We start from the raw sequence: 46,308 nt of genomic DNA on the forward strand, positions 1-46,308 counted from the left end.
CCACACGATACGACCGACGCGCCGCTCACTACATGGCCTTCATCCATCTCGCCGCCGTCATCCTCTGGCTGCGCTGAATGTCGATTCGTCCTAGCGTGTTCGCGACGTCCACCTGGCCGGCATTCCGACATGTCTCGATTGGCGATCCGTTGGCGGCGAGCGGGCAGGGCGGGGTTGGCCGGCCTGCTGCTGGCCGCCTGTACCCATTCCCTCATCGTGGTGAAGCCACAGGCCCCCGGCGCGCTGCGTCCGGCGCGAACGCACGACTACGCGGTCGGGGAATACTTCGATCCCTCGGTCACCTGGATCGCCGGCACGGCCAGCTTCAAGACGGCGAGCTGCAGCGCACACGAATTCCCCTACTCCGTGGGGGCGGACATGGCCGATCTCCTGAAGGAGATCGACCGGGCGTCGTTCTCCCGGGTCGACCCCCTGACCGGGCCGGCGCAGAAGATCGCGGGGGTCCGGCGCACCATCGCCTTCGAACTGGCCCTGATGCGGGTGTCCCTGAGCAGCGAGCGCATCAGCTGGGGCACGGCGCGGCAGACCGTCGAGGCCGAGCTGGAGATCCGGGTCGTGCTCTCGACCGACGGGCGCCGTGTTCCTCTGGACAAGGTGATCGGCCGTGGCGAGGCGCAGGCGCTGGGGTCAGTCTTCACGGGGTGCGGCACGATCGGCGACCTCATCCCCATGGCGATCGGCCGCAGCCTGCAGGCGGCCGCGGCGGACTACATGACCAGGATCGCCGATCCGCGACGGTTCTGATGCCGCGGCGGCACGCGCCCCTCGCCGCGGTCAGCCCGTCGGCCGTCGAGCCCCGGGGACGATGTGGCCGAGATCGCCGATGCCCCGCAACTTCTGCGATGAAATCCGGCGCCGGACTTTCGCCTTCGCGGTTGCAGCGACGCGGCGTCGGGCCGCGGTTGACCGGCACCGGGAAACAATGCTTGTTTCGACTGCAACAAGAACTCGGGTGAGGCTCTTTTATCGTGGTCTCTGTTGCTGCCGCTGCCGCGGCGCCCTCGGACGGGGCGATCGTCGTCGAGGACATGCACAAGCGGTTCGGCAAGCTCGAAGTGCTGAAGGGCGTATCGCTGCGGGCCCGGCAGGGCGATGTCATCTCGATCATCGGCTCCTCCGGCTCGGGCAAGAGCACGCTGCTCCGCTGCATCAACCTGCTCGAGATCCCCAATGACGGCCGCGTCTGGGTGAATGGCGAGCTGATCCGGATGCGGAAGCTGCGCTCCGGCGAGGCCGAGCCCGAGGACAGCAAGCAGGTCGACCGCATCCGCGCCTCGCTCGGCATGGTGTTCCAGAGCTTCAACCTGTGGTCGCACATGACCGTGCTCGAGAACGTGATCGAGGCGCCGGTGCATGTGCTGAAGGTGCCGCGCCGGGAGGCGGTGGAGCGCGCCGAGGCGCTGCTGGCCAAGGTCGGCATCGCCGACAAGCGCGACCATTACCCCAGCCACCTGTCGGGCGGCCAGCAGCAGCGCGCCGCGATCGCGCGGGCGCTGGCGATGCAGCCCAAGGTGATGCTGTTCGACGAGCCGACCTCGGCCCTCGACCCCGAGCTGGTGGGCGAGGTGCTGCGGGTGATCCGCCAGCTGGCGGAGGAGGGCAACACCATGCTGCTCGTCACCCACGAGATGCGCTTCGCCCGCGAGGTGTCGAGCCGGGTGATCTTCCTGCACCAGGGGCGGACCGAGGAGGAGGGGACGCCGGCCGAGGTGTTCGACAATCCGCGCTCCGAGCGGATCCGCCAGTTCCTGAAGGCGCAGCATTGACGGGCGCCGCTTCGCCGCGATGCTTGACCGCGCGCGGCGATTTCGCGGAAATCGGCCCATCCAACCCGGGACCGCAGGGTCCCAGTTCTGAACGGGAGACTTCATGATGAAGAGCTGGTTGTCGCTGGCCGCCGCCGCGGCCTTCGTGCTGGCCGCCGGCACCGCCTCGGCGGAGACGCTGCGCGTCGGCACCGAAGGCGCCTATCCGCCGTACAACGCCACCGACGCCTCGGGCAAGCTGGTCGGCTTCGAGATCGACCTCGCCAACGAGCTGTGCAAGCGCGCCCAGATGACCTGCGAGATCATCCAGCAGGACTGGGACGGCATGATCCCGGCGCTCATGAACAAGCGCTACGACGCGATCATGGCCGGCATGTCGGTCACCGAGGAGCGGCTGAAGCAGATCGCCTTCTCCAAGCCCTACAGCAACACGCCGGCCTGGTTCGTCGGGGCCAAGGACGGGCTGCTGAAGGACGCCAAGACGCTGGACGACATCAAGGCCGCGCTCAAGGGCAAGGCGGTCGGCGTGCAGCGCTCGACCATCCACCAGAACTTCCTGGAGCAGAAGATCCCGGGCGTCGACGTCAGGCTCTACGACACCCAGGACGACCTCAACCTCGACCTGCAGAACGGCCGCATCGACGCCGGCCTGGCCGACAGCCTCGGCTGGAAGGACTTCCTGGCCAGCGACGCCGGCAAGGGCTACGACCATTTCGGCCCGGGTCTGACCGGCAAGGACGACCCGATCTTCGGCACCGGCGTCGGCATCGGCCTGCGCAAGGAGGACGCGGCGCTGAAGGCGAAGCTGGACAAGGCGCTGGACGAGGTGAATGCCGACGGCACGCTGACCAAGCTGTCGGTGCAGTGGTTCGGCTTCGACACCTCGATCAAGTAAGGCAGCACGGGCGCCGGCGGATGCGGTGCCGGCGCCCGGGGCCGCAGGGTTCAACGGGAGAGGTTCATGGCGAAGATCTGGTTGTCCCTCGTCGGGGCGGCGGCGCTGGCGCTGGGTGCCGGTGCTGCATCCGCCGATACGGTGCGCATCTGCATGGAAGGCGCTTACCCGCCCTTCAACAACACGGATTCCACCGGCAAGATCGTCGGCTTCGAAGTCGATGTCGCGAATAATCTGTGCAAGCAGGCCGGCCTGACGTGCGAGGTCGTGCAGCAGGATTGGGACGGGTTCATCCCGGCGCTGCTGAACAAGCGCTGCGGCGCCCTCATGGACGGCATGTCGATCACCGAGGAGCGGCTGAAGCAGATCGCCTTCTCCGTGCCCTACACCGATACGCCGGCCTGGTTCGTCGGCGCCAAGGACGGGCTCCTGAAGGACGCCAAATCCCTGGCCGACCTCCATGCCGCGCTGAAGGGCAAGACCATCGGCGTGCAGCGCTCGACCACGCACCAGAACTTCCTCGAGGCCGAGTTCAAGGACTCCGAGATCAAGCTCTACGACACGGTCGACGAGCTCAACTTCGACCTGGTCAACGGCCGCATCGACGGCGGGCTGGGCGACAGCATCTCCTGGGATTCCTTCCTGAAGAGCGATGCCGGCAAGGGCTACGCCCATTTCGGCCCCGGCCTGACCGGCAAGGACAACCCGCTGTTCGGCCAGGGCATCGGCATCGGCCTGCGCCAGGAGGACAAGGAGCTCAAGGCCAAGCTCGACAAGGCCATCGATTCCATGAAGGCGGACGGGTCGCTGGCCAAGCTGGCGATCCAGTGGTTCGGCTACGACCCGCTGGCCCTCGGCAACTGAGAAGCTTCCGGGCGGCCTCACCGGCCGCCCGTTCCGTTCCAGGCAGCGGTAAGGCATGCAAGGACTGATCGATTCGCTGCTCCACTGGGCGCAGCTCTTCTCCTGGGGCGACCAGGGCTGGGGCGACGAGTTCGTCCGGGCCGCCGGGATGACCGTGCTGCTCTCCACCGCCAGCTACATCTTCGGGCTCGTGGTCGGGCTGATCGCCGCCTGCCTCAAGGTCTGGGGCGGCTTCGTGCTGCGCTGGTTGATGGAGGTCTACACCACCGTCGTCCGCGGCGTGCCGGAGCTCCTGATCATCTATCTCCTGTTCTTCGGCAACGAGCGGGCGATCAACGCCGTCCTCGGCCTGTTCGGCATCACCCAGCCGTTCCAGCTGAACGAGTTCGCGATCGGCGTCTTCGCCGTCGGGCTGATCTCCGGCGCCTATGCGACCGAGGTGCTGCGCGGCGCCATCCAGGTCATCCCGCACGGGCAGATCGAGGCCGGCCGCGCCTTCGGCATGCACGGCTTCATGGTGTTCCGCCGCATCATCCTGCCGCAGACCATCCGCCTGGCGCTGCCCGGCCTCGGCAACATCTGGCAGCTGATCCTGAAGGACACGGCGCTGGTCTCCGTCGTCGGGGTCACCGAGCTGATGCGGATCAGCCAGGTGGCGGCGCGGTCGACGCGCGAGCCGTTCCCGTTCTTCATCACCGCGGCGATCCTGTTCCTGGTGATCACCACCTTCTCGACCAAGATGTTCCGCAAGGCCGAGGCGCATTACGACCGCGGCGTGCGGCGGGCGACCTGAGCATGGATCTCGACCTGATCCTCGACACCTTCGGCCGGCTGCTCGGCGGCGCCCTGGTGACCATCCAGCTGATCGTGCCGGCGCTGGCCATCGGCGTCGTCATGGCCATGGTGCTGGCGGTGATGCGGATGTCCGGCGACGGCATCCTGTCGCGCATCTCCCGCGGCTACGTCTTCGTGTTCCGCGGCACGCCGCTCCTGGTGCAGATCTTCCTGATCTATTTCGGCCTCGGCCAGTTCCGCCCGCTGTGGGAGGCGCTCGGCGTCTGGAACTGGCCGCTGCGCGAGGCCTTCCCCTGCGCCGTGATCGCCTTCGCCATGAACACCGCCGCCTATACCAGCGAGATCATCCGCGGCGGCCTGCAAGCCGTGCCCTTCGGCCAGATCGAGGCGGCCCGCGCCTGCGGCATGTCGCGGTCGCTGGTGTTCCGGCGGATCACCGTGCCGATCGCGATCCGCCAGGCGCTGCCGGCCTATGGCAACGAGATCATCCTGATGGTGAAGGCCAGCTCGCTGGCCTCGATCATCACCATCATGGAGATCACCGGCATCGCCAAGCAGATCAACTCGCGCACCTTCGCGCCCTTCGAGGTGTTCACCGCCGCCGGCATCCTCTACCTCGCCATGAACTTCGTGATCGCGCAGGGCGTGCGGGCGGTGGAATGGAGGATCACCCCGCATCTGCGCCGGCGGAGTTGAAGATGCGGCTCGGGGGAGTAGAGCGCCATTCCCATTTGTCATCGCCGGGCTTGACCCGGCGATCCAGGGGCCACCCAGAGCGGCATCGACAGTCCTGGATGCCCGGGTCAAGCCCGGGCATGACAGCTAAATAGAGCCGTCACTCTGCTAAGCTGCAGCGGATGTTCACCTTCACGCCGCTCCGCCCCGCCGACCTGCCGCGCCTGCGCCTGTGGCTGGCCATGCCGCATGTCCGCGCCTGGTGGGGCGATCCGGACACCGCGATCCGCGAGATCCGCCGGCTGATGGCGTCGGACTGGGCCGAGCCCATGCTGGTCGCCTGGCAGGGCCGGCAGATCGGCTATCTCCAGGCCTATGACGCCGTCTCCGCGGCGCCCGGCGGCGACGCCGAGCCCGGCAGCTTCGGCATCGACCTGTTCATCGGCGAGCCGAGCTATGTCGGCAAGGGGCTCGGCACCGCCTTCCTCGGCGCCTACACCGACCGGCTGCTGAAGGGCGGGCGGGCCGCGCGCATCCTGGCCCGGCCGGCCCGCTCCAACCACCGCGCCGTGCGCTGCCTGGAAGGGGCGGGGTTCCATCCGCTGGACGATGCCGGCGGCCCGCTGCTGGCGATGGCCAAGGACCGGCCCGGTCTTTAGGACCAGCCGGGAAACTGCCGAGTCGCGGTCCGGCGCAAGCGTGTTATGCTTCCCCAAAACCAGAACAATCGGGGAATCGCCATGAACGTTGCCCGTATTCTGAATGTGAAGGGGAACACCGTCATCCATGTCGCGCCGGATCTCCGGCTGGCCGAGGCGGTGGCGCTGCTGCGCGACAAGCGCATCGGCGCCGTCATCGTCAGCGGCGACGGCCGCCACATCGACGGCATCCTGTCCGAGCGCGACGTCGTCCATCGCTTGGCCGACAATGGGCCGGCGCTGCTGGCCGAGCCGGTCTCCGCCATCATGGTGCGCACGGTCATCACCTGCGGCCTCGACGATACGGTGGCCGAGCTGATGGGGATGATGACCCAGCGCCGCTTCCGCCACCTGCCGGTGGTGGACGGCCAGGGGCTGCTCTGCGGCATGATCAGCATCGGCGACGTGGTGAAGGCGCGGCTCGACGAGATCGAGAGCGAGGCCGAGAGCCTGCGCGAATACATCACCACCAGCTGACCGCCCCGATTCAGCCGAACGAAGCGGGAACTGCCGGGCGGCAGGCCCTGTTCTTGCGAGTGAACGTCCGCGCCGGCGCCGCCGGCCGGCCGGCTCACAAGAACGAGGTGCCCGACATGTTCGGCAGTCTGCTCCACTGGGCCGTGGTCTTTCTGATCATCGCGCTGGTCGCGGCCCTGTTCGGCTTCGGCGGTGTCGCCGGCACGGCGATGGCCGGCGCCAAGCTCCTGTTCTGGGTCGCGATCGTGGTGTTCGTGATCATGCTCGTCGCCGGCCTGGTCAGGCGCGGCTAGAACTCCCTGAGCCAACGCATCGACGGCCGGCGCCGAAGGGTGTCCGGCCGTCGTCGTGACGATCAGGAGGCTTCGACAAGGCTGAGGGCAGGGCTATCCCAGTTCTGTCATTGCCGGGCTTGACCCGGCAATCCAGGGGCCACCCAGAGCGGCATCGAGATTCCCTGGATGCCCGGGTCAAGCCCGGGCATGACAATGAGTAAGGAATGTCCTTCGTCCGACCACCCTATCAGCCGGAACCTCTCACCGACGATCCGTGATCTGGCCGGCTTCTCAACAAGACAAGGTCGTCGAAGGGGAGATGGTGGAGCTGAGCGGGATCGAACCGCTGACCTTCTCATTGCGAACGAGACGCTCTCCCAACTGAGCTACAGCCCCACGAATTCGGACCCGGGCGGTTGGGCATCCCGGCGAACGGCGCGGAATATCGTGCCCGCACCATGGCTTGTCAAGCGCCTGATCCGGGCGCCCGTCGCTTTTTCGCGGCGCTCGGTTTGAAACCTCCGGCGGCTCGGATATAAGGGGGCCGGGCCGCAGCCGTGGCGGCCGGGTTTGCAGGCGGGACCATGACGGACTTCATCGGCCAAAAGACGGTCACCCTTTTCGGCGGCACCGGATTCGTCGGCCGCTACGTGGCGCAGATGCTGGCCCAGCGCGGCTGGCGCATCATCGTCGCCTCGCGCCATCCGGACCGGGCCCTGCCGCTGAAGACGGCAGGGGCGGTCGGCCAGGTCGTGCCGGTCTTCGCCGACATCCGCGACGACGGCTCGGTCGCGGCCGCGGTGGCCGGGGCGGATGCCGTGGTCAACCTGGTCGGCATCCTGTTCGAGCGCGGCAGGCAGCGCTTCGACGCGATCCATGCCGAGGCCGCCGGCCGCGTCGCCCGCGCCGCGGCGGCCGCCGGCGCCGGCCGCTTCGTGCAGGTCTCGGCGATCGGCGCCTCGGCCGACAGCCCGTCTTCCTATGCCCGCACCAAGGCGGCGGGCGAGGCGGCGGTGCGCGCGGCCTTCCCGGGGGCCGCGATCCTGCGGCCGAGCGTGATCTTCGGGCCCGAGGACGGCTTCTTCAACCTGTTCGCCGGCCTCGCCCGCACGGCGCCGTTCCTGCCGTTGTTCGGTGGCGGCACCACCCGGTTCCAGCCGGTCTATGTCCGCGACGTCGCCGCCGCGATCGTCGCCTGCCTCGAGCAGGACGGCACCGCCGGCCAGACCTATGAGCTGGGCGGCCCGCGGGTCTACAGCTTCCGCGAGCTGATGGAGCTGACCCTGAAGCAGACCGGCCGGAAGAAGCGCCTGGTCTCGCTGTCCTGGGGCATGGCGGCCTTCGAGGCCCGGCTGCTCGGCCTGCTGCCGAAGCCGCTGCTGACCCCGGACCAGGTGGTGCAGCTGAAGATCGACAACGTGGTCGGCGCCGGCGCGAAGACGCTGGCCGATCTTGGCATCCAGCCGACCCCTGCCGAGCTGATCCTGCCGAGCTATCTCGACCGCTACCGGCCCGGCGGCCGCTTCGGCAACCGCCTGGTCGCCTGATGCGGCCGTAGGTTGGGTTCGCCGAAGGCGAACCCAACATCATCGTCCGTCCGTTGGGTTCGCGCTGCGAACCCAACCTACATCGTCCTATCCCTCGGTCAGCGCCCGGCCGAGGAAGGGCAGGCTCTCGTCCATCCGGTAGTCGACCGAGGAGTGGTTGTCCGGGAACTCCTCGTAGCGGTGCGTCACGCCCAGCCGCTCCAGCGACCGGTGCAGCCTTCGGGCGCCGTAGACCAGGTTGAACTGGTCGATGTCGCCGCAGTCGATGTACAGGCCCTTCAGCGATCTCAGCGCATCGGCGTGCCGGTCGACGATCACGGCCGGGTCCCATTCCAGCCAGTTGGCCCAGCGTTCCTCGATCAGCTCGCAGGTCTCGGGGTCGACCGGCAGCCGGATGCCGAGGAACTGCGACGGCTCCGGGTCGTAGGTCGCTGCCATCGCCAGCCACATCAGGATGTGGAGGTCGGCATCCTGGATCTTCTTCGCCGCCTCCAGCGTGGTGACGAAGCGCTCGATCGAGCCCTCGTGCTTGGCCAGGGCCCGCAGCACGTTCGGCATCTCCAGCAGATAGGCCAGCTCGAACGCCATGTCGCCGGAATGGCACGCGGCCGCGCTCCACACATCGGCGCGGCGCATGGCGTGGATGATCGCGCCGTAGCCGCCGGAGCTCTTGCCGAACACGCCGCGCCGGCCGGGCCCGCCGCAGCCCAGCCGCGCCTCCACCGCCGGCAGCATCTCGTCGATCAGGAAATCCTCCCACCGGCCCATGGCGGCGGAGTTGATGTACTGGTTGCCGCCGAGGCGGGTGAAGCAGTCCGGGAAGGCGATCGCCACCGGCGGCAGCCTGCCCTCGGCGATCAGCCGGTCGGCCCGCTCCGGCACGTTCTCGCCGAAATTCTTCCAGTTGGTGTGGGCCGGCCCGCCGGCGGTGAAGCCGACCAGGTCGACCAGCAGCGGCAGGTCGCGCCCGTCATGCCCGGCCGGGATGTAGAGGTCGACCCGCCTCTCATGCGGATCGCCCAGCAGGTTGCCCCGCAGCACCCGGCTGTCGATGGTGAAGCTCTCCAGCTGCCCGCGCGGGGCGGTCCGGTTCTTGCGCATGCTGCTCCCTCCCACAGGGTTGTGCCGCCACCCTAGACCGAGTCTCGGTGGGGCGCATCCCGGGGCCGTCAAAATGGGCGCAGCTTGATCGGCTCCAGCGGCAGGGTCTGCCCCGGCCTGACGAAGACGACGACGAAGTCGAACGCCCGCCCGGTCACGCCGCGCATCCGCTTGGCGACGCTGAGCTCGGTTCGCCAGGTGTCCAGCCCCTGATACTTCGCCGTCTCGCCCAGGCACCAGTCGTCGTCCTTCAGGCAGATCACGGCCAGGCCGCCGCGGCGCAGCCGTTCGGCGTCGATCCAGGGGGCATAGGCCGGGGCGAAGGCGGTGAAGTCGGTCGGGTGATCCGGGCTGTAGAAGGTGGCGCCCAGGGCATAGCTTTCGCTGCCGGCGACGATCGCCAGCGGCGCGCCGACCTGCCGGCGCCACAGCGCCGTCACCCGCTCGGCCACCAGCCGCCGCGGCTCGGCCGCGTGCTCGATGTCGTGCCGCAGGGTCCAGGCGCCGGCGAACGGCGCCGCCGACAGCAGCAGCAGCCCGCCGATTCCGGCCAGCAGCGCCAGCCGGCGCAGCGCCGCCCGGTCGACCGCCAGGCGCAGCCAGACGATCGCGGCCAGGGGCGACAGGCCGAAGATCGGGATGGCGAACTGGGTGACGATCTTCACCTTGAAAACCAGGGCGATCGCGACCGTGAGCAGGAACGGGCCGAGGGCGAAGATCGCCAGTGCCCGGCGGTCGCCCGTGGATGGAATGGCCGGACGATCCTCCGCCGTCCGGCCGCGCCGCCACAGCCAGGCCAGGGCGGCGCCGAGCAGCGCGTGCAGGGCGGCGCAGCCGGCGATGAAGAGCCCGGCCTTGGCGACGATCCTGAGCGCGTTGGAGTGGCTTTTGCTGGCCATGTAGTCCAGCGGGCCGACGGCGGCGTGGAGATGCCACAGCACATGCGGCGCCATCGCCGCGGCGAACACGACGAGCGCGACGTAGGGGGCGGGGCTGGCGAAGAAGCGGCGACGGTCGGGATGGGCCAGCGCCGCGGCCAGGCAGCACAGGAGGATGACGCCGCTGTAGTATTTCGACAGCATCGCCGCGGCGGCCGCCAGCCCCAATGCGACGGCGCCGGCCAGGTCGCGCCGGTCGAAGCAGCGCAGGAACAGCAGCACCACCACCGGCCACAGCGACAGCAGCACCGAATTGGCGTTGAAGTTCAGCGACTGGACGGTGGCGAAGGGCAGGGCCTCCAGCAGCAGCACCGCCGCCAGCCGGGGCGGGCCGGACAGGTACCGGCCGGCGATGCCCCAGACCGCGGCCAGACCGATCGCGGCATTGACCGAGGACAGCAGGTAGAAGGCCCAGTCGGCGGTCGGGAACAGGCTGAACCAGCCATGCACCACCCAGGCGTAGAAGGGCGGGTGCTTGTAGGTGCCGAGCGGCATCTCCTGCGCCCAGGAGAAGGCCTCCGCCATGTCGTTCTGCAGGTCGGACGGCCCCAGGTACAGCAGGCAGAACGCGGTCCACAGCGCGACATGCGCCGCCAGCAGCAGCAGGAGGTCCCGGGTATCGCTGCCGGAGCGGCGGACCGGGACGCTGATCGCGATCGACATGGCGGATGGCGGGCAATGGAACCGGCCCCAGCCGTTAGGCCCGGCCGGAACCGGTGTCCAATTACCTTCTCGTATGCCGCAGAACGGCGGACTCGATCGCAGTGGCATTATCAACCATGTTCGTTCATGATATGTTCCATGGACGCGGAGCAGCCCGATTGCGGAGCGGAGGACAGGCCGGTCGATAAGGACCTGGCCTGGATGCAATGGGCGCTGGGCTCGCTGGCCGAGCTGGTCGAGATCCATCTCCGCACGGCCCGGATGACGGCGACGGAGCAGTTGGCGACGCCGATCGGGCGGGCCAGGCCGGATTTCGCGCTGGCGCAGGTGCGCCTGGCCCGTTCGGTGCGGCTGTCGATCGCGATGAGCCAGCGGGTCCGCGAGAATGATCGGGATCGCAAGGCTGGGAAGGCGGCGCCGGAGCCCACGCCGGCGGAGGAGGCGGCCGAGGCCGCCGAACCGCACCGGCCGAGGCCGCGCCGACAGCCGAGCCGGAGGACAGCGAGCCCCGGACGGAGCCGCGCGAATCCCTGACCGAGAGCGAGTGCCTGGAGGACGAGCTCGAGCCGGGCGAGGAGGCGGAGGATCGGCGAGACCTGGACGCAGCCCTGCTGCCGCGGGACCGGGACGCCCTCGATGCCCCCGCCCGCCTGCCCCCCGATCACGTGCCGGACCACCCCGCCGTTCCCGTGGCCGCTCGCGCCGCGGAGGACTGGCGTCGTGCATCGGACGAGCCCGACACCGGCCGGCCCGTGCCGGCTCTCCCGAAGCCGGACAGCAGCTGAGCCATTGGCGGCGCGACCGCGCAGGTTGGGTTCGCATGGCGAACCCAACATCCCGCCACCGTGCCACTGTTGGGTTCGCTCACCGCGAACCCAACCTACGAAGCCGCTCTGCCTTCCATGTCTCCCTCTCCCCTTGCGGGAGGGGGTTGGGGGAGGGGGCTGCGCGCGTCCGCGCGCGAATGGCGGAGGTCGGGCCAGGCGCCGGCCGCAGCCGGCTGCGGCAACCCGTGTCCCCCTACCCCTCCCGCAAGGGGACTGCGGCATTCACACATCGATCGTCGACACCGACGGCAGGCGTGCGAACAGATTGCCTCTCCCGCAAGCGAGACCTTCTCACAATAGCCGCGACTGCTCTTCTTTAGTCCCCCCTCCCCCTAACCCCCCTCCCGCAAGGGGAGGGGGGACTCACTTTACTCTCGTCATGAGCGGTCAGGACGATCAGGGGGAATTCTGAAAAGGTCTCGCAAGCGGGAGAGGCAACCAACAGGGCCCGATGCGTGTGCCGACGCGATGTGTGAATGCCATAGCGCAAGGGGGGAGGATGATTGGTTGGGTCGGAAGGGTCGCGCGAAGGCTGCAGACGTCTGATCCACGTTTTTGTCGGAACAAGCGATATGCAACAAAGCAGGCTGGGGACATGTTTCTCCTATAGTACCGGTTCGGATCTAATTTTCTTGAAACAATCGTTCCAAAACACCCCTTCGGCTGCGAACGGCTCTTAACAACGCGAAATTAGTCAACAAATATGACCTAATCGCGAAAAACTGCTCGCCAGAGCCTGCCGAAATCCGTAAATGTCGCGTCGGCCTCGCCGCTGCGGGGCTGTTCGACTCCGTGTGACCAGGAGCCGCCCATGGCGACGACCAAGATGCTGCAGTTCGTGAAGACCGCCGGCGAGATGCCGGCGAAACGCGCTGCCGAGACTCGCCGGCAGGACTGGCTCGAGGTCTATGGGCCCTATGTCCGGCAGAAGGCCGAGGAGCAGTCGTCGCGCTGCTCGCAATGCGGCGTGCCCTTCTGCCAGGTGCATTGCCCGCTGCAGAACAATATCCCGGACTGGCTGAAGCTGACCGCCGAGGGCCGGCTGGAGGAGGCGTACGAGATCTCCTCGGCCACCAACTCCATGCCCGAGATCTGCGGCCGCATCTGCCCGCAGGACCGGCTGTGCGAGGGCAACTGCGTGATCGAGCAGTCCGGCCACGGCGCCGTCACCATCGGCTCGATCGAGAAGTACATCACCGACACCGCCTGGGCCGAGGGCTGGGTCAAGCCGCCGGCGCCGCTGCGCGAGCGCGGCCAGTCGGTCGGCATCGTCGGCGCCGGCCCGGCCGGCATCGCCGCGGCCGAGCAGCTGCGCCGGCTCGGCTACCAGGTCCATCTCTACGACCGCTACGACCGGGTCGGCGGGCTGCTGATCTACGGCATCCCCAGCTTCAAGCTGGAGAAGGACATCGTCGCCCGCAGGGCGCAGTGGCTGGCCGATGCCGGCATCACCCTGCACCTGAACTTCGAGGTCGGCCGCGACGCCACGCTGCAGGAGCTGCGCGCCCGCCACGACGCGGTGCTGATCGCCACCGGCGTGTACAAGGCGCGCGACTTCCAGGCCCCGGGCTCCGGCCTCAAGGGCATCGTCGCGGCGCTCGACTACCTCACCGCCTCGAACCGCACCGGGCTCGGCGACGACGTGCCGGGCTTCGCCGACGGCACGCTGGACGCCGCCGGCAAGCGGGTGGTGGTGATCGGCGGCGGCGACACGGCGATGGACTGCGTCCGCACCGCGGTGCGCCAGGGCGCCGTCTCGGTGAAGTGCCTGTACCGCCGCAACCGCGCCAACATGCCGGGCAGCCAGCGCGAGGTGCAGAACGCCGAGGAGGAGGGCGTCGAGTTCGTCTGGCAGGCGGCGCCGGAGGCCTTCCTCGGTGACGACGCCGTCACCGGCGTGCGCGCGCACTCGATCCATCTCGGCGTCGCCGACGCCACCGGCCGGCAGAGCCCGGTGGTGATCGAGGGCTCGGCCCACACCATCGAGGCCGACCTGGTGGTCAAGGCGCTGGGCTTCGACCCCGAGGACCTGCCGACCCTGTTCGATGCGCCGGGCCTTCCGGTGACCAAATGGGGCACGGTCAAGGTCGACCACAAGTCGATGATGACCGCGGTCGACGGCATCTTCGCCGCCGGCGACATCGTCCGCGGCGCCAGCCTCGTCGTCTGGGCGATCCGCGACGGCCGCGACGCCGCCGCCGCGATCGACCGCCACCTCGCCGCCCAGGCCGCCCGTCCGGCGGTCGCGGCGGAATGACGCCAGCCGGAAGGAGCCAGCTCATGAGCCCGTTCGAGAAGAGCCTTGGCGTGAAGCCCCTTGGCGTGAAGGATGCCGGCCAGCGCTTCGTCGAGGAGTACGAGGCCAATGTCGCCCGGCTGATCGCGGCCCATGCCTACGACCCGGCGGAGGAGCACGACGCCTGCGGTGTCGGCTTCATCGCCACGCTCGACGGCAAGCCGCGGCGCGAGGTGGTGCAGGCCGGCATCGACGCGCTGAAGGCGGTGTGGCACCGCGGCGCGGTCGACGCCGACGGCAAGACCGGCGACGGCGCCGGCATCCATGTCCAGATCCCGCAGCAGTTCTTCCACGAGCATGTCGAGCGCGTCGGCCACCGGCCGATGCCGGGCGTGATCGCGGTCGGCCAGGCCTTCCTGCCGCGCACCGACCTGGAGGCGCAGGAGAAGTGCCGCTGCCTGGTCGAGGGCGAGATCCTCAGCTTCGGCTACTACATCTACGGCTGGCGCCAGGTGCCGATCAACGTGGCGATCATCGGCGACAAGGCGAACGCCGCCCGGCCGGAGATCGAGCAGATCATGATCGGCAACCCCAAGGGGGTGCCGGAGGAGCAGTTCGAGCGCGACCTCTACGTCATCCGGCGGCGGATCGAGAAGGCGGCGCAGGCCGCCGGCATCGCCGATTTCTACCTGTGCTCGCTGTCCTGCCGCTCGATCATCTACAAGGGCATGTTCCTGGCGGCGCAGCTGACCGACTTCTACCCGGACCTCCTGGACGAGCGCTTCGTCTCCAACTTCGCGATCTACCACCAGCGCTACTCGACCAACACCTTCCCGACCTGGCGCCTGGCCCAGCCCTTCCGCATGCTCGCCCACAACGGCGAGATCAACACGCTGAAGGGCAACACCAACTGGATGCGTGCGCATGAGACGCGCATGGCCAGCCCGGTGTTCGGCGACGCGATCGAGGACATCAAGCCGGTGATCCAGGGCGGCAGCTCGGATTCCGCGGCGCTCGACGCCGTGTTCGAGGTGATGGTCCGCGCCGGCCGCAACGCGCCGCTGGTCAAGGCCATGCTGGTGCCGCAGGCGACGCCGGCCGACGCCGACATCCCGGACGCGCACCGCGCCTTCGTCAGCTATTGCAACGCGGTGATGGAGGCCTGGGACGGGCCGGCCGCGCTGGCGATGTATGACGGCCGCTGGGTGATGGGCGGCATGGACCGCAACGGCCTGCGGCCGATGCGCTACACCCTGACCCATGACGGGCTGCTGATCGCCGGCTCCGAAGCCGGGATGGTCCGGCTCGACGAGAATCGGATCGCGGAGAAGGGGCGGCTCGGGCCCGGCCAGATGCTGGCGGTCGACTTGGCCGAGGGGCGCCTCTACCACGACCGCGAGATCAAGGACGTGCTGGCGGCGCGCCAGCCGTTCCAGGACTGGACCAAGCGGATCAAGGTGATCGACGGGCTGATCCGCGCCGGCGGCGAGGGCACCGAGGCGGCGATGAGCCGCGAGGATCTGCGCCGCCGCCAGGTCGCCATGAACATCACCATGGAAGACCTGGAGCTGATCCTGCATCCGATGGTGGAGGACGCGAAGGAGGCGGTGGGGTCGATGGGCGACGACGCGCCGATCGCCGTCCTGTCCGACCTGAACCGGCCGCTGCACCATTTCTTCCGGCAGAATTTCAGCCAGGTCACCAACCCGCCGATCGATTCGCTGCGGGAGCGGCGGGTGATGAGCCTGCGCACCCGGCTGGGCAATCTCGGCAACATCCTCGACGAGGATGCCAGCCAGTGCGACCTGCTGCAGCTCGACAGCCCGGTGCTGACCAACGCCGAATACGAGGCGATGCGCGCCTATATGGGCGCGACCGCGGCGGAGATCGACTGCACCTTCGACCCGCAGGAAGGCGAACATGCCCTGCGCGACGCGCTGCGCCGGGTCTGCCGCGAGGCCGAGGACGCGGTGCGCGGCGGCGCCACCCACATCGTCCTGACCGACCAGCATGTCGGGCCGGACCGGGTGGCGATCCAGATGATCCTCGCCACCGGCGCCGTCCACACCCATCTGATCCGCCAGTCGCTGCGCACCTTCACCTCGCTGAACGTGCGTTCGATGGAATGCGTCGACGTGCACCATTTCGCGGTGCTGATCGGCGTCGGCGCCACCACGGTGAACGCCTATCTGGCGCAGGAGGCGATCGCCGACCGGCAGCGCCGCGGCCTGTTCGGCGACCTGTCGCTCGACGCCTGCATGAAGCGCTACCGCCAGGCGGTGGACGACGGGCTGCTCAAGATCATGTCGAAGATGGGCATCTCGGTGATCTCGTCCTACCGCGGCGGCTGCAACTTCGAGGCGGTCGGCCTGTCGCGCTCGCTCGTCGCCGAATACTTCCCGGGCATGCCCAGCCGCATCTCCGGCCTCGGCATGGCCGGGCTGCAGATGAAGGCGATCGAGATGCACGAGGCGGCGTGGACCAGCAACGTCGTCACCCTTCCGATCGGCGGCTTCTACCGCTACCGCCAGGGGCAGGAGCGTCACGCCTGGGAAGGCCAGATGATCCACATGCTGCAGCAGGCGGTGGCCACCGACAGCTATTCCCTGTACCGCAAATACTCCGACCTGGTGCGACGCCAGGCGCCGGTGGCGCTGCGCGACCTCCTGGAGTTCGTGCCGGTGCGCGAGGCGGTCTCGATCGACGAGGTCGAGAGCATCACCGAGATCCGCAAGCGTTTCGTCACCCCCGGCATGTCGCTCGGCGCCCTGGGTCCGGAGGCGCACGGCACGCTGAACGTCGCCATGAACCGGATCGGCGCCAAGTCGGATTCGGGCGAGGGCGGCGAGGATCCGGCCCGGTTCCGGCCGGACAAGAACGGCGACAACTGGAACTCCGCGATCAAGCAGGTCGCGTCGGGCCGCTTCGGCGTCACCGCGGAGTACCTGAACCAGGCGCGTGAGCTGGAGATCAAGGTCGCCCAGGGCGCCAAGCCCGGCGAGGGCGGCCAGCTGCCCGGCTTCAAGGTGACGGTGGAGATCGCCAAGCTGCGCCATGCCACCCCGGGCGTGATGCTGATCAGCCCGCCGCCGCACCACGACATCTACTCGATCGAGGACCTGGCCCAGCTGATCTACGACCTGAAGCAGATCAACCCGGACGCCAAGGTCACGGTCAAGCTGGTCAGCCGCACCGGCATCGGCACCATCGCCGCCGGCGTCGCCAAGGCCAATGCCGACATCATCCTGATCTCCGGCCATGTCGGCGGCACCGGCGCCTCGCCCCAGACCTCGCTGAAGTTCGCGGGCGTGCCGTGGGAGATGGGCCTGTCCGAGGTGCACCAGGTGCTGACCCTGAACCGGCTGCGCCACCGCATCCGGCTGCGCACCGACGGCGGCATCAAGACCGGGCGCGACGTGGTGATCGCCGCGATCCTGGGGGCCGAGGAGTACGGCATCGGCACCGCCAGCCTGATCGCGATGGGCTGCATCATGGTCCGGCAGTGCCACTCCAACACCTGCCCGGTCGGCGTCTGCACCCAGGATCCGGAGCTGCGGGCGAAGTTCACCGGCTCGCCCGAGAAGGTGGTGAACCTGTTCAGCTTCATCGCCGAGGAGGTGCGCGAGATCCTGGCCCAGCTCGGCTACCGCTCGATCAACGAGATCGTCGGGCGGACGGAGCTGCTGCGCGAGGTCAGCCGCGGCGCCGCCCATCTCGACGACCTCGACCTCAACCCGCTCCTGGCCAAGGCCGATCCCGGCGAGCATGCGATGTACTGCACGCTCGAGGGGCGCAATCCGGTGCCGGACACGCTGGACGCGCAGATGATCGCCGATGCAAGGCCGCTGTTCGAGCTCGGCGAGAAGACCCAGCTGACCTATTCGATCCGCAACACCCACCGCGCCGTGGGCACGCGGATGTCGGCGATGATCACCCGCAAGTTCGGCATGACCGGGCTGCAGCCGGGCCATGTGACGGTGCGGCTGCGCGGCAATGCCGGCCAGTCGCTCGGCGCCTGGGCGGTGCAGGGGCTGAAGCTCGAGGTGTTCGGCGACGCCAACGACTATGTCGGCAAGGGCCTGTCCGGCGGCACCATCGTGGTCCGGCCCTTCGCGGCCTCGACGCTGAAGACCAACGAGAACACCATCATCGGCAACACGGTGCTGTACGGCGCCACCGCGGGCAAGCTGTTCGCCGCCGGCCAGGCGGGCGAGCGCTTCGCGGTGCGCAACTCCGGCGCCACGGTGGTGGTCGAGGGCTGCGGCTCGAACGGCTGCGAGTACATGACCGGCGGCACCGCCGTGATCCTGGGCCCGGTCGGCGACAACTTTGCCGCCGGCATGACCGGGGGCATGGCCTTCGTCTACGACACCGACGGCAGCTTCGCCCGCCGGACCAATCCGGAGAGCGTGCTGTGGCAGCGGATCGAGACCCGTCACTACGACGATCTCGTCCGGTCCCTGATCGCCGAGCATGTGCGCGAGACCCAGAGCGCCTGGGCCGCCTCGATCCTGCACGACTGGCCGATCGAGCGGTCGAAGTTCTGGCAGGTGGTGCCGAAGGAGATGGTGTCGCGGCTGCAGCACCCGATCCGCGACGAGGACGAGGCGCTGCGGATCCCGGCGGAGTAGGCGAAAACGGCTGGAAACCACCAAACCGTCATGCCTTGACCCGGGCATCCAGAAGATCTCGACGTTCTCTGGATCGCCAAGACCGGCGATGACAATAAGGGGATGGACAGGAGCAGGCCTCAAACGTATTGCGCGATGCCGTTGCCGAAGGACCAGTTCTCCTTCGCCACTTCGATCAGGTTGATGAACACGTCCTCCCGGCGCAGCCCGGGGTTCTCGGCCAGCCGGTCGGCGAGGCGGCGGTACAGGGCCTGCTTCTGCTCGACCGTCCGGGTGTTGCTGACCGTGGCCTGGATGAACACCACGTCGCCGGTCCGGGCGATGCCGGGATAGGTCGGGTCGTAGTCGAAGCCGGTGTCGTCATGCTCGTGCACCAGCACGAAGCGGTCGTTCTCCGGCACGTTGAAGGTCTCGACCAGGGACAGGTAGACGGCGTCGCGGATGGCCTGGATGTGGCCGGCCGGCTTGCCTTTGCGCAGCGAGATCCGGACGAGGGGCATGGGACTCTCCAAGGTCGGGCGGCGGACGCCGCGGTGCCTCTCGATATAACGGCCGCTTGATCATTTCAGAATAAGCTCGATATCACTATCAGTGATGACGAATTGAAATGATGAGGCGATGCGCTCCCTCGACCTCGATGCCGTCCAGGCCTTCGTCCTGGTCGCCGATCACGGCAGCTTCACCCGGGCCGCCGACGCGCTCGGCGCCACCCAATCCGGCGTCAGCCTGCGGCTGAAGCGGCTGGAGGACCGGCTCGGAACCCGGCTGTTCGAGCGCACGCCGCGGGTGGTGCGTCTGACGCCGCAGGGCGAGGCCTTCCTGCCGCGGGCGCGGCGGCTCCTGGAGGCGCAGGATGAGGCCATCGCCGCGGTCTCGGCCCGGCCGCAGCGGCTGGTGCTCGGCATCAGCGACCATGTCGCGGGGCCGGAGCTGCCGGGGCTGCTGGCCCGGGTGGCGGGGCAGGGGCCGGGGCTGGCGCTGGAGGTCCGTCTCGACTCGTCGCTGGACCTGCTCCGGGAATACGACGCCGGGTCACTCGACGCGGTGATCGTCCGCCGCGACGCCGGCCGCCGCGACGGCGAGGTGCTGTTCCGCGATGATTTCGGCTGGTTCGCCTCGACCGGCTGGCATCATCGGTCGGGCGAGCCGCTGCCGCTCGTCACTCACAGAGAGCGCTGCGGCGTGCGGGTCGCGGCGCTGCGCGCGCTCGACGCCACCGGCATTCCCTGGGTCGAGGTCTTCGTCGGCGGCGGCGGTGCGGCTGTCGCGGCGGCGGCCATGGCCGGGCTCGGCGTGTCGCCGCTGGCGCGCCGGACGGCGCCGCCCGGCACCGTCGACATCGGGCCGCGGCTCGGCCTGCCGGCCCTGGCCGCCACCGACGTGATGCTGCATTCGCGCCTGTCCGACGCCCGGCTCGCCGGCGCCCTGCGCGGCCTCGCCGCCGCCTTCCGCCTGCCGGTGGCGGCGTGACTCGCGGTCGCAGCAAGACCAAAGGCTCGGGCCCGCCGGATGGTTCCCGGCCCCGGCGCGGGGGAGGCATGTGTCGCCGCAGCGCAACGCGGCCCTTACCGAAATACCGTGGCATCGGTTAGAGTTCGCGCGCCATGCGAACCCTCTATCACATCTGGCTCTCCGCCCAGTCCCGCATCGTCCGGCTGCTGCTGGCCGAAAAGGACCTGCATTGCGACATGAAGGTCGAGCGGGTCTGGGAGCGCCGCGAGGAGTTCCTCGCCCTCAACCCGACGGGCGAGGTGCCGCTGCTGATCGAGCCGGACGGCACGACGCTGACCGATGTCTGGGTCATCGTCGAGTATATGGAGGAGGTGCACCCCGAGGTGCCGCTGCTCGGCGACACCACCCTGGCGCGGGCCGAGACCCGGCGCCTGCTGGTCTGGTTCGACCAGAAGTTCGGCCGCGAGGTGACCGAGAACCTGGTCGGCGAGAAGTTCATGAAGCGGGTGATGCGCACCGGGCAGCCGCCCAGCTCCGACGCGATCCGCGCCGGACGGCAGAACGTGCACTACCACCTCGACTACATCTCCTACCTGGCCGAGACCCGGCGCTGGCTGGCCGGGGACGAGTTCAGCATGGCCGACATCGCCGCCGCCGCCCATCTCTCGGTGGTCGACTATTTCGGCGACGTGCCCTGGGATGCCCATCCCGAGGCCCGGCAATGGTATTCCCGCATAAAGTCCCGGCCCAGCTTCCGGCCGCTGCTGGACGACCACGTTCCCGGCATTCCGGCGCCGGCGCATTACCGCGATCTGGATTTCTGACGCCGATCCGCCTATCTCTGGCGTTGCGAGCGATTCTTAAATGGCGCCGTCCCACGCGACGGATCATCGGAGACGAAGCATGGATGCCTTGGATCTTCTGCTGAAGCGCCGCTCGGTGCCGGCCCGCAACATGGTCGAGCCCGGGCCGGATGCGGCGGCGCTGGAGCGGATCCTGCGGGCCGGCACGCGGGTGCCCGACCACGGCAAGCTGGCGCCCTGGCGCATCCAGGTGCTGCGCAAGGACGGGCAGCGCCGGCTGGGCGAGGCGATGGCCGAGCTCTTCGCCCGCGAGACCCCCGACGCCACCGAGGCGCTGATCGAGGCGATGCGGCAGAAGCCGGCCCTGGCGCCGCTGCTGCTGGTCGTCACCCACAAGCCGCAGCCCGGCAAGATCCCGGAGCTGGAGCAGATCCTGTCCGGCGGCGCGCTGTGCCAGAACATCCTGATGGCGGCCCATGCCCAGGGCTTTTGCGCCAGCTGGATCACCGGCTGGCCGGCCTATCACCCGCAGGTGGTCGAGCTCCTGGGCCACGACCCGGCGACCGACAAGATCCTCGGCTTCATCTATCTCGGCACCCCGTCCGAGCCGATGGAGGACCGGCCGCGCCCGGCCCTGTCCGACATCGTCACCGAATGGTCGGGCCCGCTGGTGCAGGTGGCCTGACGCGCGGCGGGTGATGGACCGGTCGTAGGTTGGGTTCGCGTGAGCGAACCCAACACTTGATCTGGGCTGCAGGATGTTGGGTTCGCAGTTGCGAACCCAACCTACATTCTCTCTCACGCCGCAGCGGCGGCCGCCCGGTCCGACTCCAGCAGCGCCAGGAATTCCCGGGCCGCGGGGTTGACCGGGCCGTCCCCGGCGCCGCGCTCGGCATGGGCGACGCCCAGCTCCCAGCAGATCTCGGGCGGGGCCAGCGTCGCCACCGCCAAAGGCGGCCGGTGCGGGTCGGCCGGATGCGCGGCGATGATCGCCTCCGGCACCAGGGCGATGCCGAGGCCGAGCGCGACGAGGTCGAGCGCGGTCGGCAGGTCGTTGACCTCGAAGCCGGTGCGGCGCTCCACCCGGATCCGGGCAAAGGCCAGGTCGACCAGCTGGCGCGTGCCCCAGTCGGTCTGGAAGTCGACGAAGGTCTCGCGGCCCAGCCGGCCCAGGGCCACGTTCTTGCGGCCCGCCAGCGGGTGGTCGTGGCTGCAGGCGGCCACCAGCTCCTCGCAGGCCAGCATGGTGGCCTGGACGTCCGGGGGCGGCGCCGGCTGCATCGGCACGAAGGCCAGGTCCACCCGGCTGTCGCGCAGCTTCTCGAACAGCCGGTCCGACCCGCCCTGGCACAGCCGGATCTCGACCCCGGGATGGGCGGCGTGGAAGCGGGCCAGCAGCGCGGGCAGGTCGACGAAGGGCGACAGGCTGTGGGTGGTGCCGATCGCCAGGCGTCCGCGCGCCAGCCCCTGCACCGCGGCCACGGCGTCGCGGGCGCCCTGCGCCGCGGCCAGCACCCGCCGCGCCTCCTCGGCCAGCACCCGGCCGGCGGCGGTCAGGTCCACCCGCCGGGTGCTGCGGATGAACAGGGGCGCGCCCAGCTCCTCCTCCAGCGCCCGGATCGAGGCCGACAGGCCGGACTGGACGATGTTCACCCGCCGGGCGGCGCGGGTGAAATGCTGCTCCTCAGCCACCGCCAGGAAATGCTCCAGCTGCCTCAGATCCATGGTCTGCCTGATTCTGCCGATTGTTCTTCGATCATGCTGAATGCGATCTGAACATTCAATTGGAACGCTGAATGCGATGCCCCCATCCTTGGTGCCGGACCTGACGGGAGCGGACTGATGAGCGAAGGCCACACGCATCTGCCGACACGGCGTTTCGGCACCACCGACATGGCGATCACCCGGGTCGGTTTCGGCGCCTGGGCGATCGGCGGCGCCGGCTGGGCCGCGGCCTGGGGCGAGCAGGACGACGACGCCTCGGTGGCGGCGATCCGCCACGCCGCCGAGGTCGGCATCAACTGGATCGACACCGCCGCCGTCTACGGCCTCGGCCATTCCGAGGAGATCGTCGGCCGCGCCCTGCGCGAGATCCCGGCCGACAGGCGGCCCTATGTCTTCACCAAGGGCGGGCTGATCTGGGACGAAGCGAACCGCACCGCCCCGCCGAAGCGCGTCGGCGCGCCGGACAGCCTGCGGCGCGAGGTCGAGGCCTCGCTGCGCCGGCTCGGCGTCGAGCGGATCGACCTGTACCAGCTGCACTGGCCGGCCGAGGACGGCACCTCGATCGAGACCCTCTGGCAGACCTTCCTCGACCTGAAGACGGAAGGGAAGGTGCGGGCCGTCGGGCTGTCCAACCACAACGTCGAACTGCTGACGCGGGCCGAGGCGGTCGGCCATGTCGACACGCTGCAGCCGCCCTTCTCGGCGATCCGCCGCGACATCGCGGGGGCGGAGCTGCCCTGGTGCGCGAAGCACGACACCGGCGTGATCGTCTACAGCCCGATGCAGTCCGGCCTCTTGACCGGCGCCTTCACGGCGGAACGGGCGGCGGCGCTGCCGAAGGACGACTGGCGCTCGCGCTCGCCGCACTTCACCGGCGACGGCCTGGCCCGCAACCTGGCGCTGGCCGAAGCGCTGAAGCCGCTGGCGGCGCGCCACGGCACCTCGGTCGCCGCGGTGGCGGTGGCCTGGACCCTGGCCTGGCCGGCGGTCACCGCCGCCATCGTCGGCGCCCGCGGCCCCGAGCAGGTCGACGGCTGGCTCGACGCCGCGACGCTGGAGCTGACGCCGGAGGATGTCGGCGAGATCGCCGCGGCGATCGAACGCACCGGCGCGGGCTCCGGGCCGGTCAGGCCGACCCGCTGAGCCGCGTCGCGGCATTCTTCCGGATCGGGCGGGCCGGATCCGCCGACGGTCACGCCAGCAGGTCCTCGATCCGGATCGGCAGGCTCCTGATCCGCTTGCCGGTCGCGTGATGGACGGCGTTGGCGACGGCGGCTGCGGTGCCGACATTGCCCAGCTCGCCCAGCCCCTTGATGCCGGCGGTGTTGACCCTGTCGTCCCGCTCCGGGACCAGGATGACGTCGACCTCGCCAATATCGGCGTTCACCGGGATCAGGTATTCGGCGATGTCGGTGTTGACGAAGCGGGCGCTGCGCTCGTCGATCTCGGTCTTCTCGTGCAGGGCCGAGCCGACGCCCCAGATCATGCCGCCCATCAGCTGGCTGCGGGCGGTGCGCGGGTTCATGATCCGCCCGGCGGCGAAGGCGCCGACCATGCGCGGCACCCGGATCTCGCGGGTGCGGGCATGGATCCGGACCTCGACGAACTCGGCCCCGAAGGCGTAGCGGATGAAATCCTCGCCGTTCGGCCCGCCGGCCAGCGCCGTGGCGCCGCGGTACAGCTTGTCGATCGCCCCGGACGATGCGCCCTTGGGCACGGATTCGGCATATTCCTCGATCGCCCCGGCGCCGATCCGTCCGAAGGCCGCCTGCAGCTCCTCGGCCTGCCCGTCCGGGCCGACCAGCCGGCCGTCGCGCAGGTCGTAGCCGGACAGGTCGTTGCCGCGGCCCGCCTTGGCCCGGAACAGGGTCTCGCGGATCGCATCGCAGGCCTTGATCACCGCCGTGCAGACGCTCGCGGTCATGTTCGACCCGCCGGCGACCGGGGCGGGTGGCAGCGCCGTGTCGCCTAGCGCCACCTCGACCCGGTCGAGCGGCAGGCCCAGCCGCTCCGCCGCCGCCTGCCCGATCACCGTGTAGGCGCCGGTGCCGAGATCGTGGGCGGCGGTCGCCACCTGGATGCGGCCGTCGCCGAGCAGCCGGACGCGGGCCGAGGCGGCGGCGATCAGGCTCGGATAGCAGGCGGTGGCGCAGCCCCAGCCGACCAGCCAGTCGCCGTCGCGCATCGATCCGGGCCGCGGGTCGCGCCGGGTCCAGCCGAAGGCCGCGGCGGCGGTGTCGTAGCAGGGCATCAACGAGCGGCTGCTGTAGGGCACACCCTTGATCGGCTCGGCCACCGTGTCGTTGACGCGCCGCAGTTCCACCGGATCCATGTCCAGCTTCACCGCCAGCTCGTCCATCGCGCTTTCCAGCGCGTACATGTAGGGCACCTCGGCCGGGGCGCGCATGAAGCCGGGCGTGCCGCGGTCGGCGTGGACCACATGGACCTTCGAGCGGATGTTCGGCGCGGCGTACATCCGCGTCGTCGTGTCGGTGCCGGCGACCATGTAGGAATCGGGCCGGGAGGTGACCTCCCACCCCTGGTGATCCAGCGCCACCAGACGGCCGTCCTCGCCGGCCGCGAGCTTCACCCGGTGCCGCGTCTCGGCGCGGTAGGTCGTGGTGGTGAAGCCCTGGGTCCGGCTGGTCGTCAGCTTCACCGGCCGGCCGATGCGCCGGGCGGCGATCGCCGCCAGGGCGGTGCGCGGCGTGACCGAGGCCTTCGACCCGAAGGCGCCGCCGACGAAGGGACTGACCACCAGGACGTTCCCCGGGTCGAGGCCGAGCTGCTGCGCCACGCCGTGCTTCAGGCCATAGACGATCTGGCTCGGCTCGTGGATCGTCAGCCGCACCCCGTCCCAGGCGCAGGTGGTGGTGAACAGCTCGATCGGGTTGTGATGCTCGATCGGCGTCTCGTATTCGGCCTCGATCGTCGCCGCGGCGTTCCCGGCGGCCGCATCCACGTCGCCGATCGCCGGATCCTCGTGCGACTCGCTGGCCTCGGCCGCGGCGACGGTATCGACGCCCGGCGCGTCGAAGCCCCAGCTCGGCGCCGGGTCGGCGCGATATCGCAGCCGCACCCGGTGCGCCGCGTCCCGCGCCGCCTCGAAGGTCTCGGCGGTGACCACGGCCACGATCTGGCCGTCATGCCAGATCCGGGCGCTGTCGAGCGGCCGGATCGTGGTCGAGGCATAGCCGCCGGTGCTGAAATGCTTCATCGGCGCGACCTGGCCGTGCGCATCGCGCCAGGTGAGGATGTCGAGCACGCCCGGCACGGCCTTCGCGTCCTCCAGCTCGATGCCGGCGATCTCGCCCTTGGCCACCGCGCTGGTGACCAGCACGGCATAGGCCGGGTTCTGCACCGGGGCGTCGGATGGATAGCGCGCCTCGCCAGTGACCTTGCGGCGGCCGTCGATGCGCGGCTCGGGGCGGCCCATGTTGGGGCCGGGCTCGGGGGCGGCTCGGACCATGTCACGCCTCCATCGTTGCGGCCTGAAGCAAGGCGCGCACCAGCGTGCGGCGCCCGAGATCGACCTTGAACGCGTTGTGCCGCTGCGGCCGGGCCGAGGCGAAGGCGGCCTCCGCCGCTGCCTCCGCGGCCGTTTCGTCGAGCGGCTTGCCCTTCAGCGCCGCCTCCGCGGCGCGGGTCCGCCACGGCACCGTCGCCACCCCGCCCAGCGCGATCCGGGCCTCGCGCACGATCCCGTCGGCGATGTCGAGCGCCACGGCGGCGGAGGCGAGCGCGAAGGCGAAGGATTCCCGGTCGCGGATCTTCAGGTAGAGGGACCTCCGGGTCCACGGGCCGCCGGGCACGTCGATCGCGGTGATGATCTCGCCGGGGCTGAGCCGGATCTCGCGATGTGGCTCGCCGTCCGGCAGGCGGTGCAGTTCGGAGATTGGCATGGTACGGGCGCCGTCCGGCCCGACGATGTCGAGCGTCGCGTCCAGCGTGATCAGCGCCTGCGCGAAATCGCCGGGATAGGTCGCGATGCAGGCGTCGCTGGTGCCCAGCACCGCATGCTGGCGGTTGACGCCCCGGATCGCGGCGCAGCCGGACCCGGGGATGCGCTTGTTGCATTCGGCCCAGCTGGTGTCGCGGAAATACGGGCAGCGGGTGCGCTGCAGCAGGTTGCCCCCCAGCGTCGCCATGTTGCGCAGCTGCTGGCTGGCGGCGAGGTCCAGCGACTGCGCCACCACCGGATAGTCCCGGCGGATATCCTCGTCCGCGGCGACATTCGCCATCCGGGCCATGGCGCCGAGATGGAGGCCCCGCGCCGTGCTCTCGATCCGGTCCTCGCCGATGCCGGTGATGTCGATCAGCCGTTCCGGCCGCATCACGTCGAGCTTCATCAGGTCCAGCAGCGTGGTGCCGCCGGCGATGAACTGCGCGGCTTGTCCGGCGGCGGCACGGACCGCCTCCTGCGCCGAGGCGGCACGATCATAGTCGAAGGGGCGCATCTCAGCCCTCCATCTGCGGCTTGGCCTGAAGGACGGCGGCGACGATGTTCGGATAGGCGGCGCAGCGGCACAGGTTGCCGCTCATGTATTCCCGGATCTCGGCCTCGCTGCCGGCATGCCCTTCCTCGACGCAGGCGACGGCCGACATGATCTGCCCCGGCGTGCAGTAGCCGCACTGGAAGGCGTCGTGATCGATGAAGGCCTGCTGCATCGGGTGCAGGGCCCCGTCGGACGCCAGCCCCTCGATGGTGGTGACCTCATGGCCCTCGGCCATCACGGCCAGGACGAAGCAGGACAGCACCCGCCTTCCGTCCAGAAGCAAGGTGCAGGCGCCGCATTGCCCGTGATCGCAGCCCTTCTTCGAGCCGGTGAGGCCGACATGCTCGCGCAGGGCGTCGAGCAGGGTGGTCCGGCCGTCGAGGGCAAGGCTGTGATCCTGGCCGTTGATCCTGAGGGTCACCGGCACCAGCCGGCCGTTGCCCCGCGAGGCTGTGCGTTCGGCCTTCTCGGCGAGCGCCGGGCCGGGACCGGCGAGCGGAAAGGCGGCGGTGGCAGCGGTGATGCCGAGGAAGGCGCGGCGCTTGACGTCGGGCAGGCTGACGGGCTGGCGGTCGGCTTGCATCGCCTGGCTCCAGATTGTGTCGGAGGACCGCGGCCGCCATGGCGGCGCGGCCTTATCGACGACAATGAGCCCGCGGCGGCCTCGGTTCCGAAGGCCCGCCCGCCGGTCAGGTCTCGACGGCCAGCCCGGCGAACGGGTCGCGCCAGGCGTCGATCCGGTTCAGCCGGTCGTGCCAGCGCATGATGTGGGCGTACTGCGTCACCGGGATGGCGCCCGCCTCGGCGAAGGGCAGGGCGGTCGCCACCCGGAAATCGGCATAGGTCGGGCGGTCGCCGACCAGCCAGGTGCGGCCGGCCAGGACCTCGTCCAGCACCGGGCCGCAGACCGCCAGGTCCTCGGCCGCGTTGTCCAGGGCGTTCTGGTTGGCCGGCCGGGACATGAATTGCGGCCGGATCAGGTTCTCGAAATAGAACACGTCCGCGGCCCGGGTGAAGTGGTGGGTGCCCCAGCTGATCCAGCGCAGCATCTCGACCATGTGCTCGTCGGTCGGCCAGAAATCACCCCCGGCCAGGGTCGACAGGCGGTAGGCGATCGCATCGGTCTCCCACAGCGGCGGCCGCCCGTCCTCGACCAGGATCGGCACCCGGGTGTTCGGGTTCAGCGGCCGGAACTCCTCGCGGCAACGCGGGTCCATCGGGCTGGCGCGGACGAACTCGACCGGCGAGCCGAGATATTTCGCCACCGCGACGGCGACGCGGGGGTTGAGGTTCGGGGAATAGTAGAGCTTCACGGGCTGCCTCCTGTCCGGCACGGGTCGCGGGTTGATCACCTCGCAGCCATGGTCGTGGCGGAGCGGGCGGAATCGACAGCACCAGATCGAAATATCGAGAGCCCGGCGATCACCCCTGGGACGCCGGCTCCACAGGGCCGCGCATGCGGCGATAGACGAACTCCGGCGGTGCCTCGCTGTGCGCGGCGGTCTCGGCCAGACCCAGCATGGCGTCGTGGAAGGGCGACAGCCCGCAGGCCGGGTCGGTGGCGTCGGCCTGGCCGGTCAGCGCCAGGGCCTGGCAGCGGCAGCCGCCCCAGTCGACCTCGCGCTGCGGGCAGCTCCGGCACGGCTCCGGCATCCAGGCGGTGCCGCGGAAGCGCTGGAAGGCGTCCGACGCCGCCCAGATCCGGGCCAACGGCTTGTCGCGGACCGATTCGAAGCCGAGGCCGGGGATGGTCTCGGCGGCGTGGCAGGGCAGAACCTTGCCGGATGGCGTGATGTTCAGGAAGCGCCGGCCCCAGCCGCCCATGCAGGCCTTCGGCCGCCGGGCGTAGTAGTCGGGCACGACATAATCGATCACCAGCATGCCGTGCAGCCGCTCCCGCGCCGCCTCGACCACGGCGCTGGCCTGGTCCAGCTGCTCCCGGCTCGGCATCAGCGCGTCGCGGTTGTGCAGGGCCCAGCCGTAATACTGGACATGGGCGACCTCGATCCGGGCGGCGCCGAGCTCGACGGCCAGGTCGATCATCTCGCCCAGCCGGTCGAGATTCTGCCGGTGCACCACGGCGTTCAGGGTCAGCGGCAGGCCTTCTTCCCGCACCCAGCCGGCGAAGGCCAGCTTCTTCGGCTGCGCCCCGGGATAATGGCCGATGCGCTCGGCCGACTGCGCATCGGTGTCCTGGATGCTCAGCTGGGCATGGTCCAGCCCGGCCTCGACCAGGCCGTGGAAGCGGTCGCGGTCGATGGCGACGCCGGAGGTGATCAGGTTGCTGTACAGCCCGGCCTCACGGGCGCCGCGGACCAGCTCCACGAGATCGCGGCGGACGGTCGGCTCGCCGCCGGAGAAATGCACCTGCAGGATGCCCAGCTCCGCCGCCTCGCGGATCACCCGCAGCCACTCCTCGGTCGACAGCTCGTCCCGCGCCCGGTCCATCTCCAGCGGGTTGGAGCAGTACGGGCATTGCAGCGGGCAGCGATGTGTCAGCTCCAGCAGGGCAGCCAGTGGCGGTTCGAGACGGGGAGCGATGTGGTTCATGGCGCCAGGATCCGCTTGGCGGTCAGGTCGTCGATCAGCTGCACCACGTCGCCCTCGACCTCGCCCGGATCGGCCTCGAAGCTGCGGGCCAGGTCGGCGACGATCTCGGCGACGGTGGCGGTGCCGTCGCAGCGCCGGACGATCTCATGCGCGGTCTCATCCAGCAGGATCACCCGCTCCGGCGCCAGCACCACCCAGCTCTGCCGCGCCTCGTCCCAGCGCAGCCGCGATCCGGGCGCGAGCCGCGGGCGGGAGGGCGCGGCTTCGGGGGCTGCGCTCACCGCCGTCCCTCGGGCACGAAGGCGCCTGGCGGGATGTTGCCGGGCTCGACATAGGCGTGGTGCAGCGCGTCCAGCTGGGCCCACAGCACGTCGCATTTGAAGATCAGGGCATTCATCACATCCTGCTGCTGGTCCGGCCGCCGGGCCTCGCGCTTGACGTAGTCGAGGGCGAAATCGGCGTCGCGCGGCGCCTGCGACAGGCGCTTGTCGAAATAGGCCAGGGCCTCGCGCGACACGAAGTCGTAGTTCGCCAGCATGCCGGCGACGCGGCTGCCGATGATGGTGGGTGCGAACAGCTCGGTCAGCGACGACGCGATGGCCTCCAGCAGCGTCCGATCGCGCACGAAGCGGACATAGGCGTCGACCGCGAAACGGGTGGCCGGCAGGATGCCGCGGCCGTCGATCACCTGGGCGCGGTCCAGCCCCAGCGCATCGGTCAGGTGCAGCCAGCGGGCGATGCCACCCTCGCCCTCCTGCTCGCCGTCATGGTCGACCACGCGCTGCCGCCAGGCGCGGCGCAGCGCCGGGTCCTCGGCACGTGACATCAGGGCCGAATCCTTCAGCGGGATCCGGCTCTGGTAGTAGTAGCGGTTCAGCGCCCAGGCCTGCACCTGGCCGCGATCCAGCCTGCCGCCGTGCAGCAGGGCGTGGAAGGGATGGCGGTCGTGATATCGCTCGCGTCCGATCGCGCGCAGCGCCGCTTCGAGCTGGTCGGGGGTCATGAGCTCGGTCATCGGCGCATCCTCACAGGGCGATCTCCATGCCGTCCTCCGCCACCTCCCAGCCGGCCTCGGCCAGGGCGTTGCGCTCGGGCGAGTCCTCGATGAGGACCGGGTTGGTGGTGTTCACATGGATCAGGATCCGGCGCCGGGCGTCGAGGTCGGCAAAGGCCGCGATCGTGCCGTCCGGGCCGTCGATGCTCATATGGCCCATCCGTCGGCCGGTCTTGGCGCCGACGCCGGTCGTGATCAACTCGTCGTCGCGCCACAGCGTGCCGTCGAAGAACACCAGCGGCGACCCCTGCAGCCGGGCCCGCAGCTGCGGCGTCATCGCGGCGCAGCCGGGGATGTAGTGGAACCGCGCGCCGTTGGCGGCGATCTCCAGCCCCAGCGTCTCGTCCGGCGCGCCGTTCAGGTCGTCTCCGGCCTGGCCTTCCAGATACAGCGGCACCTTGCCCGGGACCGGGAAGGCGGTGACGGTCAGGCCCAGCCCGCCGCCGGGGCCGGCGATCGGGAAAGGGCCGTTCGGCGCCACGGCGTGGCGCTCGACGGAACGTGGGCTCAGCGCGTCGAAGATCGGGTTGGCGGCCAGCGCGGCCAGCACCGGCGGCGCCGCCCACAGGGCGAAGGGTTGGGATTCGCGCATCGACAGCAGCCCGGCGACATGGTCGATCTCGCCGCTGGTCAGGATCACCGCCGCGATCGGGGAATGTCGCAACCCCTCCTGCGGCCACAGCGTCGGCGTGGCCTGCACCTGCTGCCGGAAATCGGGGGAGGCGTTCAGCAACAGCCATCGCTCGCCGTCCGCACTGACGGCGAGGGAGGCCTGGGTGCGCGGCTTGGCGCGCAGAACACCGGTCCGCACCCCCCGGCTGGTGGGCGCGTTGCAGTTCCATTGGGGAAAACCTCCGCCGGCGGCGGAACCGAGGACGACGATGCGCATGGTCTCAGCCCCGCTTTCGGCAGCCTCGCCGGACCCGCCGCATGGCGGAGGTTGGCCGTCTTACACGGTCGCGCAGGCGTAGGCGTTGATCTCGCAGCCCACGGAGATTTCGCGGATCTTCGGTGTCTTCCAGCGCTTCATGAGGCTCTCCAGTTAGGGGCAAGCTCTCTTGGGACGACGCCTCGACCCGGACCTTGGTTCCGGGCCGCGAGCATCATGAACATGATGCGCCTTCCACGCGTCAGGGGAATACTACTTTGGAGCCATTCCAGGTGTTTCTTGTCGCAGCAGCAGGTCAGGCCATCGCCGGCCTGGCGCTCATTGTCAGCAGGTCATAGCGTGCCACGGTCTCGTCTGCTTGGTTGAACACCTCGACGTCCCAGCGCACCTCGCCGTATTCCGGCATGCGGGCGGCGGTCTTGCGCTTGACCGTCAGCCGCACCCGGATCGAGTCCCCGGGTGACACCGGCTTCAGGAAACGCAGGTTGTCCAGGCCGTAATTGGCCAAGAGCGGCCCGGGCGCCGGGTCGACGAACAGGCCGGCGGCGAAGGACAGGATCAGATAGCCATGCGCCACCCGGCCGGGGAAGAACGGGTTCGCCTTGGCCGCTTCCTCGTCCATATGGGCGTAGAAGGCGTCGCCGGTGAACTCGGCGAAATGCTCGATGTCCTCCAGCGTGATGGTGCGCGCGACGGTCTCCACCGTCTCGCCGACCGTCAGCTCCTCGTAGTTGCGGCGGAACGGGTGGGTGGCCGGCACCCGCGCCGCGGCTCCCTTGATCCAGTTGCGGGTCAGGGCCGAGAGGCGGGCGGGCGACCCCTGCAGGGCGGTGCGCTGCAGGTAATGGTGCACGCCGCGGATGCCGCCCAGCTCCTCGCCGCCGCCGGCGCGGCCGGGGCCGCCGTGGACGAGGCCGGGCAGGGGCGAGCCGTGGCCGGTCGATTCGCCGGCGCAGTCGCGATCGACCACCAGGATGCGGCCGTGGAACGGCGCCAGGCCGAAGACCAGCGCGTCGGCCACCGCATCGTCATGGGTGAAGACCGAGGCCACCAGGCTGCCCTCGCCGCGGCGCACCAGCTCCACCGCCTGGTCGAGGCCGTCATAGGCGATCACCGTCGCCACCGGCCCGAAGGCCTCGACCGTGTGCACCTTGCGAGCCTTCGCCGGGTCGGCGCAGCGCAGCAGCACCGGGCTCATGAAGGCGCCGCCCATGCCGTCGACCTTCGGGCCGCCGGCCACGATCTCCGCCTCCTCCGCCAGCTCGGCGATGCGGGCGCGGACATCGTCGCGCTGGGCGATGCTGACCAGCGGGCCCATCCGCGTGCTCTCCTGCCGCGGGTCGCCGACCGCAACGCCGGACAGCTTCTGCGCCAGGGCGGCGATCACATCGCGCTCCAGCGCCCGCGGCACCAGGATGCGGCGGATGGCGGTGCATTTCTGCCCGGCCTTCGCCGTCATCTCGCGCACCACCTCCTTGACGAACAGGTCGAACTCCGGCGTGCCCGGCGCCGCGTCGGGGCCCAGCACCGCGGCGTTCAACGAATCCCGCTCGGCGACGAAGCGCACCGCGTTGCGCGAGATCGCCGGATGGTTGCGCAGCTTTTCCGAGGTCTCGATCGAGCCGGTGAAGGCCACCAGGTCCTGGCCGGTCAGATGGTCCAGCAGGTCGCCGGTGCTGCCGGCCACGAATTGCAGGCTGCCCGCGGGCAGGATGCCGGACTCGGTGATCAGCCTCACCAGCGCCTCGGCGACGTAGGCGGTGGCCGAGGCCGGCTTGGTGATCACCGGCACCCCGGCCAGGATCGCCGGGGCCAGCTTCTCCAGCAGGCCCCAGCACGGGAAGTTGAAGGCGTTGATGTGCACCGCGACGCCGGTCAGCGGCGTCAGGATATGGACCCCGATAAAGCTGCCGCCCTTGGACAGCCTCTCGACCCCGTCCTCCAGCAGGAAGCGCTCGCTCGGCAGCTCGCGCCGCCCGCGCGAGGCATAGGCGAACAGCGTGCCCAGGCCGCCGTCGATGTCGATCAGGTTGTCGCGCCGGGTTGCCCCGGTGTCGGCTGCGAGGGCGTAGAGCGGCTCCTTGCGCTCGGACAGATACAGCGCCAGCGCCTTCAGCATGTCGGCGCGCTGGTGGAAGGTCAGCCGGCGCAGTGCCGGGCCGCCGACCTCGCGGGCATGGCGGACCATCGCCGCGAAGTCCAGGCCGCGGCTCGACAGCCGGGCCACCACCCGCCCGTCGATGGCGCTGGCGATGTCGGCCAGCGTCTCGGTCGGGGCGATCCAGCGGTCCTCGGCGTAGCTCTGCAGGATGGCGGTCATGGCGTCCTCCCGATGGCCCGGCGGCGGTCGCGTTGGCGATTGACAAGCCCGGGCCCGGATCTAAGAATTAACCGACCGATCGTTCAATTCAAGAGGCCCTGCGCAACCGGCCCGCCCAGAGGAGGACGCCTATGGAGCCCACCATTCTGGTCGACCGCCGCGACGGCTGGAGCGTCCTGACGCTCAACCGCCCGGACCGGCTGAATTCCTTCACCGAGGAGATGCATCGCGCGCTGGCCGAGGCGCTGGCCGGGGTCGAGGCCGATGCCGGCTGCCGGGCGGTGCTGCTGACCGGGGCGGGGCGCGGCTTCTGCGCCGGGCAGGATCTCAACGACCGCGCCACCGGCGGCCAGGCGCCCGATCTCGGCGCCACGCTGGAGGGGCTGTACAACCCGCTGATCCGCCGCCTGCGCGCCCTGCCGAAGCCGGTGGTCTGTGCCGTCAACGGCGTCGCCGCCGGGGCCGGGGCCAACATCGCGCTGGCCTGCGACATCGTGCTGGCCGCGCGCTCGGCCAAGTTCATCCAGTCCTTCGCAAAGATCGGTCTGGTGCCGGATTCCGGCGGCACCTATGCGTTGCCGCGGCTGGTCGGCGCCGCCCGGGCCCGCGGCTTGGCGCTGCTGGCCGAGCCGCTGCCGGCGGAGAGGGCTGAGGAGTGGGGCCTGATCTGGAAGGCGGTGGACGATGGGGCATTGATGATGGAGGCCGAGGCGCTGACCGCCCATCTCGCCTCCCAGCCGACCCAGGGGCTGGCGCTGATCAAGCAGGCGCTGGACGCCTCCGCCGGCAACAGCCAGGACGCCCAGCTCGACCTCGAGCGCGACCTGCAGCGCCGGGCCGGGCGCACGCCGGACTACGCCGAAGGCGTGCGCGCCTTCATCGAGAAGCGGCCGGCCAGGTTCACGGGGCGGGCGGAATGAAGGCGACGACGGGGGCGGAAGCCAAGGCGGTCGCCAAGGCCGCGGCCGAGACGATGTGGCGCGACGACGGCGCCAGCCGGGCGCTGGGCATGGAGGTCCTGGAAATTGGGCCCGGCCGGGCAAAGCTGGCCATGACCATCCGGCCGGACATGACCAACGGCCACGGCACCGCCCATGGCGGCTTCATCTTCACCCTGGCGGATTCGGCCTTCGCCTTCGCCTGCAACTCGACCGGCGAGCGCACGGTGGCGGCGCATTGCAGCATCACCTTCCTGCGCCCCGCCGCCGCGGGCGACCGGCTGGTGGCGACGGCGCGGGAGGTGTCGCGCGCCGGCCGCTCCGGCCTCTACGATGTCAGCGTCGTGATGGGCGAGACGGTGGTCGCCGAGTTCCGCGGCCATTCCCGGACGGTCGGCGGCTCGTTCATCGACCGGCCGGCGGAGGATTAGATGGCGCCGATCGAAGGTCTGGACGCGGCCGAGCGGGCCTCGCGCGACGAGATCATGGCGCTGCAGCGCGACCGCTTGGCCTGGTCGCTGCGCCACGCCTATGACAACGTCCCGCATTACCGCCGGGCCTTCGATGCCGCCGGGGTGCACCCGTCCGACTTCCGCGACCTGCCGGACCTGGCGAAGTTCCCGTTCACGACCAAGCAGGACCTGCGCGACAACTACCCCTTCGGCCTGTTCGCCGTGCCGCGCGAGCGCATCGCCCGCATCCACGGCTCCTCCGGCACCACCGGCAAGCCGATCGTGGTCGGCTACACCCGGGCCGATCTCGACATGTGGGCGGCGGTGATGGCGCGGTCGATCCGCGCCGCCGGCGGCCGGCCGGGCATGATGGTGCATGTCGCCTATGGCTACGGCCTGTTCACCGGCGGCCTTGGCGCCCATAGCGGGGTCGAGCGGCTGGGCTGCACCGTGGTGCCGATGTCCGGCGGCATGACCGAGCGCCAGGTCCAACTGATCACCGATTTCCGGCCGGACATCATCATGGTGACACCGAGCTACGCGCTGGCGATCCTGGACGGCTTCCGGGCCCGGGGCCTCGACCCGCGCGACAGCTCGCTGCGCTTCGGCATCTTCGGGGCGGAGCCCTGGACCAATGCGATGCGGCAGGAGATCGAGCAGGCCTTCGCCCTCGATGCCACCGACATCTACGGCCTGTCGGAGGTGATCGGCCCCGGCGTTGCCCAGGAATGCGTCGAGACCAAGGACGGGCTGCATGTCTGGGAGGACCATTTCCTGCCGGAGGTGATCGACCCCGAGACGGGCGCGGTGCTGCCGGACGGCGAGTTGGGCGAGCTGGTCTTCACTTCCCTGACCAAGGAGGCGTTCCCGATCATCCGCTACCGCACCCGCGATCTGACCCGGCTGCTGCCCGGCTCGGCCCGGCCCGGCATGCGGCGGATGGAGAAGGTCACCGGCCGGTCCGACGACATGATCATCCTGCGCGGCGTCAATGTCTTCCCGACCCAGATCGAGGAGGCGCTGCTGGCCTGCGACTGGTGCGGCGGCCATTTTGTCATCGAGCTCAGCCGCCCCGGTCGGCTCGATGAAATGACGGTGCTGGCCGAAGCGCGGCCGGAGCATTGGGACGGGGCGGGCCTGGCCGTCGCGGCCGAGCGGCTGACGCTGCGGATCAAGGACACGATCGGGGTCTCGGCCCGGGTGGTGATCCAGCCGCCCGGCACGATCGAACGCTCCGCCGGCAAGGCCAAGCGGGTGATCGACAAGCGGCCGAAGGGGTAGGGGCGCCCTATTCGTCGCCGGGATGGAAATAGCCGTCGATGTCGCGATGGCCTTCCAGAATGTTCACCACCTCGAAAGTATCGCCGAGGTACCGGAAGAAGATGACGTAGCTCTTGAACGGGATGCTGCGGAGATCCGGCCGAAGCTCAGGACGGGCACGGCCCAGAGTGCCGCGAAGGGCGGCCAGCTTTTCGCATTTGTCGAGAAGCTGACCGGCGAAACCCTCCGCCAGTTCGATGTTGCTGCTGGTCTCTGCGACATAGGCGGCAATGTCGGCGATATCGTCGAGGGCGGCGCTGGTGTACCGCAGCGATCGCACCTATCCGCCTTGAGCCTTGCTGCGCGGCAAGGATGCGAGACGTGCTTTGACGGCTTGGGCGACGTCCTCGCTCGTGTGGCTGCCGCCCCGTTCAATCGAAGCGTTCAACGTGTCGCGAAGTGCCTGCAGCTTCGCCTCGCGCTCCTCGACCAAGCGCAGTCCTTCACGGACCACTTCGCTCGCAGAGCCGTAGCGGCCGCTTTTCACGACCTCCTCGACGAAGCTCTCCCACCGGCTGCCGACCGACACGTTCACAGCGCCTCTCTCCTCAAGGTCTGACAAGAGGATAACACAAAATGCGCAGAATCTGCTATCCGCTGTGCGTCACATCTGGTCGTAATCGACCACCACCCGGTCGGTCTTCGGATGCGACTGGCAGGTCAGGATGAAGCCGGCCTCGAGCTCCCACGGTTCGAGCGAGTAGTTCAGGTCCATCGCCGCCTCGCCCTCGACCAGCCGGGCCCGGCAGGTCGAGCACATGCCGCCCTTGCAGGCATAGGGCAGGTCCATGCCGGCGCGCAGGGCCGCGTCCAGGATGCTCTCGCCGTCCGCCACCGGCACCTCGCGGCGCTTGCCGTCGACGGTCAGCAGGGCGATGCGGCTCGGCGCGTCGGGGGCAGGCGCCACCGGCTTCGGCCGAGGCCGGCCGCCGAGGGCGGAGACGAACAGCTCGACATGCACCTTCTCCGGAGCGACGCCGAGTTGCGCCAGGACATTCGCGATCTCCCGGCTCATCGCCTCCGGGCCGCAGAGATAGACCTCGTCGACCGCCTCGGCCGGCACCACCAGCCGCAGCAGGCGCTGCACCTTGTCGCCGTCCAGCCGGCCGCTGAGGATCGGCAGGTCCTGCTCCTCCTGCGACAGCACATGGAACACCGACAGCCGGCCGAGGAAGCGGTCCTTCAGCTCCTCCAGCGCCTCGCGGAACAGGATCTCGCCGGTCGAGCGGTTGCCGTAGAACAGGAAGAAGCGGCTGTCCGGCTCACGCGCCAGCACGCCGCGCAGGATCGACAGCACCGGGGTGATGCCCGAGCCGGCGGCGAAGCCGACATGGATCCGCGGCCGATCGGACACGCAGGAAGCGCCGAAGCGGCCGGTCGGCGTCATCACCTCGATCGCGTCGCCCGGCTGCAGCGAGCGGTTGATCCAGTCGGAGAAGACGCCGCCCTCGACCCGCTTCACTGCGATCCGCAGCTCGCCATCGTCGGGGCCGGAGCAGATCGAGTAGGACCGGCGCAGATCCTCGCCGTCGATGGTGGCGCGGAGGGTCAGGTACTGGCCGGGACTGTAGCGGTAGTCGTCGGCGAGCTTGGCCGGCACGTTGAAGGCGATCGACACCGCGTCGGCCGTCTCGCGCCGCAGGTCGCGGATGGTCAGGCGGTGGAAGCGCGGCGTGGCGGCGGACATCAATGGCACTTGAAATAGTCGAAAGGCTCGCGGCAGTCGGTGCAGCGCCACAGCGCCTTGCAGGAGGTCGAGCCGAACTCCGACAGCCGCTCGGTGCGGGCCGAGCCGCAATGCGGGCAGGGCACGGTCTCGGCCCCGAACAGGGCGCGCCGGCCGGCGCCGTGCTGCGGCGGGGCGACGCCGTATTCGGCCAGCTTGCGGCGGCCTTCCGGCGACAGCCAGGCGGTGGTCCAGGCCGGCGACAGCACGGTGCGCACCTGCGCGCCGCCGATGCCCGCCCGCTCCAGCGCCAGCCCGATCTCCAGGGCAATGACGTTCATCGCCGGGCAGCCGGAATAGGTCGGAGTGATCGCCACCTCGACCTGCCCATCGTGCACCGTCACGTCGCGCAGCACGCCGAGATCGGCGATGGTCAGCACCGGCAGCTCCGGATCGACCACCGCGGCCGCGGCCTCCCAGGCGCGCCGGCGCAAGGCGTCGGCATTGGGGACGGGCCGCGTCACCATTTCGCCCCCGGATAGGTGCGCTGCAGGATCTGCAGCTCGCTCAGCAGATGGCCGAGATGCTCGCTGTGCCGGCCGTTGCGGCCGCCACGCTGGGACCAGCCGGCGGGCGGGGCGGCCAGGGTCGCCTCGGCCAGCACCGCGGCCACGGTCCCGGACCAGGTCTCGCGCAGGCTCTCGGGATCGACCGCCACGCCCTGCATGATCAACTCGCGCTCGCCCTCGTCCGGCACGAATGCCTCACCGGTATAGGGCCACAGCTCCTCCACCGCCGCCTGGGCCCGGGCATGGCTTTCTTCGGTGCCGTCGCCGAGACGGATCACCCATTCGGCGCTGTGGCGCAGATGGTAGGCGCTTTCCTTCTCCGACTTCGCGGCGATCGCCGCCAGGGTCGGGTCGGTCGAGGCGGTCATGGTCCGCCAATAGGGGTCGGCGAAGGCGGAGTAGAAGAACTGCCGCAGGATGGTGCGGGCGAAGTCGCCATTCGGCTGCTCGACCAGCAGCAGGTTGCGGTACTGCCGCACGTCGCGCAGATAGGCGTAGCGGTCCTCGTCGTTGCCGGCGGCCTCGACCTCGGCCGCATAGCCGTAAAGGGCGCGGGCCTGGCCGATCAGGTCGAGCCCGATATTGGCCAGCGCCATGTCCTCTTCCATCATCGGCGCGTGGCCGCACCATTCCGACAGGCGGTGGCCCAGGATCAGGGCGTCGTCGGCCCGCGCCAGGGCGTAGCGGACCAGCGGCGTCTCGGCGACGGTGATCATGGCCGCGGCCATCACATATGCCCGATCTCGTCGGGCACGTCGTAGAAGGTCGGGTGGCGGTAGATCTTGCTGGCCGCCGGCTCGAACATCATGCCCTTGTCGGCGGGGTCGGAGGCGGTGATGGCGTTGGACGGCACCACCCAGATCGACAGGCCCTCGCCGCGGCGGGTGTAGAGATCGCGTGCCGCCTGCAGCGCCATGGTCGGGTCGGCCGCGTGCAGCGACCCGACATGCTTGTGCGCCAGCCCGTTGCGGCTGCGGATGAAGACTTCCCACAGGGGAAAGGTCTGCGTGGTCATGGCGTCGTCTCCCTCACGCCGCCGCCCGGGCGCGGCGCTTCTCGGCATGGGCCAGCGCGGCCTCGCGCACCCAGGCGCCGTCGTCATGGGCCTTGCGGCAAGCCGCCATCCGGTCGCGGTTGCACGGGCCGTTGCCGGCGAGCACCTGCCTGAACTCGTCCCAGTCGATGGCGCCGTGCTGCCAATGCCCGGTCTCGGGGTTGAGCTTCAGCTCCGGGTCGGGCGGGAACAGGCCGATGAATCGGGCCTGCGGCACGGTGGCGTCGATGAACTTCTGGCGCAGCTCGTCGTTGGAGAAGCGCTTGATCTTCCACTTCATCGAGGTGTCGCTGTGCTGGCTGGCCGAATCCGGCGGGCCGAACATCATCAGGCAGGGCCACCACCAGCGGTTCAGCGCGTCCTGCGCCATCGCCTTCTGCTCGGGCGTGCCGCGGGCCAGCGTGACCATGATCTCGTAGCCCTGGCGCTGGTGGAAGGACTCCTCCTTGCATACCCGGATCATGGCGCGGGCATAGGGGCCGTAGGAGCAGCGGCACAGCGGGATCTGGTTCATGATCGCGGCGCCGTCGACCAGCCAGCCGATGGCGCCGATATCGGCCCAGGTCAGGGTCGGATAGTTGAAGATCGAGGAGTATTTCGCGCGGCCGGTCAGGAGCTGGTCCACCAGCTCCTCCCGCGCGGTGCCCAGCGTCTCGGCCGCGGCGTAGAGGTAGAGGCCGTGGCCGCACTCGTCCTGCACCTTGGCCAGCAGCGCCGCCTTGCGCCGCAGCGTCGGTGCCCGGGTGATCCAGTTGCCCTCCGGCAGCATGCCGACGATCTCGGAATGAGCGTGCTGGGAGATCTGGCGCGTCAGGGTCTTGCGGTAGGCCTCGGGCATCCAGTCGTTGGGCTCGATCCGCTCCTCAGCATCGATCCGCTCCTGGAAGCGGACGGCAAGGGCGGCGTCCTCGACAGGCTTGGCTTGATCGGTGGCGTTGAGGGCCTGCGTGTACATGGCGTCCGGCATCCTCCCTGACCTTGATCCAATCATATGTCACAGAAAATGAAGTAGTCAACGTTTTTGGTAACATATCGTAGGTTGGGTTCGCGGTGGCGAACCCAACATCGCGCCGCCGAGACAGTGTTGGGTTCGCTGTCGCGAACCCAACCTACGATGCTACCGGAACCGCGCCTTCAGCTCCGGCCCAGGTGGGGGCAGAGGGCCGGATTCGGCCTGGCCATGGGCGTCTAGCCAGCGCTCGGAGGCTGGCAGAAGCCGGTGGTAGAGATCGGCGCAGAGGGCGCGGGCGGCGGTGCCGGGCCAGTCCGGCGGCAGCAGGTCGACCGGCAGCACGGGGTCGCGCAGCACGATGCGGCGCCAGCCATGAATCAGCAGGATGCGGGCGATGAAGCTGTCGAGGTCCGACAGCGCGCCATCCGCAGCCAGCGCCGCCCGCAGCGGCTCGAAGGTCTCGAGGAAACGGCGATAGGCGACGGCCGTCTGGTCCAAGGGCCAGCTCTGCGCCGCAAGCCGGCGCCGGGTTTCGGCATCGGCCGAGGCGTCCAGGCGCAGCGCCTCCGTCGCTTCCGGCGGGACCGCCGTGCCGGCCGGTGCTACCCAGACGCCGGGCGCGGCGCTGCCGAAGCCGGCTGCCTGCAGCGCCTTCCGCGCGGCCTCCCGGTCGGCGCCGTTGCCGGGCAGCACCAGCACGAAGCCGCTGCCGGGCGGCGGCGGATGGGCGTTGTAGATGTGCTCGGTGGCGGTGCGGAACGTCTCGCGCCCGCGCTGGGCCAGGCGGTAGAAGCTGTTGCGGCCGACCCGGCTGCGCTCCAGCCAGCCGTCGGCGGCCAGCCGCGACATTGCCGTGCGCACCACGCCGTCGCCGATGTCGATGGCATGCAGGAAGGCGGACAGGGAGCCGAGCCACAGCGACCCGCCGCGCGGCACGATCGCGTCGCCATAGACGGTGATGATGATCGACCAGGTGCGCGACGGCTCGGCCTTCAGGCCCTTCAGAATCCGGCGCAGGGCGGTGCGGGGCATCAAGGTCAGGCGGTTTCCATCCGTCGGCGGGGCGTGGCCTTGTCTTGCACCGCCGCCACTGCATTCGCAGCGCCGGACAGCACCAGCTCGGTCGCCAGCCGGGCATAGTCGGCGCGGCTCAGCCCCTTGCCTTCGCGGAACCAGAGGTAGTGCCAGTTCAGCATGCCGAACAGCGACATGGTCAGCGGCATCAGCAGGGTGCGGTCGGCTGCCAGTTGCGGCACCGCCGCGGCCAGCGCCTCGGCGAAGATCCGCACCAGGGCTCGCTCCATCTCCTTCAGCTGCTCCTGCTGGTCCGGCGGCAGCAGCTTCAGGCTGGTGATCTGCACCTGGTGCTCGGCGTCGGCGTCGCGATAGGCGTCGAGCAGCGCGGCGACGATCGCGTGCAGCCGCTCCCGCGCGCTGGCCGGGGCGGCCGCCGCCGCCTCCACCGCCGCGACCAGCGTCGACAGATGGTCGGCCAGGATGTCGAACAGCACTGCGTCCTTGTCGCGGTAGTAGTGGTACAGCAGCGCCTTCGAGATGCCGCAGGCTTCGGCGATCTTGGTGATCGAGGCGCCGGTGAAGCCGTGCCGGGCGAACAGCTCCGCCGTCCGATGCAGGATCGCCCGGCGCTTCTCGTCGTAATCATGGGCGCGGGTGCGGGCCATGACCTCCGGTCCGTTCACGTGTTGTCGACGGAACCAGCCTCGGGGCATCGCGGCCGCAGATCAAGAATTCTCTGAACGCTCGATCAATGAATCGGCGCGCGGTTACCGCTCGGCCAAGGCCAGCTTGGCGCCGAGGGCGACGAAGGCGGCGGCGAAGCTGCGGCGCATCCAGGTCATCACCCGCGGGCGCGTGATCACATGGTCGCGCATCGCGGCGGCGAACAGGCCGTAGACGGCGAAGACCAGGAAGGTCATCAGCATGAACACGCCGCTCAGCTCCAGCATCCGGACCAGCGGGTGGGCCTCGGTGGTGCTGACGAACTGCGGCAGGAAGGCGACGAAGAAGATCGACAGCTTCGGGTTCAGGATGTTGATCAGGATCGCCGTCACCGTGACCTGCAGGGCCGACCGGCCGCCGACCTGCTTCTCCACCTTCAGCGCGCCGTGCTCCCGCAGGGTGTTGAAGGCCATCCACAGCAGATAGGCGACGCCGAGGTACTTGAAGATCTCGAAGGCCAGGGCGCTGGTGTGCAGCAGCGCCGCCAGCCCCAGGATCGCCGCCGCCAGATGCGGCACGATGCCGAGGGTGCAGCCGAAGGCGGCGATCACGCTGGCGCGCGACCCGCGGGTCAGCCCGGCCGCGATGGTGAAGAGCGCGCCGGTGCCGGGCGAGGCGACGATGATGAACGAGGTGATCAGGAACTCGATGCTCACGGCCGCGCTCCTCCCGTCAGGCTGCGGCCGCCACGATGCCCCGGGCCGGGCGGGCGGGCAAGAGCGGGCCTACACCGGGATCGCCACGCTGTTCTTGATCTCGCGCAGCGCGAAGTTCGAGCTGATGTGCTGCACCGCCGGGCTGGTGAACACCACCTCCTTCAGGAACTTCTCGTAATCCAGCGGGCTGCGGGTGACGATCCGCAGGATGTAGTCGGCCGAGCCGGTCATCGAATAGAACTCCAGCACCTCTGGCCGCTCCGCGATTCGCTGCTCGAAGGCCTCGATCTGCTCGGCGTCGTGCTTGGCCAGGGTGACATGGGCGAAGGCGGTCTCGCCATAGCCCAGCCGGGCCGGGTCGACCCGGGCGACGTAGTCCTTGATCACGCCGCGCTCCTCCAGCGCCTTCAGCCGCCGCCAGGTCGGCGAGGTCGACAGGCCGACCGCATCGGCCAGCTCCTGCACGCTCTGCCGGGCATTGCGCTGCAGCGCCGCCAGGATGGCGCGCTCAAACCGGTCCAGCTCCTCGGCGACGATGGGCATGAAACCTCCCTGATTCCCCAGGTTCGGGCAAATCATACCTCAGATCGGCCCGTCTGGCGCCGAGTTCGGCAAAACTTTTCCCCGATCTCGGCGCATCCTTTTCCTGGAGATGCGCGCTCGCGCGTCCGGTCGGAAACCCAGCAGAAGGACGACCCGGTGACCGCTCTCGCTTTCCAGCAGCCCCGCCTCCTGGCGAACGCGCCCGATCCCGGCTTCGACTGGCGCCGCGTCGCCCATCTGCTGCACCTCTCCCGCGCCCTCGACGTGCTGGAGGAGACGGTGCTGGCGCCGCAGAAGAAGCTGTTCTACCAGTTCTCCGCCCGCGGCCACGACCTGGCGCAGATCCTGCTGGGCACCCGGCTGACCGACCCGCGCGACGCGGTCTGCGGCTATTACCGTTCCCGGCCGATCCTGCTGACCCTCGGGGTCGACCCGGCGGACGCGCTCGGGTCGTCCATGGCGCGCGACCAGGGCTATTCCGCCGGCCGCGACATCGGCGTGGTGTTCAACTTCCCGAATCCTTCCGGCCCTTCGGCGCTGCCGATGTGCGGCGGGGTCGGCACCCAGTACACCCCGGCCGCCGGCTGGGCCCAGGCGCTGGAATACGGCCGCACCGTGCTGCACGACCCAGCCTGCGACCGCGCCATCGCGGTGGTGCTCGGCGGCGACGCCTCGGTCGCCACCAACGGCTTCTGGTCGGCGCTGACCATCGCCACCACCCAGCGCCTGCCGGTGCTGTTCATGATCGAGGACAACGGCTATGGCATCTCAGTGCCGTCGCGGTTCCAGACGCCGGGCGGCGACATTGCCGCCAATCTCGCCAGCTTCCGCGGCCTGCACATCCTGGCCGGCGACGGCACCGACCCGGCCGAGGCGGCGCGGCTGGCCGATGCCGCCGTCGCCCATGTCCGCGACCGCAAGGGCCCGTGCCTGCTGCGGCTCAGCGTGCCGCGGCTGGAGGGCCACAGCTTCCAGGACACCCAGGCCTACAAGCCGGCCGAGACCGTGGCGGCGGAATGGGCTCGTGACCCCCTGCCGAAGCTGAAGCAGTTCCTGGTCCCGGCCGTCATGGAGGCGGCGGAGTGGGACGCGCTGGCCGCCGAGGCCGAGGCGCAGGTCGAGGCGGCGCGGGGCAGGGCCGAGGCGCGGCCGGCCCCCGATGCCGCTTCGGTGACACGCCACGTCTTCTTCGAGGGCGAGCCGCAGACCATGGGCGGCCTGCGCGGCGAGGGCATCATCCCGGCCGAAGGCCACGACACGCCGCAGCCGGACGGGCCGCGCATCAACATGGTCACCGCCATCCGCCGCACCCTGGATCATGAGCTGTCGGTCAATCCGCGCATGGCGGTGCTGGGCGAGGACATCGGCCCGAAGGGCGGCGTCCATGCCGTGACTTTGGGGCTGCAGGAGAAGTTCGGCGCCGCCCGGGTGATGGACACCAGCCTGTCGGAAGAGGGCATCGTCGGCCGCGCCGTCGGCATGGCGCTGGCCGGCCTGTTGCCGGTGCCGGAGATCCAGTTCCGCAAATACGCCGACCCGGCGGTGGAGCAGATCAACGATTGCGGCACGATGCGCTGGCGCACCAACAACCGCTTCGCCGCGCCGATGGTGCTGCGCATGCCGGTCGGCTTCCTGAAATGCGGCGATCCCTGGCACAGCCAGACCAACGAGGTGCAGTTCGTGCACGCGCCGGGCTGGAAGGTGGCGGTGCCGTCCAACGCCGAGGACGCGGTCGGCCTGCTGCGGGCGGCGCTGCGCGGCGACGACCCGGTGATGTTCCTGGAGCACCGCGCCATGCTCGACGCTCCTTCGGCCCGCCGGCCCTATCCGGGCGACGACTACGTCCTGCCCTTCGGCCGCGCCCGGATCGCGATGGAGGGCCGGGATCTCACCATCGTCACCTGGGGCGCCATGGTCGAGCGGGCGGAGGAAGCGGCGCGGGCCAGCGGCCGGTCGGTCGAGGTGATCGACCTGCGCACGCTGATGCCATGGGACAGCGCGGCGGTGCTGGCCTCGGTCGCGCGCACCCGGCGCTGCCTGATCGTCCATGAGGATCTGCGCACCGGCGGTTTCGGGGCGGAGATCGCGGCGGTGGTGGCGGACCAGGCCTTCCTCGACCTCGACGCCCCGGTTGCGCGGCTGACCATGCCGGACATCCCCAGCCCGCACAGCCCGGTGCTGCTGGAGGCCGCGGTGCCGTCGGTTGACCGCATCCGGGACAAGATCCTCGCGCTGACCGGGTTCTGAACGTCAATGCTGGCTGTATTCCCCAACCTGTCATGCCCGGGCTTGACCCGGGCATCCAGACGCTGTCGACAGACTCTGGATTGCCGGGTCAAGCCCGGCAATGACAGGGAAGAGGGAGCGGCCATTCCTGCAGACATTGTCGGACAACGGGGCTGACATGGCCGACATCATCGAGGCGGCGGACGTGCTCGCGCCGGTCCAGCAGGAGGGCACCAAGGCGGCGGTGCGCGGCTGGCTCGCCGCGGTCGGCGACACGGTGCGCGAGGGCGACCCTCTGGTCGAGCTGGAGACCGACAAGGTCACGGTCGAGGTGCCGGCCCCGGCCTCCGGCACGCTGGTCGAGATCCTGGTCCAGACCGACCAGGACGCGGCGCCCGGGGCGGTGTTGGGGCGGATCGAGGTTGGCGCTGCCGGCGTCGACTCTTCCTTAGTCCCCCCTCCCCTTGCGGGAGGGGAGCAGGGGGAGGGGTCTT

At 69.9% G+C, this 46,308-nt stretch carries 47 protein-coding genes and 1 tRNA gene; 22 read left to right on the plus strand and 26 right to left on the minus strand.

Translation table 11 applies throughout. The annotated features are described in order from the left end of the window. Positions 1-174: 174 nt before the first annotated feature. From ACFW16_RS29340 to ACFW16_RS29380, 9 genes are all read left to right on the plus strand, one after another. Positions 175-765: a hypothetical protein gene (locus ACFW16_RS29340; protein WP_380311861.1), complete on the plus strand. Its 591-nt coding sequence runs from the start codon at positions 175-177 to the stop codon at positions 763-765. 284 nt (positions 766-1,049) lie between these two features. Beyond that, positions 1,050-1,787, plus strand: a complete 738-nt coding sequence (locus ACFW16_RS29345) for an ABC transporter ATP-binding protein (protein ID WP_380311973.1) — start codon at positions 1,050-1,052, stop codon at positions 1,785-1,787. A 103-nt stretch (positions 1,788-1,890) separates the two neighbouring features. Continuing rightward, positions 1,891-2,682, plus strand: coding sequence for a transporter substrate-binding domain-containing protein (locus ACFW16_RS29350; RefSeq protein ID WP_380311864.1), 792 nt, complete (start codon positions 1,891-1,893; stop codon positions 2,680-2,682). Between the two features lie 66 nt (positions 2,683-2,748). After that, a complete protein-coding gene (locus ACFW16_RS29355) occupies positions 2,749-3,546 on the plus strand; it encodes a transporter substrate-binding domain-containing protein (RefSeq protein ID WP_380311867.1) in 798 nt (265 codons plus the stop codon). Positions 3,547-3,601: 55 nt separating this feature from the next. After that, positions 3,602-4,339, plus strand: coding sequence for an ABC transporter permease (locus tag ACFW16_RS29360; RefSeq protein WP_380311870.1), 738 nt, complete (start codon positions 3,602-3,604; stop codon positions 4,337-4,339). A 2-nt stretch (positions 4,340-4,341) separates the two neighbouring features. Then, positions 4,342-5,037, plus strand: coding sequence for an ABC transporter permease (locus ACFW16_RS29365; protein ID WP_380311873.1), 696 nt, complete (start codon positions 4,342-4,344; stop codon positions 5,035-5,037). A 161-nt stretch (positions 5,038-5,198) separates the two neighbouring features. Then, positions 5,199-5,675 (plus strand): GNAT family N-acetyltransferase, encoded by a 477-nt coding sequence (locus ACFW16_RS29370; protein WP_380311876.1) that lies wholly within the window; start codon positions 5,199-5,201, stop codon positions 5,673-5,675. Positions 5,676-5,756: 81 nt separating this feature from the next. Continuing rightward, positions 5,757-6,191 carry a CBS domain-containing protein gene (locus ACFW16_RS29375; RefSeq protein ID WP_380311879.1) on the plus strand — a complete coding sequence of 145 codons (435 nt, stop codon included), beginning with the start codon at positions 5,757-5,759 and terminating at the stop codon, positions 6,189-6,191. 128 nt (positions 6,192-6,319) lie between these two features. Further along, complete coding sequence (locus ACFW16_RS29380) at positions 6,320-6,484, plus strand: DUF1328 domain-containing protein (RefSeq protein ID WP_380311975.1); 165 nt, start codon at positions 6,320-6,322, stop codon at positions 6,482-6,484. Between the two features lie 302 nt (positions 6,485-6,786). Here the strand turns inward: ACFW16_RS29380 and ACFW16_RS29385 are convergent. Continuing rightward, positions 6,787-6,862: transfer RNA gene (locus tag ACFW16_RS29385), tRNA-Ala, on the minus strand. 188 nt (positions 6,863-7,050) lie between these two features. Between ACFW16_RS29385 and ACFW16_RS29390 the strand changes: the two genes are divergently transcribed. After that, positions 7,051-8,013, plus strand: coding sequence for a complex I NDUFA9 subunit family protein (locus ACFW16_RS29390; protein WP_380311882.1), 963 nt, complete (start codon positions 7,051-7,053; stop codon positions 8,011-8,013). A gap of 87 nt (positions 8,014-8,100) precedes the next feature. Here ACFW16_RS29390 and ACFW16_RS29395 read toward each other — a convergent pair whose 3' ends face one another. Next, positions 8,101-9,114: an alpha/beta hydrolase gene (locus ACFW16_RS29395; RefSeq protein ID WP_380311885.1), complete on the minus strand. Its 1,014-nt coding sequence runs from the start codon at positions 9,112-9,114 to the stop codon at positions 8,101-8,103. A gap of 68 nt (positions 9,115-9,182) precedes the next feature. Next, positions 9,183-10,715, minus strand: coding sequence for a glycosyltransferase family 39 protein (locus ACFW16_RS29400; RefSeq protein WP_380311888.1), 1,533 nt, complete (start codon positions 10,713-10,715; stop codon positions 9,183-9,185). A 138-nt stretch (positions 10,716-10,853) separates the two neighbouring features. On the opposite strand from ACFW16_RS29400, the gene ACFW16_RS29405 reads away from it, so the two are divergent. From ACFW16_RS29405 to gltB, 3 genes are all read left to right on the plus strand, one after another. Continuing rightward, positions 10,854-11,249 carry a hypothetical protein gene (locus ACFW16_RS29405; protein WP_380311890.1) on the plus strand — a complete coding sequence of 132 codons (396 nt, stop codon included), beginning with the start codon at positions 10,854-10,856 and terminating at the stop codon, positions 11,247-11,249. Between the two features lie 1,104 nt (positions 11,250-12,353). Further along, positions 12,354-13,799, plus strand: coding sequence for an NAD(P)-dependent oxidoreductase (locus ACFW16_RS29410; protein WP_380311892.1), 1,446 nt, complete (start codon positions 12,354-12,356; stop codon positions 13,797-13,799). A 23-nt stretch (positions 13,800-13,822) separates the two neighbouring features. Further along, complete coding sequence (gene gltB, locus ACFW16_RS29415) at positions 13,823-18,409, plus strand: glutamate synthase large subunit (protein ID WP_380311894.1); 4,587 nt, start codon at positions 13,823-13,825, stop codon at positions 18,407-18,409. Between the two features lie 119 nt (positions 18,410-18,528). Here the strand turns inward: gltB and ACFW16_RS29420 are convergent, their stop codons facing one another. Next, positions 18,529-18,909 carry a tautomerase family protein gene (locus ACFW16_RS29420; protein WP_380311896.1) on the minus strand — a complete coding sequence of 127 codons (381 nt, stop codon included), beginning with the start codon at positions 18,907-18,909 and terminating at the stop codon, positions 18,529-18,531. A gap of 118 nt (positions 18,910-19,027) precedes the next feature. On the opposite strand from ACFW16_RS29420, the gene ACFW16_RS29425 reads away from it, so the two are divergent. The 3 genes from ACFW16_RS29425 to ACFW16_RS29435 all read left to right on the plus strand — a co-directional run bounded on the left by ACFW16_RS29425 (position 19,028) and on the right by ACFW16_RS29435 (position 21,349). Then, on the plus strand, positions 19,028-19,879 hold the full coding sequence (locus tag ACFW16_RS29425; protein ID WP_380311898.1) for a LysR family transcriptional regulator: 852 nt from the start codon (positions 19,028-19,030) through the stop codon (positions 19,877-19,879). A gap of 134 nt (positions 19,880-20,013) precedes the next feature. Next, on the plus strand, positions 20,014-20,685 hold the full coding sequence (locus ACFW16_RS29430) for a glutathione S-transferase family protein (RefSeq protein ID WP_380311900.1): 672 nt from the start codon (positions 20,014-20,016) through the stop codon (positions 20,683-20,685). A gap of 79 nt (positions 20,686-20,764) precedes the next feature. After that, positions 20,765-21,349, plus strand: a complete 585-nt coding sequence (locus ACFW16_RS29435; RefSeq protein WP_380311903.1) for a nitroreductase — start codon at positions 20,765-20,767, stop codon at positions 21,347-21,349. A 113-nt stretch (positions 21,350-21,462) separates the two neighbouring features. Here the strand turns inward: ACFW16_RS29435 and ACFW16_RS29440 are convergent, their stop codons facing one another. Continuing rightward, positions 21,463-22,389: a LysR family transcriptional regulator gene (locus ACFW16_RS29440; RefSeq protein ID WP_380311906.1), complete on the minus strand. Its 927-nt coding sequence runs from the start codon at positions 22,387-22,389 to the stop codon at positions 21,463-21,465. 117 nt (positions 22,390-22,506) lie between these two features. Here ACFW16_RS29440 and ACFW16_RS29445 point away from each other — a divergent pair, with 117 nt between their 5' ends. Further along, positions 22,507-23,532 carry an aldo/keto reductase gene (locus ACFW16_RS29445; protein WP_380311909.1) on the plus strand — a complete coding sequence of 342 codons (1,026 nt, stop codon included), beginning with the start codon at positions 22,507-22,509 and terminating at the stop codon, positions 23,530-23,532. 49 nt (positions 23,533-23,581) lie between these two features. Here the strand turns inward: ACFW16_RS29445 and ACFW16_RS29450 are convergent, their stop codons facing one another. From ACFW16_RS29450 to paaZ, 10 genes are all read right to left on the minus strand, one after another. After that, the gene (locus tag ACFW16_RS29450; protein WP_380311911.1) at positions 23,582-25,858 is read right to left on the minus strand and encodes a xanthine dehydrogenase family protein molybdopterin-binding subunit; all 2,277 of its coding nucleotides are present in this window, start codon (positions 25,856-25,858) and stop codon (positions 23,582-23,584) included. 1 nt (position 25,859) lies between these two features. Then, a complete protein-coding gene (locus ACFW16_RS29455) occupies positions 25,860-26,846 on the minus strand; it encodes an FAD binding domain-containing protein (RefSeq protein ID WP_380311914.1) in 987 nt (328 codons plus the stop codon). 1 nt (position 26,847) lies between these two features. After that, complete coding sequence (locus tag ACFW16_RS29460) at positions 26,848-27,468, minus strand: (2Fe-2S)-binding protein (RefSeq protein WP_380311916.1); 621 nt, start codon at positions 27,466-27,468, stop codon at positions 26,848-26,850. Between the two features lie 106 nt (positions 27,469-27,574). Continuing rightward, positions 27,575-28,198 (minus strand): glutathione S-transferase family protein, encoded by a 624-nt coding sequence (locus ACFW16_RS29465; protein ID WP_380311918.1) that lies wholly within the window; start codon positions 28,196-28,198, stop codon positions 27,575-27,577. A 109-nt stretch (positions 28,199-28,307) separates the two neighbouring features. Continuing rightward, positions 28,308-29,435: a pyrroloquinoline quinone biosynthesis protein PqqE gene (gene pqqE / locus ACFW16_RS29470; RefSeq protein WP_380311921.1), complete on the minus strand. Its 1,128-nt coding sequence runs from the start codon at positions 29,433-29,435 to the stop codon at positions 28,308-28,310. Further along, the gene (pqqD, locus tag ACFW16_RS29475) at positions 29,432-29,716 is read right to left on the minus strand and encodes a pyrroloquinoline quinone biosynthesis peptide chaperone PqqD (RefSeq protein ID WP_380311923.1); all 285 of its coding nucleotides are present in this window, start codon (positions 29,714-29,716) and stop codon (positions 29,432-29,434) included. Before pqqD ends, pqqE begins: the two co-directional genes overlap by 4 nt. Beyond that, complete coding sequence (pqqC, locus tag ACFW16_RS29480; RefSeq protein ID WP_380311926.1) at positions 29,713-30,450, minus strand: pyrroloquinoline-quinone synthase PqqC; 738 nt, start codon at positions 30,448-30,450, stop codon at positions 29,713-29,715. The genes pqqD and pqqC overlap by 4 nt, the downstream gene beginning before the upstream one ends. A 10-nt stretch (positions 30,451-30,460) precedes the next feature. Then, positions 30,461-31,378, minus strand: a complete 918-nt coding sequence (gene pqqB / locus ACFW16_RS29485) for a pyrroloquinoline quinone biosynthesis protein PqqB (protein ID WP_380311928.1) — start codon at positions 31,376-31,378, stop codon at positions 30,461-30,463. Between the two features lie 60 nt (positions 31,379-31,438). Next, positions 31,439-31,519, minus strand: coding sequence for a pyrroloquinoline quinone precursor peptide PqqA (gene pqqA / locus ACFW16_RS29490; protein ID WP_034852526.1), 81 nt, complete (start codon positions 31,517-31,519; stop codon positions 31,439-31,441). A 154-nt stretch (positions 31,520-31,673) separates the two neighbouring features. Then, positions 31,674-33,698, minus strand: a complete 2,025-nt coding sequence (gene paaZ / locus ACFW16_RS29495; RefSeq protein WP_380311931.1) for a phenylacetic acid degradation bifunctional protein PaaZ — start codon at positions 33,696-33,698, stop codon at positions 31,674-31,676. A gap of 131 nt (positions 33,699-33,829) precedes the next feature. On the opposite strand from paaZ, the gene paaG reads away from it, so the two are divergent. Genes paaG through paaK form a run of 3 tightly spaced genes read left to right on the plus strand, consistent with a single transcriptional unit; the run spans position 33,830 to position 36,369 of the window. Further along, positions 33,830-34,618, plus strand: coding sequence for a 2-(1,2-epoxy-1,2-dihydrophenyl)acetyl-CoA isomerase PaaG (gene paaG / locus ACFW16_RS29500; RefSeq protein ID WP_380311933.1), 789 nt, complete (start codon positions 33,830-33,832; stop codon positions 34,616-34,618). Next, positions 34,615-35,067 carry a hydroxyphenylacetyl-CoA thioesterase PaaI gene (gene paaI, locus ACFW16_RS29505; RefSeq protein ID WP_380311935.1) on the plus strand — a complete coding sequence of 151 codons (453 nt, stop codon included), beginning with the start codon at positions 34,615-34,617 and terminating at the stop codon, positions 35,065-35,067. The genes paaG and paaI overlap by 4 nt, the downstream gene beginning before the upstream one ends. Continuing rightward, on the plus strand, positions 35,068-36,369 hold the full coding sequence (gene paaK / locus ACFW16_RS29510; protein ID WP_380311938.1) for a phenylacetate--CoA ligase PaaK: 1,302 nt from the start codon (positions 35,068-35,070) through the stop codon (positions 36,367-36,369). It abuts the gene before it with no gap. 7 nt (positions 36,370-36,376) lie between these two features. Here the strand turns inward: paaK and ACFW16_RS29515 are convergent, their stop codons facing one another. From ACFW16_RS29515 to ACFW16_RS29565, 11 genes are all read right to left on the minus strand, one after another. Beyond that, a complete protein-coding gene (locus tag ACFW16_RS29515) occupies positions 36,377-36,688 on the minus strand; it encodes a type II toxin-antitoxin system RelE/ParE family toxin (RefSeq protein ID WP_380311941.1) in 312 nt (103 codons plus the stop codon). Continuing rightward, positions 36,689-36,943: a type II toxin-antitoxin system ParD family antitoxin gene (locus ACFW16_RS29520; RefSeq protein ID WP_380311943.1), complete on the minus strand. Its 255-nt coding sequence runs from the start codon at positions 36,941-36,943 to the stop codon at positions 36,689-36,691. It lies immediately after the preceding gene. A gap of 69 nt (positions 36,944-37,012) precedes the next feature. Next, the gene (paaE, locus tag ACFW16_RS29525) at positions 37,013-38,095 is read right to left on the minus strand and encodes a 1,2-phenylacetyl-CoA epoxidase subunit PaaE (RefSeq protein WP_380311945.1); all 1,083 of its coding nucleotides are present in this window, start codon (positions 38,093-38,095) and stop codon (positions 37,013-37,015) included. Beyond that, entirely contained in the window at positions 38,095-38,601 is a 507-nt protein-coding gene (paaD, locus tag ACFW16_RS29530) for a 1,2-phenylacetyl-CoA epoxidase subunit PaaD (RefSeq protein WP_380311947.1), read from the minus strand. Before paaD ends, paaE begins: the two co-directional genes overlap by 1 nt. Next, positions 38,595-39,371, minus strand: coding sequence for a 1,2-phenylacetyl-CoA epoxidase subunit PaaC (gene paaC / locus ACFW16_RS29535; protein WP_380311950.1), 777 nt, complete (start codon positions 39,369-39,371; stop codon positions 38,595-38,597). The genes paaD and paaC overlap by 7 nt, the downstream gene beginning before the upstream one ends. After that, complete coding sequence (gene paaB, locus ACFW16_RS29540; protein WP_380311953.1) at positions 39,371-39,658, minus strand: 1,2-phenylacetyl-CoA epoxidase subunit PaaB; 288 nt, start codon at positions 39,656-39,658, stop codon at positions 39,371-39,373. Before paaB ends, paaC begins: the two co-directional genes overlap by 1 nt. A 13-nt stretch (positions 39,659-39,671) precedes the next feature. After that, a complete protein-coding gene (paaA, locus tag ACFW16_RS29545; protein WP_380311956.1) occupies positions 39,672-40,652 on the minus strand; it encodes a 1,2-phenylacetyl-CoA epoxidase subunit PaaA in 981 nt (326 codons plus the stop codon). A gap of 162 nt (positions 40,653-40,814) precedes the next feature. Next, the gene (gene paaX, locus ACFW16_RS29550) at positions 40,815-41,681 is read right to left on the minus strand and encodes a phenylacetic acid degradation operon negative regulatory protein PaaX (RefSeq protein WP_380311959.1); all 867 of its coding nucleotides are present in this window, start codon (positions 41,679-41,681) and stop codon (positions 40,815-40,817) included. 5 nt (positions 41,682-41,686) lie between these two features. Then, positions 41,687-42,331, minus strand: a complete 645-nt coding sequence (locus ACFW16_RS29555; RefSeq protein ID WP_380311962.1) for a TetR/AcrR family transcriptional regulator — start codon at positions 42,329-42,331, stop codon at positions 41,687-41,689. 102 nt (positions 42,332-42,433) lie between these two features. After that, positions 42,434-43,045, minus strand: a complete 612-nt coding sequence (locus tag ACFW16_RS29560; protein ID WP_380311964.1) for a LysE family translocator — start codon at positions 43,043-43,045, stop codon at positions 42,434-42,436. A gap of 69 nt (positions 43,046-43,114) precedes the next feature. Then, the gene (locus tag ACFW16_RS29565; RefSeq protein WP_380311966.1) at positions 43,115-43,588 is read right to left on the minus strand and encodes an Lrp/AsnC family transcriptional regulator; all 474 of its coding nucleotides are present in this window, start codon (positions 43,586-43,588) and stop codon (positions 43,115-43,117) included. 156 nt (positions 43,589-43,744) lie between these two features. On the opposite strand from ACFW16_RS29565, the gene ACFW16_RS29570 reads away from it, so the two are divergent. Together ACFW16_RS29570 and ACFW16_RS29575 are read left to right on the plus strand one after the other, a co-directional pair. Next, the gene (locus ACFW16_RS29570) at positions 43,745-45,835 is read left to right on the plus strand and encodes a transketolase C-terminal domain-containing protein (protein ID WP_380311969.1); all 2,091 of its coding nucleotides are present in this window, start codon (positions 43,745-43,747) and stop codon (positions 45,833-45,835) included. Between the two features lie 157 nt (positions 45,836-45,992). Beyond that, a partial coding sequence (locus ACFW16_RS29575) for a lipoyl domain-containing protein (RefSeq protein WP_380311971.1) occupies positions 45,993-46,308 on the plus strand: 316 nt, incomplete at its 3' end.

The sequence above is a fragment of the Inquilinus sp. NPDC058860 genome (assembly GCF_042743185.1).
Classification (GTDB): domain Bacteria; phylum Pseudomonadota; class Alphaproteobacteria; order DSM-16000; family Inquilinaceae; genus Inquilinus.

What these genes read in the sequence shown, in the direction of transcription:
- ACFW16_RS29345 (WP_380311973.1), top strand. Translation starts at nt 1,050, where the DNA reads ATGCACAAGCGGTTCGGCAAGCTCGAAGTGCTGAAGGGCGTATCGCTG.
- ACFW16_RS29350 (WP_380311864.1), top strand. Translation starts at nt 1,891, where the DNA reads ATGATGAAGAGCTGGTTGTCGCTGGCCGCCGCCGCGGCCTTCGTGCTG.
- ACFW16_RS29355 (WP_380311867.1), top strand. Translation starts at nt 2,749, where the DNA reads ATGGCGAAGATCTGGTTGTCCCTCGTCGGGGCGGCGGCGCTGGCGCTG.
- ACFW16_RS29360 (WP_380311870.1), top strand. Translation starts at nt 3,602, where the DNA reads ATGCAAGGACTGATCGATTCGCTGCTCCACTGGGCGCAGCTCTTCTCC.
- ACFW16_RS29365 (WP_380311873.1), top strand. Translation starts at nt 4,342, where the DNA reads ATGGATCTCGACCTGATCCTCGACACCTTCGGCCGGCTGCTCGGCGGC.
- ACFW16_RS29370 (WP_380311876.1), top strand. Translation starts at nt 5,199, where the DNA reads ATGTTCACCTTCACGCCGCTCCGCCCCGCCGACCTGCCGCGCCTGCGC.
- ACFW16_RS29375 (WP_380311879.1), top strand. Translation starts at nt 5,757, where the DNA reads ATGAACGTTGCCCGTATTCTGAATGTGAAGGGGAACACCGTCATCCAT.
- ACFW16_RS29390 (WP_380311882.1), top strand. Translation starts at nt 7,051, where the DNA reads ATGACGGACTTCATCGGCCAAAAGACGGTCACCCTTTTCGGCGGCACC.
- ACFW16_RS29395 (WP_380311885.1), bottom strand. Translation starts at nt 9,114, where the DNA reads ATGCGCAAGAACCGGACCGCCCCGCGCGGGCAGCTGGAGAGCTTCACC.
- ACFW16_RS29400 (WP_380311888.1), bottom strand. Translation starts at nt 10,715, where the DNA reads ATGTCGATCGCGATCAGCGTCCCGGTCCGCCGCTCCGGCAGCGATACC.
- ACFW16_RS29405 (WP_380311890.1), top strand. Translation starts at nt 10,854, where the DNA reads ATGGACGCGGAGCAGCCCGATTGCGGAGCGGAGGACAGGCCGGTCGAT.
- ACFW16_RS29410 (WP_380311892.1), top strand. Translation starts at nt 12,354, where the DNA reads ATGGCGACGACCAAGATGCTGCAGTTCGTGAAGACCGCCGGCGAGATG.
- gltB (WP_380311894.1), top strand. Translation starts at nt 13,823, where the DNA reads ATGAGCCCGTTCGAGAAGAGCCTTGGCGTGAAGCCCCTTGGCGTGAAG.
- ACFW16_RS29420 (WP_380311896.1), bottom strand. Translation starts at nt 18,909, where the DNA reads ATGCCCCTCGTCCGGATCTCGCTGCGCAAAGGCAAGCCGGCCGGCCAC.
- ACFW16_RS29425 (WP_380311898.1), top strand. Translation starts at nt 19,028, where the DNA reads ATGCGCTCCCTCGACCTCGATGCCGTCCAGGCCTTCGTCCTGGTCGCC.
- ACFW16_RS29430 (WP_380311900.1), top strand. Translation starts at nt 20,014, where the DNA reads ATGCGAACCCTCTATCACATCTGGCTCTCCGCCCAGTCCCGCATCGTC.
- ACFW16_RS29435 (WP_380311903.1), top strand. Translation starts at nt 20,765, where the DNA reads ATGGATGCCTTGGATCTTCTGCTGAAGCGCCGCTCGGTGCCGGCCCGC.
- ACFW16_RS29440 (WP_380311906.1), bottom strand. Translation starts at nt 22,389, where the DNA reads ATGGATCTGAGGCAGCTGGAGCATTTCCTGGCGGTGGCTGAGGAGCAG.
- ACFW16_RS29445 (WP_380311909.1), top strand. Translation starts at nt 22,507, where the DNA reads ATGAGCGAAGGCCACACGCATCTGCCGACACGGCGTTTCGGCACCACC.
- ACFW16_RS29450 (WP_380311911.1), bottom strand. Translation starts at nt 25,858, where the DNA reads ATGGTCCGAGCCGCCCCCGAGCCCGGCCCCAACATGGGCCGCCCCGAG.
- ACFW16_RS29455 (WP_380311914.1), bottom strand. Translation starts at nt 26,846, where the DNA reads ATGCGCCCCTTCGACTATGATCGTGCCGCCTCGGCGCAGGAGGCGGTC.
- ACFW16_RS29460 (WP_380311916.1), bottom strand. Translation starts at nt 27,468, where the DNA reads ATGCAAGCCGACCGCCAGCCCGTCAGCCTGCCCGACGTCAAGCGCCGC.
- pqqE (WP_380311921.1), bottom strand. Translation starts at nt 29,435, where the DNA reads ATGAACCACATCGCTCCCCGTCTCGAACCGCCACTGGCTGCCCTGCTG.
- pqqC (WP_380311926.1), bottom strand. Translation starts at nt 30,450, where the DNA reads ATGACCGAGCTCATGACCCCCGACCAGCTCGAAGCGGCGCTGCGCGCG.
- pqqB (WP_380311928.1), bottom strand. Translation starts at nt 31,378, where the DNA reads ATGCGCATCGTCGTCCTCGGTTCCGCCGCCGGCGGAGGTTTTCCCCAA.
- pqqA (WP_034852526.1), bottom strand. Translation starts at nt 31,519, where the DNA reads ATGAAGCGCTGGAAGACACCGAAGATCCGCGAAATCTCCGTGGGCTGC.
- paaZ (WP_380311931.1), bottom strand. Translation starts at nt 33,698, where the DNA reads ATGACCGCCATCCTGCAGAGCTACGCCGAGGACCGCTGGATCGCCCCG.
- paaG (WP_380311933.1), top strand. Translation starts at nt 33,830, where the DNA reads ATGGAGCCCACCATTCTGGTCGACCGCCGCGACGGCTGGAGCGTCCTG.
- paaI (WP_380311935.1), top strand. Translation starts at nt 34,615, where the DNA reads ATGAAGGCGACGACGGGGGCGGAAGCCAAGGCGGTCGCCAAGGCCGCG.
- paaK (WP_380311938.1), top strand. Translation starts at nt 35,068, where the DNA reads ATGGCGCCGATCGAAGGTCTGGACGCGGCCGAGCGGGCCTCGCGCGAC.
- paaE (WP_380311945.1), bottom strand. Translation starts at nt 38,095, where the DNA reads ATGTCCGCCGCCACGCCGCGCTTCCACCGCCTGACCATCCGCGACCTG.
- paaD (WP_380311947.1), bottom strand. Translation starts at nt 38,601, where the DNA reads ATGGTGACGCGGCCCGTCCCCAATGCCGACGCCTTGCGCCGGCGCGCC.
- paaC (WP_380311950.1), bottom strand. Translation starts at nt 39,371, where the DNA reads ATGGCCGCGGCCATGATCACCGTCGCCGAGACGCCGCTGGTCCGCTAC.
- paaB (WP_380311953.1), bottom strand. Translation starts at nt 39,658, where the DNA reads ATGACCACGCAGACCTTTCCCCTGTGGGAAGTCTTCATCCGCAGCCGC.
- paaA (WP_380311956.1), bottom strand. Translation starts at nt 40,652, where the DNA reads ATGTACACGCAGGCCCTCAACGCCACCGATCAAGCCAAGCCTGTCGAG.
- paaX (WP_380311959.1), bottom strand. Translation starts at nt 41,681, where the DNA reads ATGCCCCGCACCGCCCTGCGCCGGATTCTGAAGGGCCTGAAGGCCGAG.
- ACFW16_RS29555 (WP_380311962.1), bottom strand. Translation starts at nt 42,331, where the DNA reads ATGGCCCGCACCCGCGCCCATGATTACGACGAGAAGCGCCGGGCGATC.
- ACFW16_RS29565 (WP_380311966.1), bottom strand. Translation starts at nt 43,588, where the DNA reads ATGCCCATCGTCGCCGAGGAGCTGGACCGGTTTGAGCGCGCCATCCTG.